The sequence below is a fragment of the Deinococcus sp. Leaf326 genome, assembly GCF_001424185.1.
Taxonomy (GTDB): Bacteria; Deinococcota; Deinococci; order Deinococcales; family Deinococcaceae; genus Deinococcus.
In genome coordinates this window covers 1-57206 of record NZ_LMOM01000013.1, presented here as the reverse complement: position 1 = coordinate 57206, position 57206 = coordinate 1, and the positions used below count along the sequence as shown (strand labels likewise).

48 protein-coding genes (1 of these 48 running past the window's edge) are annotated in these 57206 nt (G+C 70.1%); 25 read left to right on the top strand and 23 right to left on the bottom strand.

Annotation, left to right across the window (positions count from 1 at the left end):
- The 3 genes in view from ASF71_RS05065 to aroE are tightly spaced (each overlapping or abutting the next) and all read right to left on the bottom strand, a layout consistent with a single transcriptional unit that may run on beyond the window.
- Positions 1 to 697: the 5' portion of a hybrid sensor histidine kinase/response regulator gene (locus tag ASF71_RS05065; RefSeq protein ID WP_056296012.1), read on the bottom strand. 515 nt of this gene lie to the left of the window's left edge; only the first 697 of its 1212 coding nucleotides appear in the window; its start codon is at positions 695 to 697; its stop codon lies off the left edge, out of view.
- Positions 697 to 4119: a PAS domain S-box protein gene (locus ASF71_RS05060; protein ID WP_235514139.1), complete on the bottom strand. Its 3423-nt coding sequence runs from the start codon at positions 4117 to 4119 to the stop codon at positions 697 to 699. The genes ASF71_RS05065 and ASF71_RS05060 overlap by 1 nt, the downstream gene beginning before the upstream one ends.
- Complete coding sequence (aroE, locus tag ASF71_RS05055) at positions 4116 to 4958, bottom strand: shikimate dehydrogenase (protein WP_082505558.1); 843 nt, start codon at positions 4956 to 4958, stop codon at positions 4116 to 4118. Before aroE ends, ASF71_RS05060 begins: the two co-directional genes overlap by 4 nt.
- A gap of 125 nt (positions 4959 to 5083) precedes the next feature.
- On the opposite strand from aroE, the gene ASF71_RS05050 reads away from it, so the two are divergent.
- The 3 genes from ASF71_RS05050 (at position 5084) to ASF71_RS23470 (ending at position 7847) form a co-directional block, all read left to right on the top strand.
- Positions 5084 to 6592 (top strand): phospholipase D-like domain-containing protein, encoded by a 1509-nt coding sequence (locus ASF71_RS05050; RefSeq protein ID WP_056296010.1) that lies wholly within the window; start codon positions 5084 to 5086, stop codon positions 6590 to 6592.
- Between the two features lie 61 nt (positions 6593 to 6653).
- Positions 6654 to 7649: a 4-hydroxy-3-methylbut-2-enyl diphosphate reductase gene (ispH, locus tag ASF71_RS05045; protein ID WP_056296007.1), complete on the top strand. Its 996-nt coding sequence runs from the start codon at positions 6654 to 6656 to the stop codon at positions 7647 to 7649.
- Between the two features lie 3 nt (positions 7650 to 7652).
- The gene (locus ASF71_RS23470) at positions 7653 to 7847 is read left to right on the top strand and encodes a hypothetical protein (protein ID WP_156372617.1); all 195 of its coding nucleotides are present in this window, start codon (positions 7653 to 7655) and stop codon (positions 7845 to 7847) included.
- Between the two features lie 217 nt (positions 7848 to 8064).
- Here ASF71_RS23470 and ASF71_RS05040 read toward each other — a convergent pair whose 3' ends face one another.
- From ASF71_RS05040 to ASF71_RS05000, 9 genes are all read right to left on the bottom strand, one after another.
- On the bottom strand, positions 8065 to 9348 hold the full coding sequence (locus tag ASF71_RS05040; protein ID WP_056296004.1) for a glutamate-5-semialdehyde dehydrogenase: 1284 nt from the start codon (positions 9346 to 9348) through the stop codon (positions 8065 to 8067).
- 206 nt (positions 9349 to 9554) lie between these two features.
- Entirely contained in the window at positions 9555 to 10646 is a 1092-nt protein-coding gene (gene proB / locus ASF71_RS05035; RefSeq protein WP_056296000.1) for a glutamate 5-kinase, read from the bottom strand.
- 68 nt (positions 10647 to 10714) lie between these two features.
- Entirely contained in the window at positions 10715 to 11593 is an 879-nt protein-coding gene (locus ASF71_RS05030; protein WP_056295997.1) for a DMT family transporter, read from the bottom strand.
- 224 nt (positions 11594 to 11817) lie between these two features.
- Positions 11818 to 14334: an alpha-glucan family phosphorylase gene (gene glgP / locus ASF71_RS05025; RefSeq protein WP_056295992.1), complete on the bottom strand. Its 2517-nt coding sequence runs from the start codon at positions 14332 to 14334 to the stop codon at positions 11818 to 11820.
- 293 nt (positions 14335 to 14627) lie between these two features.
- Entirely contained in the window at positions 14628 to 16340 is a 1713-nt protein-coding gene (locus ASF71_RS05020) for a bifunctional UDP-sugar hydrolase/5'-nucleotidase (RefSeq protein ID WP_056295989.1), read from the bottom strand.
- Between the two features lie 96 nt (positions 16341 to 16436).
- Positions 16437 to 17645, bottom strand: a complete 1209-nt coding sequence (locus ASF71_RS05015) for an alanine--tRNA ligase-related protein (protein WP_056295986.1) — start codon at positions 17643 to 17645, stop codon at positions 16437 to 16439.
- Positions 17642 to 18040 carry a cupin domain-containing protein gene (locus tag ASF71_RS05010; protein WP_056295982.1) on the bottom strand — a complete coding sequence of 133 codons (399 nt, stop codon included), beginning with the start codon at positions 18038 to 18040 and terminating at the stop codon, positions 17642 to 17644. The genes ASF71_RS05015 and ASF71_RS05010 overlap by 4 nt, the downstream gene beginning before the upstream one ends.
- A 205-nt stretch (positions 18041 to 18245) precedes the next feature.
- Positions 18246 to 19736, bottom strand: coding sequence for a decarboxylating NADP(+)-dependent phosphogluconate dehydrogenase (gene gnd, locus ASF71_RS05005; RefSeq protein ID WP_056295979.1), 1491 nt, complete (start codon positions 19734 to 19736; stop codon positions 18246 to 18248).
- 216 nt (positions 19737 to 19952) lie between these two features.
- Positions 19953 to 20363 carry a MarR family transcriptional regulator gene (locus ASF71_RS05000; protein WP_235514138.1) on the bottom strand — a complete coding sequence of 137 codons (411 nt, stop codon included), beginning with the start codon at positions 20361 to 20363 and terminating at the stop codon, positions 19953 to 19955.
- 254 nt (positions 20364 to 20617) lie between these two features.
- On the opposite strand from ASF71_RS05000, the gene ASF71_RS04995 reads away from it, so the two are divergent.
- The 4 genes from ASF71_RS04995 to ASF71_RS04980 all read left to right on the top strand — a co-directional run bounded on the left by ASF71_RS04995 (position 20618) and on the right by ASF71_RS04980 (position 24276).
- The gene (locus ASF71_RS04995; RefSeq protein ID WP_082505556.1) at positions 20618 to 22087 is read left to right on the top strand and encodes a hypothetical protein; all 1470 of its coding nucleotides are present in this window, start codon (positions 20618 to 20620) and stop codon (positions 22085 to 22087) included.
- A 10-nt stretch (positions 22088 to 22097) separates the two neighbouring features.
- Positions 22098 to 22982 carry a PhzF family phenazine biosynthesis isomerase gene (locus ASF71_RS04990; RefSeq protein WP_056295970.1) on the top strand — a complete coding sequence of 295 codons (885 nt, stop codon included), beginning with the start codon at positions 22098 to 22100 and terminating at the stop codon, positions 22980 to 22982.
- A gap of 104 nt (positions 22983 to 23086) precedes the next feature.
- Positions 23087 to 23881 (top strand): Cof-type HAD-IIB family hydrolase, encoded by a 795-nt coding sequence (locus ASF71_RS04985; protein ID WP_056295967.1) that lies wholly within the window; start codon positions 23087 to 23089, stop codon positions 23879 to 23881.
- Positions 23882 to 23904: 23 nt separating this feature from the next.
- Positions 23905 to 24276 carry a DUF1622 domain-containing protein gene (locus ASF71_RS04980; protein ID WP_369814956.1) on the top strand — a complete coding sequence of 124 codons (372 nt, stop codon included), beginning with the start codon at positions 23905 to 23907 and terminating at the stop codon, positions 24274 to 24276.
- A 34-nt stretch (positions 24277 to 24310) separates the two neighbouring features.
- Here the strand turns inward: ASF71_RS04980 and recQ are convergent, their stop codons facing one another.
- Positions 24311 to 26518 carry a DNA helicase RecQ gene (gene recQ, locus ASF71_RS04975; RefSeq protein ID WP_056295963.1) on the bottom strand — a complete coding sequence of 736 codons (2208 nt, stop codon included), beginning with the start codon at positions 26516 to 26518 and terminating at the stop codon, positions 24311 to 24313.
- 313 nt (positions 26519 to 26831) lie between these two features.
- Here recQ and ASF71_RS04970 point away from each other — a divergent pair, with 313 nt between their 5' ends.
- From ASF71_RS04970 to ASF71_RS04960, 3 genes are all read left to right on the top strand, one after another.
- Entirely contained in the window at positions 26832 to 28412 is a 1581-nt protein-coding gene (locus ASF71_RS04970; protein WP_056295959.1) for an ABC transporter substrate-binding protein, read from the top strand.
- A 214-nt stretch (positions 28413 to 28626) separates the two neighbouring features.
- Positions 28627 to 29655, top strand: coding sequence for an ABC transporter permease (locus ASF71_RS04965; RefSeq protein ID WP_056295956.1), 1029 nt, complete (start codon positions 28627 to 28629; stop codon positions 29653 to 29655).
- A gap of 16 nt (positions 29656 to 29671) precedes the next feature.
- Positions 29672 to 30673, top strand: coding sequence for an ABC transporter permease (locus ASF71_RS04960; protein WP_056295952.1), 1002 nt, complete (start codon positions 29672 to 29674; stop codon positions 30671 to 30673).
- A 173-nt stretch (positions 30674 to 30846) separates the two neighbouring features.
- Here the strand turns inward: ASF71_RS04960 and ASF71_RS04955 are convergent, their stop codons facing one another.
- From ASF71_RS04955 to ASF71_RS04940, 4 genes are all read right to left on the bottom strand, one after another.
- A complete protein-coding gene (locus ASF71_RS04955; protein WP_056295947.1) occupies positions 30847 to 31608 on the bottom strand; it encodes a tryptophan-rich sensory protein in 762 nt (253 codons plus the stop codon).
- Between the two features lie 71 nt (positions 31609 to 31679).
- Positions 31680 to 32504 carry an amino acid ABC transporter permease gene (locus ASF71_RS04950; protein ID WP_056295944.1) on the bottom strand — a complete coding sequence of 275 codons (825 nt, stop codon included), beginning with the start codon at positions 32502 to 32504 and terminating at the stop codon, positions 31680 to 31682.
- A 194-nt stretch (positions 32505 to 32698) separates the two neighbouring features.
- Entirely contained in the window at positions 32699 to 33448 is a 750-nt protein-coding gene (locus ASF71_RS04945; protein WP_056295941.1) for an ABC transporter substrate-binding protein, read from the bottom strand.
- A gap of 146 nt (positions 33449 to 33594) precedes the next feature.
- A complete protein-coding gene (locus tag ASF71_RS04940) occupies positions 33595 to 34800 on the bottom strand; it encodes an ABC transporter ATP-binding protein (RefSeq protein WP_056295938.1) in 1206 nt (401 codons plus the stop codon).
- 255 nt (positions 34801 to 35055) lie between these two features.
- On the opposite strand from ASF71_RS04940, the gene ASF71_RS04935 reads away from it, so the two are divergent.
- The 7 genes from ASF71_RS04935 (at position 35056) to ASF71_RS04905 (ending at position 42939) form a co-directional block, all read left to right on the top strand.
- Complete coding sequence (locus ASF71_RS04935) at positions 35056 to 37107, top strand: lipase family protein (RefSeq protein ID WP_056295935.1); 2052 nt, start codon at positions 35056 to 35058, stop codon at positions 37105 to 37107.
- On the top strand, positions 37104 to 37571 hold the full coding sequence (locus ASF71_RS04930; protein ID WP_056295932.1) for a hypothetical protein: 468 nt from the start codon (positions 37104 to 37106) through the stop codon (positions 37569 to 37571). Before ASF71_RS04935 ends, ASF71_RS04930 begins: the two co-directional genes overlap by 4 nt.
- 113 nt (positions 37572 to 37684) lie before the next feature.
- The gene (locus tag ASF71_RS04925) at positions 37685 to 38005 is read left to right on the top strand and encodes a hypothetical protein (protein WP_056295929.1); all 321 of its coding nucleotides are present in this window, start codon (positions 37685 to 37687) and stop codon (positions 38003 to 38005) included.
- A gap of 128 nt (positions 38006 to 38133) precedes the next feature.
- Entirely contained in the window at positions 38134 to 38430 is a 297-nt protein-coding gene (locus ASF71_RS04920) for a hypothetical protein (protein WP_056295926.1), read from the top strand.
- 22 nt (positions 38431 to 38452) lie between these two features.
- Positions 38453 to 40624, top strand: a complete 2172-nt coding sequence (locus ASF71_RS04915) for a transglycosylase domain-containing protein (protein ID WP_056295923.1) — start codon at positions 38453 to 38455, stop codon at positions 40622 to 40624.
- 28 nt (positions 40625 to 40652) lie between these two features.
- A complete protein-coding gene (locus ASF71_RS04910) occupies positions 40653 to 41363 on the top strand; it encodes a VWA domain-containing protein (RefSeq protein ID WP_056295922.1) in 711 nt (236 codons plus the stop codon).
- A gap of 4 nt (positions 41364 to 41367) precedes the next feature.
- On the top strand, positions 41368 to 42939 hold the full coding sequence (locus ASF71_RS04905) for a hypothetical protein (protein ID WP_235514137.1): 1572 nt from the start codon (positions 41368 to 41370) through the stop codon (positions 42937 to 42939).
- 48 nt (positions 42940 to 42987) lie between these two features.
- Here the strand turns inward: ASF71_RS04905 and ASF71_RS04900 are convergent, their stop codons facing one another.
- From ASF71_RS04900 to ASF71_RS04890, 3 genes are all read right to left on the bottom strand, one after another.
- The gene (locus tag ASF71_RS04900) at positions 42988 to 43455 is read right to left on the bottom strand and encodes an NfeD family protein (RefSeq protein WP_056295918.1); all 468 of its coding nucleotides are present in this window, start codon (positions 43453 to 43455) and stop codon (positions 42988 to 42990) included.
- Between the two features lie 4 nt (positions 43456 to 43459).
- Positions 43460 to 44380, bottom strand: coding sequence for an SPFH domain-containing protein (locus ASF71_RS04895; RefSeq protein WP_056295915.1), 921 nt, complete (start codon positions 44378 to 44380; stop codon positions 43460 to 43462).
- Between the two features lie 123 nt (positions 44381 to 44503).
- Positions 44504 to 45103 (bottom strand): pyridoxamine 5'-phosphate oxidase family protein, encoded by a 600-nt coding sequence (locus tag ASF71_RS04890; RefSeq protein WP_056295912.1) that lies wholly within the window; start codon positions 45101 to 45103, stop codon positions 44504 to 44506.
- Positions 45104 to 45185: 82 nt separating this feature from the next.
- Here ASF71_RS04890 and ASF71_RS04885 point away from each other — a divergent pair, with 82 nt between their 5' ends.
- Positions 45186 to 46634, top strand: coding sequence for an ATP-binding cassette domain-containing protein (locus tag ASF71_RS04885; protein ID WP_056295910.1), 1449 nt, complete (start codon positions 45186 to 45188; stop codon positions 46632 to 46634).
- 62 nt (positions 46635 to 46696) lie between these two features.
- Positions 46697 to 47284, top strand: a complete 588-nt coding sequence (locus tag ASF71_RS04880; protein WP_056295907.1) for a hypothetical protein — start codon at positions 46697 to 46699, stop codon at positions 47282 to 47284.
- A gap of 67 nt (positions 47285 to 47351) precedes the next feature.
- Here the strand turns inward: ASF71_RS04880 and ASF71_RS04875 are convergent, their stop codons facing one another.
- On the bottom strand, positions 47352 to 48200 hold the full coding sequence (locus ASF71_RS04875) for an HAD hydrolase family protein (protein WP_056295904.1): 849 nt from the start codon (positions 48198 to 48200) through the stop codon (positions 47352 to 47354).
- A 144-nt stretch (positions 48201 to 48344) separates the two neighbouring features.
- Between ASF71_RS04875 and ASF71_RS04870 the strand changes: the two genes are divergently transcribed.
- Positions 48345 to 48959: a TetR/AcrR family transcriptional regulator gene (locus ASF71_RS04870; protein WP_056295901.1), complete on the top strand. Its 615-nt coding sequence runs from the start codon at positions 48345 to 48347 to the stop codon at positions 48957 to 48959.
- Between the two features lie 311 nt (positions 48960 to 49270).
- Positions 49271 to 50041, top strand: coding sequence for a TerC family protein (locus ASF71_RS04865; RefSeq protein WP_056295898.1), 771 nt, complete (start codon positions 49271 to 49273; stop codon positions 50039 to 50041).
- A 6-nt stretch (positions 50042 to 50047) separates the two neighbouring features.
- On the opposite strand, the gene nth is transcribed toward ASF71_RS04865, so the two are convergent.
- Positions 50048 to 50848 (bottom strand): endonuclease III, encoded by an 801-nt coding sequence (gene nth / locus ASF71_RS04860; protein ID WP_200939659.1) that lies wholly within the window; start codon positions 50846 to 50848, stop codon positions 50048 to 50050.
- A 79-nt stretch (positions 50849 to 50927) separates the two neighbouring features.
- Between nth and ASF71_RS04855 the strand changes: the two genes are divergently transcribed.
- Positions 50928 to 51671 (top strand): ATP-binding cassette domain-containing protein, encoded by a 744-nt coding sequence (locus ASF71_RS04855; RefSeq protein ID WP_056295895.1) that lies wholly within the window; start codon positions 50928 to 50930, stop codon positions 51669 to 51671.
- A 31-nt stretch (positions 51672 to 51702) separates the two neighbouring features.
- The gene (locus ASF71_RS04850; protein WP_056295891.1) at positions 51703 to 52932 is read left to right on the top strand and encodes an ABC transporter permease; all 1230 of its coding nucleotides are present in this window, start codon (positions 51703 to 51705) and stop codon (positions 52930 to 52932) included.
- 83 nt (positions 52933 to 53015) lie between these two features.
- Here ASF71_RS04850 and ASF71_RS04845 read toward each other — a convergent pair whose 3' ends face one another.
- Complete coding sequence (locus ASF71_RS04845; RefSeq protein ID WP_056295889.1) at positions 53016 to 54947, bottom strand: PRC-barrel domain-containing protein; 1932 nt, start codon at positions 54945 to 54947, stop codon at positions 53016 to 53018.
- A gap of 265 nt (positions 54948 to 55212) precedes the next feature.
- Between ASF71_RS04845 and ASF71_RS04840 the strand changes: the two genes are divergently transcribed.
- The gene (locus tag ASF71_RS04840) at positions 55213 to 56019 is read left to right on the top strand and encodes a hypothetical protein (RefSeq protein WP_056295886.1); all 807 of its coding nucleotides are present in this window, start codon (positions 55213 to 55215) and stop codon (positions 56017 to 56019) included.
- Positions 56016 to 57104 carry an enolase C-terminal domain-like protein gene (locus tag ASF71_RS04835; protein WP_056295882.1) on the top strand — a complete coding sequence of 363 codons (1089 nt, stop codon included), beginning with the start codon at positions 56016 to 56018 and terminating at the stop codon, positions 57102 to 57104. The genes ASF71_RS04840 and ASF71_RS04835 overlap by 4 nt, the downstream gene beginning before the upstream one ends.
- Positions 57105 to 57206 lie beyond the last annotated feature (102 nt).

The window sequence follows — 57206 nt, the reverse complement described above, 5'->3', positions numbered from 1 at the left end:
GCTGCGCGTCCTGGACGACCTGCGAGCCGCCCACCTCGCGGTCGGCGCGGCGCAGGTACCCCAGCAGAGCGGTCAGGGGGGTACGCAGTTCGTGGCTGGTCTCGGCCAGGAAGGTCTTCTGGAGGTTTAGGGCCTCTTCGAGCTGCCGGGCCTGCACCTCCAGGCGCTGGCTCTGGCGCTCGGCGGTGTTGCGCAGACGCTCGACCTCCAGCAGCCGGGCCTGCAGGCTCTGGTTCAGGTCGCGCACCGACTGTTCGGCCCGCTCGCGCGACGCCTGACCCTCGGCCTCGGCCAGGGCGCGGCGCACGCTGGGGGCCAGCCGCTCCAGGCGCTGCTTGAGGATGTAGTCGGTGACGCCTTGGCGCAGCGTGTCTACCGCCACCTCCTCGCCCATCGCGCCCGTCACGATGATGAACGGCATGTTGGGATACATCTCGTGGGCGCTCCTGAAGGCGCTCAGGCCGTTGTAACCCGGGAGCGCGAAATCGCTCAGGATGATGTGCGGCGGGCGCTCGCGCAAGGCTTCCAGAAAGGTGTCCTCGGCCTCGACGCGCTCGATCTGCACCGACCAGGGCAAGTCGCCGTCGAGGTGCATGGCGACGAGCTCGTGGTCGAGTTCGCTGTCTTCGAGGTGCAGGATACAGATGGTGCCCGGCGTCTCCGAGGAGGCCAGGGGAAAGGGGGCGGGGTCGGGCATCAGCGGAGCTCCTGGGGCCGGGGGGCGAGCGGCAGGGTGATCCAGAAGGCGGCGCCCTCGCCGGGCAGCGCCTCGGCTCCCACCTGGCCTCCGTGACGGGTCACGATACGGCGGACGTTCGCCAGACCGATTCCGGTCCCCTCGAATTCTTCGGGACGGTGCAGACGTTGAAACACACCGAACAGTTTATCTGCGTATTTGGGATCGAAGCCCACGCCGTTGTCCGCCACTGTCACCCGGACCCAGCCGGCCTCCTCCTGCGCGCTCAGGGTCACGCGCGCCTCCGGTCGGGTGCGGGTGTACTTGATGGCGTTGGACAGCAGGTTCTGGAACACGAGGTCGAGCAGTGCGGCGTCGCCCAGGACAGTGGGAAGCTCTCCCTGCTCCAGCGTGACCTGCCGGCTCAGGCGGTCCGGCTCGAGGTTGTGCCACGCCTGCTTCACCAGCTCACCGAGCGCCACCGGCGCCTGACGCAGCGGCGTGCGGCCCATCCGTGAAAATTCCAGCAGGCTGTCGATCAGGCCGCTCATGCGCCCGGCCGCGTCGGTGATGACCGTCAGGTAGCGCTGCCCCTTGGCGCTGAGATTCGGTCCAGCGTCCTTGCCCAGCAGGTCGCTGAATCCCACGATGTGCCGCAGAGGCGTGCGCAGATCGTGGCTCACCGAGTAGCTGAAGGCCTCAAGTTCACGGTTGGCTTCCTCCAGCTCCAGCGTGCGGCGCTGCACGCGTTCCTCCAGTGAGAGGTTCAGGGCGCGCAGTTCACGCTGGGCGGCCACCGCGCGTCCCCGCAGGGCGTCGTTGTCCAGCGCGGTCGAGAGGCGTTTGCACAGCTCCTGCACGAGTTCGTGGTCGCGGTCCCGCAGGGCGTGGCGGTGGGCGAGGCCCAGCACGCCCCGCAGCGTGCCGTCCAGCCCAGTCAGGGGGCACAGGACCATTCCGGCAGCTCCGGCGGCGGCCAGCAGTTCGTCGTCTGTCAGGTAGTCCGGGTCCTCGCGCTCGGCGGCCCGCTCGGCCACGTGCCGGACCGCCTGCACGAAGGGCGCCGCCGACCAGTCGGGGCCGCTCCGCGACTCGACCAGCAGCCGCAGGTCGGGCAGGGTCCACATGCCGGCGGCGACCATCAGGCGGTCGGTGACGAGGTTCAGGACCGTGCGGTACTTGTCGGCGCGCGTGGCGAGCGGGTCGTTGACGCGGGCGGTGAGTTCCTCGGACACGTCGGCCAGCAGCCGCGCGGCGTTCTCGGCGTACACACTGTCGTCCACGTCGGTGCTGGTTCCTACCCACTCGAGGATCTGCCCGCCCGCGTCGCGCACCGGCAGCCCACGGGTTACGAAGGTCCTGTAGCTGCCGTCCGCGCCCAGCAACCGGTGCTCGGCCTCGAAGGCCTGCCCGGCGCCGATGGCCACCGTCCAGCGGCGCTGATAGTCGCTCCGATCATCGGGGTGCAGCGTGGGCAGCAGGCCCTGGGGCGCGCGCGCCGGGCCCACGTACTCCTCCCAGCGGCGGTTGAAATAGGTCGGCACGCCCTGCGGATCGGTGAGCCACACGATCTGCGGCATTCCCTCGATCACGCCCCGGTACCGCTCCTCGTTGCGCTGCGCGAGACGCTCGGCCAGCAGGCGGTCGTGGATGTCGGTGGCGCTGGCGACCCACTCGCGCACCTCGCCCTGCTCGTTGAGCAGCGGCGCGACCCGCAGCTCGAACCAGCGGTCGCGCAGCCTGTCTGCCGCCGCGCGGCCCGGCCCCGCGACGCGCAGCCGCACCTCGCTCTCCGAGGAGGCCTGCAGGGCGTAGGCGTCGCGCCACATCTGCTCGTAGACGACGCGGTCGTGGGGATGCACCCGCGAGCGCAGCGAATCGGTCCCCAGGCGGCGGCGGTGCTGAACATTCTCGTAGGTCAGCGCCCCGCCGGGCTCACTGACCCAGACCACATGCGGAATGGCGTCCAGGACGGCACGTGACCGCTTGCCGGCCGCCTGGAGCGCCTGCTCGGCCTCGACCCGCTCGCTCACGTCACGGATCACCTCCAGCAGGCCCAGCAGTTCGCCCGCCGAACTGCGGACCTCGGTGCGCTGCGCCTCACCGTAGAAGTGGCTGCCATCACGCCGAGCGTAGGGCGTCGTGACCGACTGGAACGTGCTGCGCTTGTCCAGCCGGCGGTCGAGATGCAGCGCCGAGAGCGGCTGGCCCAGCAGCTCGGCGTCCCCGTAGCCGAACTGCCGGGCCAGCGCGCGGTTCACGGTACGCACCAGGCCCTGACCGTCAGTGAAGGCCGCCGCGTCCTGCATGGACTGGAAGATGGCCTCGAACTCGGCGGAGGCGCGCGCCTGCCGGCCCTGGGCCTCGCGCAGGTCGTGGTTGGCGGCCTCGGCCTGTTCGCGGGCCCAGACCTGCGCCTGTGTGAGCCGGAAGGACACCCCCGAGAGCAGCATCCCCATCAGGAAGATCAGGGCGGGCGAGAAGCCGAAGATGTCGCGCCCGAAACTGGCCGGCGCGGCGTAGGTCGACGTCCAGTCCAGCCCGGCGAGAGAGGCGCGCTCCTGCATCAGGAATTCGCCTGTGGGGGCCGCGCCCGGCGTCAGCGGCTCGCCCCCGATAACGAGGCGCGAGCGGATGCCCGGCTCCCGGTAGGCGCCTCCCAGCGAGGCCAGGAAGGTGTCGGCGCGCACCGCCACGTAGATGAAGCCGGTCAGGACACCGGGGGCGGCTCCTGCGGGTTCCTGTGCGGCGTTCTGCGCGGCCCCCCGGCCGTCGAGCAGACTGGGCCGCCACACCGGGAGCGCCAGCAAGAAGCCCCGGAGCGGCCGCCCGGCCGAATCGGAGGTCGCCAGCGTGACCGGCAGCGTGGTCTGGAACTCGCCCGAACGCTGAGCGCGCACCAGTGCCGAGCGGCGGTCGGCCTCCGAATACAGGTCGAAGCCCAGCACGCCCTCGTTCTGGGCGCTGTCGGGCGCGATGAGGACCACGGGTGCGCGCTGCTGCACCGGGCTGATCCTGGGCCGTACTCGGAAATCCGTCTGCCCCAGGCTGCCCAGCAGGGTTTCGAGAGGACCGGTATCACCGCTGGGCACCCAAGCGGCGTAGCCCAGGGCCTGCACGTCGGGGTAGCGCCGGCGCAGGTTGAGCTCCTCGGAGAACTGAAAGAAGGCGGCCGGAGTCACGTCGGTGGCACTCGTGAGCCAGAAGGCGCGGGTGGCCTGAAGCAGCTTGTCGAAGTCGCTGACCCGCTGACGCAGCGCCGAGGCGTGCGCGCTGACCTCGCGCTCGAAGCGCACCCGTTGCTGCTCGTGGGTAAAGCGCGACGCCACCAGCGCCAGCCCACCCGAGAGCAGCAGCATCAGGAGCATGACGGTCAGGGGCAGGGCCCGTGACCAGCGGTCGACCAGCCGTCCAGGACTTCGCCGGTCCCGCAGCGCGCTCACGGCCGGGGGGGCACCTGCACCCCGCCGGCCAGCGCCTCCAGAAAGACCGGAGCCGGTACCTCAGCCCCGGTCCAGGCGAAAAAGGCCAGCCGGGCCTGGTGCGCCAGCATCCCCAGACCGTTCTCGGCGCGTACCCCGGCGGCGCGGGCTTCCCGCATCAGCCGGGTTTCGGTGGGCTTGTAGACCATGTCGTACACGAGAGCCCCCGGCGCCAGCGCAGGCAGGGGGGTCAGGGGGCTGGCGTGGGGGTCGCCCAGGCCGGCGCTGCTGGCGTTCACCAGCAGCCCGACCTGCGCCCACGGCACCTCAGCGGCGTTCAGGGCCTGCCCGCCCAGGTCGCGGGTGAGGGCGGCGGCGCGCTCCGGCGTGCGGTTCACGACCATGGCCGCCTGTCCACGCGACCGCAGCGCGTAGACCGCCGCCCGCGCCGCGCCGCCCGCGCCCAGCACCACGCTCAGGCCTCCGGCGGACGCCCCGGCCTCGTCCAGCGCTGCCAGCAGGCCGGGGGCGTCGGTGTTTTCGCCCAGCAGCCGGCCGCTCCGGTGAATGACCGTGTTCACGGCCCCGATGGCCCGCGCCGCCGGACTCAGGTCGTCGAGCAGGAGCAGCGCGGTTTCCTTGTGCGGCAGGCTGAGGTTGGCGCCCAACACACCCGGCGCGCGCAGCTCGGCGATGGCCGCCGGCAGGTCCTGGGGCGCGACCCGGCGGGCCTCGTACTGCCCAGCAAGGCCCGCCGCCGCGAAGGCCGCCGCGTGCATCTGCGGCGAGAGGGAATGGGCGGCAGGGTCGGCGTACAGGAAGGCGCGCCAGGACCCCCCCGGAACACCAGGAGAACTCACGCCCCCAGCATAACGGCCAACCCGGCTCCGTTCCCTGCGCCGGCGCACGGTTCCCCTGTTCGGCCTGGCCGAGTGAGACTCCAGAGCACACGGTGTCCAGCCGACCCCTCTTCTATTCTGGCGACATGCGGCGTTCCGGCAGTGCGGTGCGGGGGGCGGCTCTAGCCGCGCTCCTCCTTCCGGGAGTCGCGGGGGGGGCCGCCTTTCCGGTCGGCCTGGGGCCGGTGCCGGCGGCGGCGCCCCTGCTCGCCCCGGCCTGCGCCGCGCCCATACGCCCGCTCGACTTGTCCCTGTGGCGCGTGGCGACCGCCGACGGCCGGCCGGACCTGAGCTGCTCTAACGCCTTCGTGGGCTACCTGCGGACCCCGCGCGGCCCCGGCACACCGCAGGACGCCTTCGAGGTCATCGCGGAGCAGGTGCGCGCCGCCCACAACGAGGTGCTGCTGACCAGTATGGAGTGGCAGGGAGGCCAGGGCCGGCCGGGCTACACCTTTGCCTCGGCAGTGCGGGACCTGTACGCGCGGGTCCGTGCGGGTCCGGCCGCCTACCCGCAGGGCATGCGGGTGCGGGTGGTCCTGGGGGGCTATCCCGACTTCGTGCGGCTCGACGGCGCGGCCCAGGCGCTGGCCCTCGCCCGTGATCTGCGGGTGCTGGGCGTGCCGCTGGAGGACGCAGCACTGGACTGGCACGTGTCGGTGCTCAACTACGGCTTCTTTCCGCACAGCCACGCCAAGCTGCACGTCATCGACGGACAGGACGTGACGGTCGAGGGCTACAACTTCGCCGACGGCCACCTGCCGGAGGGCGAGAACGGAGGGCGCGGCCTGCACGACCTGGGCCTGCGGATGCGCGGGCCCGCCGCCCAGGACGCCGTCGCCGCCTTCGACGACCTGTGGCGGCACTCGCGCCAGCTCCGCTGCCCGGCCGGCGTGGCCGCGGCCGAGGTCGCTGCGCGCTGCGCGCTGGGCCTCCCCGACCCGCCCTCACACCCGGCGGTGGCGCGCGCGGCGGTCCCGGCCGGCGACGCGCGCGCTTTCGTGCTGTACCGCCGCCCCGGCAGCGACGTGGCCGACCGCGCCCAGCAGGCCCTCTTTCTGGCAGCCCGCCGGAGTATCGACCTGCTGGAGGTGGATTTCAGCCCCGAACTGGCGTGCTGGTCGGCCTATCAGAACCCCGAGGGCTGTGGCCGCACGACCTTTCCGCCCTATTTCGCCGCGCTTCTCGACGCGATGGAGCGTGGGGTCAGGGTGCGCGTGCTCACGGTGAACTACAGCTACGGCGCCTACGCCAACCGCAGCGGCGTGGCCCTGCTGCGCTACGAGGCGCGGCGCCGGGGCCTCGACGCCCTGTTCGAGGCGCGCTACGTAGACTTCAAGCTGCACAGCAAGGTGGTCACGGTGGACCGGGAGATGGTCGTGGCGGGCAGCGTCAACTTTCACTTCAGCTCGTGGGGACCGCTGGGCCTGAATGAGGCGGTCCTCGCCACGAGCGACCCCGCGGCGGTGGCCGAGCAGCAGGCCAGCTTCGAGGACCTGTGGACGAAGCGCGGCTCTCCGGTCCCGGACGAATGGTGGCTGCGGTTCGTGAAGAGACAAGACGGCCTTGTCGGCCCCGGCCCCGCAGACGAGAGGTGAGGGGACCCTGTCCCCGCTTCACCTTCCACTTTCTCCGGCCCGCTCCCCCTACACTGGACCCATGATCGAGAAGGTGTACCTCGCCAAACCGCGCGGCTTCTGCGCCGGGGTGGTCATGGCGATTCAGGCGGTCGAGCGCGCCGCCGCGCAGGAGGCCCGGCCCGTGACGGTGTATCACTCCATCGTTCACAACCACACGGTCGTCGAGCGGCTCAAGGAAGGCGGCAACGTGCACTTCGTCGAAGATCTGGACACGGTGGACGCCCTGCCGGAAAACGGCGAGACGGTCATTTTCAGCGCGCACGGCATCAGCCCGGCGGTGCGCGAGCGGGCGCGGACGTTGGGGCTGGCGACCATCGACGCGACCTGTCCCCTCGTGACCAAGGTGCACACCGAGGCCAAGAAGTACGCCCGCGAGGGCTACACCATCCTCCTCATCGGGGACAGCGCGCGCCACCAGGAAGTGATCGGCACGCGCGGCGAGGCGCCCGAACACACCGTGCTGGTGGGCGTGCTCGGCAAGAGCGGCGAGGGCCTGCACGACCCCTACACCGTCGAGGTGCCCGATCCCGAGCGCCTGGTCGTCCTCACCCAGACCACCCTGAGCGTGGATGACACCCGGCGCACCGTGGACGTGCTCAAGGCCCGCTTTCCGGCGCTGCACGTGCCGCCCAGCGAGGACCTGTGCTACGCCACGAAAAACCGCCAGGACGCCGTGAAGAGCATCGCGCCGAACGTGGACGCCTTCCTGGTCCTGACGAGCACGCACAGCAGCAACGGCATGAGGCTGCTGGAACTCGCCGCCGAGACCTGCGGGCGCGCCGAGCGTCTGGAGACGGCGGCCGACCTCGCGGGCCTGGACCTCGGCGGCGTGCGGTCGGTGGGCATCACGAGCGCGGCGAGCACCCCCGACGACCTCGTGCAGGAGGTCGTGGCACATTTCCGCCGGCTCAATCCGGCACTGGAAATCGTAGAGGAGGGCGAGTGGGAGAACATCGAGTTCCGCACGCCCAAAAAGATCCTGCCCACGCAGGAGCTGCCGCGCACGATGAGGTGAGGCATGGTTGACAGGGCCGCAGCTCTTGGCAAGGTGCTCCAGAACTTTCCTGAATTTGACAACTTCAGGGACATCTACTGGGGAAATGACAATGAGGACGAGATGCCATTTTGTCTTGACATGGCACGACTTGGAGATTACGTATGGGAAGAGTCTGTCAGATCTCCAGATTTCAATACATTGAGTTTAAAAGCTTGATCGGAAATCTCATATCCGAAGGCGACGACTATGTGTGTTATTGCGTAGACGTATGCCTCATAGACAAACTAGACCAAAGGGATAACGAAACTGCCGACACCGATTTGACAAAGAGGTGACTAATGGAAATGAGTCCGCTTCTCGAAGAAAGAAGTGTCTACTGGCGAACCAAGCGCAAAAAAATGTTCGGCCTCGAATAGACGGCCTTCCCTGCTGCCTATCCCCTGACCTGACCCTCGCCGCGTACTACCCATTTGGTCGTCGTGAGTTCGCGCAGGCCCATCGGTCCCCGGGCGTGCAATTTCTGGGTGCTGATGGCAACCTCGGCCCCCAGGCCCAGCTGCCCGCCGTCGTTGAAGCGGGGGCTGGCGTTGACCATCACGGCGGCGCTGTCCACGTCCTGCACAAAGCGCTCGGCCTGCGCCGCGTCGCGGGTGAGGATCACGTCGGTGTGCCCGCCGCGCTCGGCGATGAAGTCGAGCGCCTCGTCCAGTCCAGCCACGACCTTCACGCTGGCGACCAGGGCCAGGAACTCGGTGCCGTAGTCGGTGTTGGCGGCGGGCACGGCGGTGAGGCCAGCAGCCCGGAGCACACCGAGGCTCTCGGCGTCGGCGCGCACTTCCGCGCCGTCCCCGAGCAGGGGCCGCAGCACGCCGGGCAGCGAATGGAGCGCCGCGCGGTCGATGAGCAGCGTGTCCAGGGCATTGCACGCACTGGGCTTCTGCACCTTGGCATTGCGGACGATGGCGGCGGCGCGCTCCACGTCGGCGGGGTCGTGGGTAAAGGACGCGTCGAGGTAGATGTGCACCACGCCGATGCCCCCCACGATGACCGGCACGGTCGCGTTCTCGACGCAGAAGCGGTGCAGCCCCGCTCCGCCACGCGGAATGATCGCGTCCACGTACTCGTCGAGGCGCAGCAGGTCGAGCATCCGCTCGCGCGCCGGGTCGCGGATGACCTGCACGGCGGCCGCCGGGAGGTCCTGGGCCTCCAGCGCCGCGCGGATGGCGTCCTCCAGCGCCGCATTGCTGTGCACCGTCTCCTTGCCGCCGCGCAGGATGGCCGCGTTGCCGCTCATGAGGGCCAGGGCGGCCACGTCCACCGTCACATTCGGGCGACTCTCGTAGATGACGCCCAGCACACCCAGCGGCACGCGCCGCCGCGACACCTCGATGCCGCTGGACTGGCGCTGCGTTTCGGTCTGTTCGCCCACCGGGTCGGGCAGCGCGGCGACGGCCTCCACATCGGCGGCGATGGCGACCAGCGACGCGGCGTTCAGGCGCAGACGGTCCACCATATGGGCGGGCAGGCCTGAGGCCTCGGCGGCCGCTACGTCACGGGCGTTCGCGGCCAGGATCTCGGCCTCGCGGGCGCGCAACTCGCGGGCGATGGCGAGCAGGGCCTCCGCCTTGCGCGCGGTGGGCAGCGAGCGTAGGGTGCGTCCCGCCTGTCTGGCCCGCCGGCCCATCTCCCGGATGCTGATCTGTTCGGCCACGGTCATGCCCCCAGTCTAGAGCGCGTCCCTTCCCCAATTTCGGCGCTGTCCACACCTGCCGTCTCCCGGATCGATGCCGGGCCCTGAGCGCGTCCCCAGCAGAACGGACGCCCTTGACTGGTCCAGCTGCGCAGGAGAGGACGCCTGCCCGCGTCTTGGGCAGAACGGACTCGCCTGGGCAAGCCTGCCCGCCTCCCCCGTCCGGCCTCACCTCAGAGCCGCACCAGGTCGTCGCGGTGGACCGCCTCGGGGCCGTAGGTGAAGCCCAGCACCCCCTCGATCTCACGCGAGTGGCGCCCCGCGATGCGCGCGAGGTCGCCCGAGCGGTAGCGTGTCAGGCCGCGGCCGATCTCGTGGCCGTCGGGAGCGACGAGGCGCACGGTCTGGCCGCGCTCGAACTCGCCCTCGACCGCGCGGATGCCTGCCGGAAGCAGGCTGCCGCCACGCCCCGCGACCGCCTGCGCCGCGCCCTCATCGAGCAGCACGCGCCCAGCAGCGATCTCGGCCAGAATCCAGCGCTTGCGGGCCTCCAGGCGGGTGCCGTGCGCCAGGAACCGGGTACCCAGGGCCTCGCCCGCCATGATGCGCTCCAACGCGCCCTCCAGGTCGCCGGGCGCCAGCACTAGGGGCGTGCCCGCGCGGGTGGCGATCTCGGCGGCCTGAATCTTGGTGCGCATCCCACCCGTGCCCCGGTGACTGCCCGCGCCGCCCGCCAGCGCCCAGATCTCGGGGGTCACGCGCTCGACGACCGGAATCAGGGTGGCGTGGGGGTCTTGCCGGGGGTCGGCAGTGTACAGGCCCGGCGCGTCGGTCAGGATGACCAGCAGGTCGGCCTCGACCAGGTTCGCCACGAAGGCCGAGAGAGTGTCGTTATCGCCGAGCTTGAGCTGCCCGGTCGCCACGGCGTCGTTCTCGTTGATGATCGGCAGGACGCCGCGCGTGAGGCAGCCCTCCAGCGTGGTGCGCGCGTTGAGATACCGGGTGCGGTCACGGAAGTCGTCGGCGGTGAGCAGCACCTGCGCTACGTTGACACCGTACAGCTCGGCCATCAGGGCGTACAGGTGCATCAGGCGGCCCTGGCCCACCGCCGCCAGGAGCTGTTTTTCGGCGAGGGTGCGGTCGCGCGGCGGAAAGCCCAGCGTCTCCCAGCCGGCGAGCACGGCGCCGCTGGTGACGAGCACGACCTCGTGCCCCCCGGCGCGCACCGCCGCCATGCCCCGCATGAGTTCGACGAGGCGGGGCCGGTGCAGCCGGTCGGTGCCCCCCGTGAGGACGCTGGTGCCGAGTTTCAGGACGACGCGCATATGGCGCCCATGCTAGGGCCAGGGCGGGCCGGGGCGCACCGGTGGCGCAGACAGGCGCCCCGCCGCACTCAGCCCACCGGCCCCGGCTCCGCGTGGGCTGACCTGCCCGTCAGGCTGATGCCCGCGCTCGCCACCACCACGCACAGCAGCGCGGCAACCTGCAGGGAGGTCAGGCGCTCGCCCAGGAACAGCAGGCCGCTCAGAGCGGCGAGGGCCGGTTCCAGACTCATCAGGACGCCGAAGACCCGGGTCGGAATGGTCCGCAGCGCCCGCATCTCCAGCGTGTAGGGCAGGGCGCTGGAGAGCACCGCGACCGCCAGCCCCGCCAGCAGGAGTTGCGGGTGCGCCAGCAGCCCCTGTCCCCCCTGCACCGCGCCGAAGGGCAGGGCGACGGCGGCGGCCACGATCATGCCCGCGACCACGCCGGTCGTGCCGGGCACGCGCCGCGCGACCGCGCCCCCCACCACGATGTACCCGGCCCACAGCGCCCCGGCACCCAGCGCCAGGGCGACGCCCGGCAGGCTGAGACTGCCCTCGCCCCCGTGAGGCGCGATGAGGACGATACCCAGGGCCGCGAGCGCCACCCACACGAAATCCAGGGCCCGCCGCGAGAGGACCAGCGACAGCACCAGCGGTCCCACGAACTCGAAGGTGACGGCCAGGCCCAGCGGCAGGTACTTCAGCGAGGCGTAAAAGGTCAGGTTCATCAGGCCCAGGGCCGCGCCGTAGGGCACGATGGCCGCCCAGTCGGCGCGAGTCAGGCTGCGCAGGGAGGGCCGGAACACGGCGAACAGCAGCGCCGCCGCCAGCCCCACCCGCAGCGCCGTGGTGCCGGCGGGTCCGAGGGCCGGAAACAGCGATTTGGCGAAGGCCGCGCCCCCCTGAATGCTGAGCATCGCGAGGACGAGCGACGGCAGGGGCGGTAGGGATAGGCGTGGCGAAGGCATCGGGGAGCCATTATGCGCGGCGCGTCCGGCGGCCGGGCGGCGGGCAACGGGGCGACCCCGCTCCCAGCCACCTCTACCCCTCCTCCGAGCTACACCTTTTGCACCGAATGGATGAGGCCCCAAGCCCGTGAAAGGTTAGCCTGAACAGGAGAGCACCGAAATAAGCGGAGGAGGCCGCTGACGCAACGGTCAGCGGTCCCCCCATCAACGTTCTTTCTGGCGGCTCAGGCCCACTTGATCAGGCCGGTTTCCAGCTCGTTGCTCAGTCCGCTGATTTCGGGAATCATCCGCACGCCCAGCGAGTACAGACCGCTGTCGGGCAGGGGCACCTCGGCACTGTAGACGTTGCCCTCGCCGTGCGCCAGCGCCACGCGGTGCTGAACGTCGCCGCGCATCAGCACGGCCTCGACCTTCAATTCGTCGGGACGGATGCCGGCCGGGTTCACGGTGGCGCTGACCTTCACCGTCTCGCCGGGTCGGGCGGTCGGGGGCAGGTCGGCGTGGGCACTGATCTGGGTGTGGGGCCACTGCTGGCGCACCCAGGTCTTCCAGGAGGCGATGTGGCGGGCGCGGGCGCTGTCGTCGGCCGCAATCTCGGCGCCGCGCTTCGAGAGCGGCACGTAGTACTGGCGCACGTAGTCGATGACCTGACGCTGCATCGAGAACCGGGGGCTGACCGTCTCGATGGACCGGCGGACCGTATGCGCCCAGCTCGCGTCGCCCTCACCCTCGCCGTAGTAGCGCGGCACGATCTCGTCTTCGAGGGCCGAGTACAGGCTGAAGGCGTCGGCGTCGTCCTGCACGTTCAGGTCGGCGTACTCGCGCTCCTCGCCGATGGGCCAGCCGTTGGTGCTGTCGTAGCCCTCACGCCACCAGCCGTCGAGCACGCTGAGATTGGGCGAGCCGTTGAAGCTGGCCTTCATGCCGCTCGTGCCCGAGGCCTCCAGCGGGCGCCGGGGGTTGTTCAGCCAGATGTCCACGCCCTGCACGAGGTGGCGTGCCACGTTCATGTCGTAGTTTTCCAGGATGACGATCTTGCCTCGGAACTCGGGCTCCTGCGAGACGCGGTAGATCTCCTGGATGAAGGCCTTGCCGGGGTTGTCGGCCGGGTGCGCCTTGCCCGCGAACACGAACTGCACCGGATGCTCGGGGTGGTTCACGATGCGCGCCAGACGTTCCTTGTCCCGGAACAGCAGCGTGGCGCGCTTGTAGGTGGCGAATCGGCGGGCAAAGCCGATGGTCAGCGCGTCTTCCCGCAGCAGGGTGTCGGTGGCGGCCACGTCGGCGGCCGAGGCCCCGTTGCGCAGCATCTGCTCACGCTGCCGGGCACGCACGAAGGCGACCATCTCGCGCTTCATCTCGCGCTGCACGCCTGCGAGCTGCGTGTCGCTCAGGTTCTCGACCGCCTGCCACATGTCCTCGTCTTCCAGCCGCTCGGTCCAGTCGCCGGGCAGCACCGTCGAGAGCAGGTCGCGCATGGGCTGACTCGTGAAAGTCAGGTTGTGCGCCCCGTTGGTGACGTGGCCGATGGGCACCTCCTGCGGCGCGGCGCCGGGGTACAGGAAGTTCCACATGTCGCGGCTGACCTCGCCGTGCAGCTCCGAGACGCCGTTGGCCGCGCGGCTCAGGCGCAGCGCGAAGACGGTCATCGAGAAGCTGGGCACGAGGTGGCCGTCCCACATCTGGTCGTGGCGGGCCAGGCCGTACAGGTCGTCGCGGCCCGTGCGCAGCAGGCCCGGCCACTCGCCGATGTAGCGGTCCATCAGGTCGTAGGTAAAGGCGTCGTTGCCCGCCGCCACCGGGGTGTGGGTGGTGAACAGGGTGCTGCTGGCGGTCGTCTCCATGGCCGTGGCGAAATCCAGGCCGGACTCCACGTACTCGCGCATCCGCTCCAGGCCCATCAAGGCCGCGTGGCCCTCGTTCATGTGGTACACGCTGGCCGGCACGTCCAGGGCACGCAGGGCGCGCACGCCGGCCACGCCCAGCAGCACGTACTGCTGCACGCGCAGTTCCTGGTTGCCGCCGTACAGGCGGGCGGTCAGCTTGCGGTCCTCCTCGCTGTTCTCGGGCACGTTGGCGTCGAGCAGCAGCACGCGGATGCGGCCCACCTGGAGGGTCCAGACCCGCACTGCGACCTCACGCCCGCCGATGCGCACGCGCACCCGCACGTCCTCGCCCGAGGCCGACCGGGCCGGCTGGATGGGCAGGGTGGTCAGGTCGAGCTCGTCGTAGGCCTCGTTCTGCCAGCCCTCCTTGTCGAACAGCTGGCGGAAGTAGCCCTGATGAAACAGCATTCCGACGGCCGTGAAGGGCAGCCCCAGGTCCGAAGCACTCTTGCAGTGGTCGCCCGCCAGCACACCCAGACCGCCCGAGTAGATGGGCAGCGACTCGTGAAAGGCGTACTCCATGCTGAAATAGGCGACCGGCTTGAGGTCGGTCGCGTTCTTCGTCACCCAGGTGTCCTTCTTGCCCATGTAGGCGTCGAAGTCGGCCATGACCGCCTCGTAGCGCGCCAGGTACGCCGGGTCGGCGGCGGCCGCGGTCAGGCGGGCCTGCGGCACTTCGAGTAGCAGGCGCACCGGGTTGCGTTGGAAGCGCTCCCAAGTGTCGTGGTCGAGGTCGGCGTAGAGGCTCTGGGCGTGGGGGGTCCACGACCAGTAGAGGTTATAGGCCAACTCCGAGAGCCGCGCGATTGCGGGCGGCAACTGCGGCAGCACCGTGACTTTTCCGATGACGTTCATACCCGCTGAGCTTACACCACGTCACCTGGGGTCGCGGGCGGGCAGTAAAGACGTGTAGAACGCGAAATCCGGGAACCTGCGCGGGGGGCTGGTGCCCGCACTGCCACGGGTGAGATACTCGCCTGTAACCGGCCCCCCGCCGCGCTGTTCCGGCGAGGGGAGGTTCGGGCCGCCACGAGTCCCACCGCAGCCCCGACCCAGCCTGCCGCGTCACACCGGAGCCGTTGCCGCCGCATCAGGACGACCGGACCCCTCGCAGGATCCGGTCGCCACGTCAGCCGCTCAGGTCAGAATCAGTTCAGGCGGGTGATGCGGTTGGCCGGGCCAGGGGTGACGGTGTTGGCCTTGAGGTAGTTCTGGAAGGCGTCGAGGTCCACGTCGCCGCCGGTGCGGTTCGTACCCTGGGCGAAGGCCGTGAAGCCGTCGCCGCCGTCGGCGAGGAAGTTGTTCAGGGTGACGCGGTAGCTGGCGGCCGGGTCGAGGGCCACGCCGTTCAGGCGGACGTTGCTGACCTTGCTGCCCTTGGCGGCAGCGTTGTCCCAGGTGTAGGTGAAGCCCTGGCTGACCTGGAGAATGCGGTTCTGGCCAGTGGCAGGGTTGTCGAACTGCTGCTCCAGGGCGGCCTTGATCTGCGCGCCGGTCAGGGTGATGACCTGCATGATGTTGCCGAAGGGCTGCACCGTGAACACGTCGCCGTAGGTCACGGTCTTGCCCGGGTTGGGCACGCTGACCGGCAGGTCGGCGCGGATGCCGCCGGGATTCATGAACGCGATGACGGCGCTGCCCTTGGCGGCCGAGGACGCGGCGGCGAGCTGGGAATCGGCGATCACGTCGCCCAGCACGCTCTCGCCGGCCGAGTTGGCCGTGCGGGTGATCTGCTCGACGCCCAGCGTGGCCACGACCTGCTTGCCGAGCGGATCGGTGATGGTTTTGGCCTTGTTCACCAGGGTGGTCATCGCGGCGTTCTTGGGCAGGGTCGCGGCGTCCACGACCACGTTGCTGGCCTTCAGGCTCTCCAGGCGGTGGTTGGCGATGTCCACGCGCAGGTCGAGGCGCTGGAGCAGGTGGCCGTAGGAGTCGCCCTGGATCACGGTGCGGTCCTTGCCGTCGGGGCCGGGAATCTGGCAGTTGTAGCCCCGGTGGGTATGACCGGTCATGACCGCGCCGATGGAGGCGTCGAGGCCCTGGGCGATCTTGACGATGTCGCCGCTCAGGGTCTTGCAGTTCACCACGTCGAAGGCGTCGGTGCTGGACCCGCCCTGATGCACGAGCGCGATAATGGCGTCGGGACTCTGCGCCTTGATCTCAGGCATGACCTTGTTGATGCTGGCGACCTCGTCCTCGAAGCTCAGGCCCGCCACGCCGGTCGGGGTCACGACGGTCGGGGTGTCCTTGAGGACCGCGCCCACGAAAGCGATCTTGGCCGTGCCCACCGTGACCATCTTGTAGGCGGGGAACACCGGCTTGCCCGTCGCCGTGTCGATGACGTTCGCGGCGATGTAGGAGTAGCCCGCGCCGGGGAAGGTGTTCTCGAACTTGCAGGCCCGCTCGGGCGCGTTGCTGTCGCAGCCGCCCTTCTGGAAGCGCTGGAGTTCCTTGAGACCGTTGTCGAACTCGTGGTTGCCCACCACGTTCACGGCCATGCCAAGCTGGCTCAGGGCGTCCACGGTCGGCTCGTCGCGCAGCAGGGCGCTGATCAGGGGACTGGCACCGGTCATGTCGCCCACGCCCACGAACACAGTGTTGGGGTTTTCCTTGCGCGCCGTGTCCAGGATGCCGCCGATGGTCTCGATGCCGCCGGCCTGCACCGTCAGGGTCTTGGTGCGGTCGGCGGGGTCGGGCACCCGGAAGCTCGTCGGCAGCAGGTTGCCGTGGAAGTCATTGACGCCGATCACGGTGACGTTCTGGTAGACAGGGGTCGGGGGAACGAGGGTCAGGTCTCCGATGTTCGCCGAGCAGCCACCGAGAACCAGCGCAAGCCCCACATATGCAACGTTGTTCTTCATGTGCGTCTCAGTGTAGACAGATTTGTCAGGCGACGGTGAAGACGCCTTCACCTGGGCGGCCTGCTTTCCCGGACAGCCGCGAGCAGCTCGCACCCTTCAGGCCAGGGCGTCCCGCACCGCGCCAAAAAACGCCTCGGGCGCCTCAGTGCTCCCCTGGGCCAGTTCGGCGCGGCCGCCGCCCCGGCCGCCTGTCACGGCCAGGGCCGCGCGCAGCACCTCACCCGCCCGCACCGCCGGAGTGGCCGAGGCGACGCCGCAGCGCCCGCCCGGCGCCAGGACCAGCAGCACCTCGCCGGCCGGAACCGCCGCGAGCGCGGGAGCGAGCAGCGCGGCGTCGGGGAGCGTCAGGGCGCGCACACTCAGTGTGCCCAGCGTCTCGGCGGGCTGGGCCGCCACCAGCGCCCCGGCGAGCGCGGCCCGCAGGCTCTCGGCCTCGGCGCGCAGGGTGAGCAGCTCGGCTCCCAGGGCGCCGACCCGCTCACCCACCCGGTCGACCGGCACACTGAGGCTCTGGGCCAGCGCGCGCGTCCCCCGGTACACGCCGCTCAGGTACTCGGCCGCCTCCTCGCCCGCCATGAAGGTCACGCGGGTCAGGCCACTCTTGATGCGTTCGGTGCGCAGCACGGCGACCGGGGCGACCTGCGCCGCGCGCGGCACATGGGTTCCCCCGCAGGCGCTCACGTCGAAGAAGTCGCCCGCCGCGTCCCGGAAGATCACCAGCCGCACCTGCCCGCGCACCTTGGTCTCGCGGCGCAGCGGGTAGCGGTCCAAGTCGGCCTCGTCCACGACAGGCGTCTCCAGCGTCAGGTCGTCCCGGCCCAGGGTCACGCGCAGCAGAGCCTCGGCGGCGCGCACGTCAGCCTCGGTTGGGTCGCCGCGCAGGTCGAGGTGACACTCGGGGCCGGTCATGCTCACAGCTGCCACCTCGAAGGCGGGGTTCACCCGCGCGAAGGCCTGGGCCAGCAGGTGCTCGCCGCTGTGGCGCTGCATGTGGCGGGCACGCCGCGCGGCGTCCACCTCACCGCCCACGGTCGTGCCGGGCAGGGGCAGGGCCGCGCCGGGCGCGAGGCGGTGCCACACCTCGCTGCTGGCCTTGTCCTTACGGGTGTCCTCGACGGCCGCCTCGCCGCCCGCCCACACCAGCCGCCCCGCGTCGCCGCTCTGGCCGCCGCCCTCGGGGTAGAAGGCCGTACGGTCGAGCATGACCTCGGGCGTGCCCCCACTCTCCCCCACTGCCCGCACCTCGGCGGTGAAGGTCAGGGCCTGCCCGTCCTGGCCCGGCCGGTGGTACAGGGCCACGGTCATGCGCGCTCGTCCAGAGGTGCGGTGTCTGTCAGAGGGACAGCATCGCGGGTCCGCTCGCCGCCCACGTCGCCGGTGTTCACGGTCGTTGCCGGCTCGAACAGCAGCACCCAGCACTCCTCGGCGGCGTCGGGGCAGTGGCGCACGCCGCGCGGCACCACCAGCAGCTCGCCCTCGCGCACGGTGCGGGTCGGGCCGTCCTCGAAGTGCATCAGGAGTTCGCCGCGCTGCACGAGAAACAGTTCGTCTTCGCCCTCGTGCGCGTGCATCACGAAACGGCCCTGAATTCGGGCGAGCTTGACCATCTGCCCATTGAGTTCGGCCGCGACGCGCGGCGCGTAGGTTTCGGTGAAGCCGGCAAAGGCGGCGGCGAGATTGAGCGGCTCCGGCACGGTCATGGCGCCAGTCTAGGGAAGTCGCAGCGGGAATGACGAGTTCCTGGGAAGGCGCCGGAATCTCTGCACTTTTGCGGCGACATTCTCTACCCGGCCGGCGCTTCTTGGGCAGAAGGGACGCCCTTGAGAAAGATCGGCGGCGGCCCATTGAGCGGAAGGGCCAGGCAGGGCAGCGGACCGCGTCACCGCCGCCCCAGCACGCAGCTGCTCAGGCGTTGTAGGTCGTGCTGGCCGTATCGCCGCCGCGCCCGGTCCAGTTGGTGTGGTGGAACTCGCCGCGCGGGCCGTCCACCCGCTCATAGGTATGCGCGCCGAAGTAGTCGCGCTGCGCCTGGATGAGGTTGGCGGGGAGGCGGGCCGTGCGGTAGCCGTCATAGTAGGCCAGGGCGCTGGCGAAGGCCGGCACCGGCACGCCGCCCAGGGCCGCCGACGCGACAACCCGGCGCCACGCCTCCTGGTGCTCGCCCACCGCCTCGCGGAAGTAGGGCGCGAGCAGCAGGTTGGGCAACGCGGGGTCGGCGGCATAGGCCTCCTTGATGCGGTCGAGGAACTGTGCCCGGATGATGCACCCGCCGCGCCACATCATGGCGATGGCCCCGAAGTCCAGCGTCCAGCCGGCGTCGGCCGCCGCGAGCCGCAGAAGCTGGAAGCCCTGGGCATACGCCGCGATCTTGGAGGCGTACAGCGCCCGGCGCACCTCCTCCACGAAGGCCACGCGGTCAGGGACGGGCACGGCGGCCGGACCGCGCAGCTCGGCGCTCGCGGCCACCCGTTCTTCCTTCAGGGCGCTCATGGCGCGGGCGTACACCGCCTCGGTGATCGTCGCGGCGGGACTGCCGGCGTCCAGGGCGGCCACGCTGGTCCACTTGCCGGTGCCCTTCTGGCCCGCGGCGTCCAGAATCTGGTCCACCAACGGCTCGCCGGTCCGGTCGTCGGTCTTGGTCAGGATGTCGGCCGTGATCTCGATGAGGTACGAGTTCAGCTCGCCCCGGTTCCACTCGGCGAAGACCTGCGCCGTCTCCTGCGCGCTCAGGCCACCCTGAGCGCGCAGGAGGTGGTAGCTCTCGGCGATCATCTGCATGTCGGCGTACTCGATGCCGTTGTGCACCATCTTCACGAAATGCCCGGCGCCCTCCGGCCCCACCCAGTCGCAGCAGGGCGTGCCGTCTGCGACGCGCGCCGCGATGCCCTGAAAGATGGGGCGCACCGCCTCCCACGCCGCCGGGTTGCCGCCGGGCATGATACTGGGACCGGTCAGGGCGCCTTCCTCGCCGCCACTGACTCCGGTACCGACGAACAGCAGCCCGTCCTTGTCCAGCTCACGCGTGCGGCGCGTCGAGTCGGCCGGGTGGCTGTTGCCCCCGTCGATGATGATGTCGCCCGGCTCCAGCAGGGGCCGCAGGTGCGCGATGAATTCGTCGACCGGCGCGCCCGCCTTGACCATCAGCATGACCTTGCGCGGCCGCTTGAGGAGCCCCACGAAACCCTCCAGCGACTCGGCCCCCACGACGGTCTTGCCGCTGGCCCGGCCTGCCGTGAAGCCAGTCACGCGGCTCACCGTGCGGTTGAAGGCCGCGACCGTAAAGCCCCGGCTCGCCATGTTCAGGATCAAGTTCTCGCCCATGACCGCCAGCCCGATCACGCCGATATCGGCTACAGGAGTGAGGGTCGGGACAGGGTCGGCCACGGTCTGCGTCATGGCGGTCAGCGTAAGGCACTACTCATGAGGAGCCGGGCGGGCTGTCGAGAGGACAGCAAAGAAAAATGACTCTCGTCTCGCCGGCCGGGACTCTGGAGTGGGCGGCCACATTGCTCCTCAAGGTGGACCAGAACCAGCTCCGCGTCCTTCTGGCGGGGCGGCCCCGTGGGGCTCGGCATCCTGCGTGTGGTGGACATTGCCCTTTCCCGAGGACGGTCAGGGCGTCTCTGGAGAAGGGCCCGGAGCCGCGTCAGCGGGCGGCCCGGACGTGAGCTCACGGACCAGGGCGCGCAGGTTGGCCTCGGTGGCCGCCAGCAGTTCGGGGCTGACGCGGGCGAACAGGGCGACATAGGTATCGCTGAAGGCGGTGTCCATCCGCGCGAGGTGATCGCGGCCCAGGTCGGTCAGGGTCAGGAGCTTCTCGCGGCGGTTGTCCGGGTTCTCGGCCCGCCCGATCAGTTCCCGGCGCACGAGGCGCTCAGCCAGGTGGCTCGCGGCCGGCAGGCTCAGGCTGGTGCACTGGGCCAGGGCGGTCACGGTCATCTCGCCGTCGCGCAGCTGGTGCAGCGCCGCCACCTGCGAGAACGACAGTTCCTGCTCCTGTTTCTCGTCCTGCATGTTGCGCATGACGCCTCCGCTCACCAAGCGGTGCATCGCCCGGACCGCTTGCCCCAGGCGCCGAGCGAGCTCTTCGGGGTCGGGTGGGGGGCCAGGGGCTGGGTGGTCTCGGACGCTCATCCTTCCAACCCTGCAACCCTCCTGGGAAGAGAACTCCGGACCAGCTCACACTTGCACCCGGAGCAGGCTGCAACGGCCGCGCAACGGGCGAGTACCTAGCGTGGGGCGCGCCGGCTTCACACTGCGCCACAAGGGAGACCGTCATGCAGAACAGGGTGGACTATTCGGTCGAGATGCGGTTCACGCCGTCCTGTCCGCGGGACGCCGCAGGCCCCCCTCCCCTCCTGCATGCGGGCACGTTGCTGCTAGGGGTTTCAGTGGTCGGGGAGGCCACGGCCTGCCTGTGCGGCGACGGGGTCCAGGCCGAGCTGAGGCTTGTATGCCGCCGCGCTCCCCACGGTCACGTGCAGCTCAGCGGGCAGGCGTGGCTGTCGGAGGGCACAGCACCGGCGCCGGCGGGTTCCGGCGCGGCCGGGGCTCAGGCCGCGCCCGGAGGCCGGACCTTCCGATTCAAACTGGCCCCTGGCGAGACGCGGCCCTGCGTCCTGCGGCTCGGGCCGCCTCCCGCCGGGGGACCTGGTGCCGAGATCCGGCTGTGGGCGAGCAACGTGACGCTGGACACCGATCCCAGCGGCAGCATCGCCGCCCGCGCCGCGATGCTGGGGGTAGGGCTGACCGGCGCGGCCATCTCGGGCTGCGAGGCGGTGCCGGGCGGCCACCGTGTGCGCTACGAACACGCCGACATGTATTTCTCGCCCTCAGGCGGGGCACACGAGCTGTACGGAGCCGTGCGCGACAAGTACGGGGCGCTGGGTGGCCCTGACGGCGACCTCGGCCTGCCCCTTACCGGTATTCAGCACACCCCGGACGGCCAGGGCCGCTGCGCCCACTTCACGGGCGGGTCGGTGTACTGGCATCCGGACACCGGACCCATGGCGCTGCGCGGCACCCTGCGGGAGGCCTGGGGGGCGGCCGGCTGGGAACGCGGCCCCCTGGGCTATCCCACGAGCGACGATCTGACCACCGGCCACCAACCCCGGCGACGTTACGCCACCTTCCAAAACGGGGTCCTGCTCGCCCCGGACACCGGCGCACCGGCGCCCGCCCTCGCCGGTCTGAGCGCCGAGCAGGTGCGCGCCGCCCTCGACCGGGCCCTGCGCCGGGAGGCCGGCGACCTCCAGCCCGGCCCCCTGGCCCTGGTCGGGGTGTCGCTCACCGGCGCCGATTTCCAGCGCAGCCGGGGCCGGGTCCTCACCTTCCGTCTGACCGGTGGGGCAGAAGCGGGAAGCCCGAGCGGTTCCGGGTTTGCCGCCGACCTCCCACTTCTGTTCGAGGCAGTGCCGTCGCCCGACACCTCCGGCTGGACGCGGGTGCAGGCGCGGTTGTGCGGTCCGGCGCTGTTCCAGGCCGACGGCCCCGACCCGCACGGCACGGTCTGGCAGCTGCGCGAGGGGGTCGGCGCCGTGTTCGGTCGTCCTGCGGCGCTGTTCGAGGTGCCCGAGGCGGCCGGCTTCCTGGCCCTGACCGTCCTGCCCGGCGGCGCCCTCTCGCTGGCCTTCCGGCCGGACGTGCTCGGGCGCCTCGCCGCGCAGGCCGCGCAGGGGCAGCTCGACGACCTCCAGTTCTGGAACGGTGGACCGCGCCGGAGCGGGAGCGGCGACCCGATGCGCTAGATTCGGCCGCATGACCCTATACAGCGAGGTCAGCGCCTTCACCCGCACGCCGGGCCACGGCAACCGGGCGGGCGTGGTTCTGGACGCCGCAGGGCTCTCCGAAGGCGAGATGCAGCGTCTCGCCGCCTTCGTCGGCGCTCCCGAAACGGTCTTCGTGACCCGTATGGATGGAGAACTGGTGCGGGTGCGGTACTTCACGCCCACGCAGGAGGTGGCGTTCTGCGGCCACGCGACCGTGGCGCTGGGGCTGCTGCTGGCGCAGGAAGGCCACTGGGCCGGCGAGGCGCTGGCGCTGGACACCCTGATGGGCCGGGTGCCGCTGCGACTGCTGTGCGAGGCGGGCGTGCCCTGGCAGGTCTGGATGGAGCAGCCGCGCCACGAGTCCCGCCCGGTAGAACGCGAACGGCGCGCCGAGCTGGCCGCCGCCCTGGGCCTCGACTCGCGCATGATTCACCGGGGCCTGCCGCTGGCCGCCGCGAGCACGGGGCTGTGGAGCGTGTTCGTCCCGCTGCTCGACAGCGCCCTGCTCGACGCCCTGGAGCCGGACCTGGAAGCCATTGCGCAGCTCAGCCGCCACCTGGGCGTGGACAGCGTGTACGCCTACGCACCGCTCGGGGTCTCCCGGTTCGCCGCGCGCGACTTCGCCCCGGTGCTGGGCATTCCCGAAGACCCCGTGACCGGCAGTGCGGGCGGCGCCCTGCTGGGCCTGTTGGCCGCGCAGGGCCGCCTGCCGCTGCGCTCGGGCCGGGCCTGCGGCGTCATCTACCAGGGGCACGCGCTGGGCACCCCCGGCGAGGTTGAGGTGGAGGTCGAGGTACGCGGCGATCAAGTCGTGGCCGTCCATGTCGGCGGCTGCGCCACGGTGGAGCGCCAGGGCGTTTGGCCGCGCCGCTGACCGCCGGCCGACCCCGACATCCCCTGGACGTGAAGAAGCCGTGAGGAGAAGCTGTCCACCCCGCCCGGCCAGTCGCCCGACCACGGCCCCCTAGACTGGCGCCCATGTTGGGACTCATTTGTGTAGATGTAGACGGAACGCTGGTCGGCACCGGCAACGTGGTGCGGGACGACGTGTGGGCGGCGCTGGCGGACGCGCGCGCCCAGGGGGTACGCGTCGCGCTGTGCAGCGGCCGCCCGGCCATCGGCAACGCCCTGGACTACGCCCGGCGCCTGGACCCCGATGGCTGGCACGTCTTCCAGAACGGGGCGAGCGTGGTCAACGCCGAGACGGGCAAGAGCCTCTCGGAAGCGTTCCCGGAGGACGCCCTACCCCGCCTGATCGCCCACGCCCACGCCATGGACCGCCTGCTGGAGATCTATACCGATACCGAATTCGCCGTCACCAAGCCCGGCGACTACGCTCGGCGTCACGCCACGCTGCTGGGCGTGCCCTACACGCCGCGCGCGCCCGAGTCGCTGCAGGGCACGCGGGTCCGGGTGCAGTGGGTCGTGCCGCGCGCACAGGAGGCCGAGGTGGTGGGCGAGCCGCACGAAGGCCTGGACCTGCACCCGTCGGGCAGCCCGGTCATGCAGGACGTGATGTTCATCAGCGCGACCCGCGCCGGGGTCAGCAAGGGCAGCGCCGTGACCCGCATCGCCGGGCAGTACGGCATTCCACTGGAGCGCGTGATGATGGTGGGCGACGGCGAGAACGACGTGTCGGCCATGCGCGTGGTCGGGCACCCGGTGGCGATGGGCAACGGCGAACCCCCCGCCCTGGCCGCCGCCCGCTACACGGTTGCCCACGTGGACGACGGCGGCCTGCGCGAAGCCGTCGAACTGGCGATGCGCCTCTGATCCCGGCGAGACCCTGAATTCCAGTGAACTTCATAGATCAGCTCGAAACCTACGTGCAGCTCGGCGCGCGCTTCGTCTCGCACGCGGCCGAACTGGCGGCGGCCATCATCATTGCGGTGGCCGTCGCCGAGGCGCTGTGGCGCTCGCTGCTGGTCTTCGCCCGTCGTGACCGCGACGACGACGAGCGCAAAGAAAGCCTGCGCCTGGGCCTGGGCCGCTGGCTGGCGGTGTCGCTGGAATTCCTGCTCGCCGCCGATATCCTGCTCACGGCCATCGCGCCGTCGTGGGAGGACATCGGCAAGCTGGGAGCCATCGCCCTGATCCGCACTGCCCTGAACTATTTCCTACAGAAGGAGACCGAGGCGCAGGCGGGGCGACTCGACCGGCAGAAATAAGCGGTCCAGTCACGGGCAGAACCGCGCGTTCCCCTCAGTCGCCCAGGGCCGTGTTCACCGCGTCCACGATGCGCTCGCCATAGGCCGCGATGCGCTTTTCGCCTAGGCCCGGTACGCCCCGCAGCGCCCCCAGTGTGCGCGGCTGCGCCTGGGCCAGGGCCTCCAGCGCCGCGTTCGGGTACACCACGAAGGCGCTGTGCCCGCTCTCGCGCGACAGCTCGCGCCGCAGCTCGCGCAGGGCCTCGGCCACCTGCGGCGCGGCGCCGGGGTTGGGGGGCAGACCGGCCTCCGCCGCCAGCAGTGGCGAGGCGGCGACCGGACGTCCACGCAACCGGTCCAGAATCGCCGTGTTGTCCCGCGCGCCCTGCTCGGCGGGGGTGGCACTGGCAGGGATGCGGGTTGCCGCACCGTCCGCCGGATGGTCGCGCACGACCTGCAGCACCTCGTCGCCGTAGTCGGCCAGCTTGCGCGTGCCTACGCCGCTCACGGTGCCCAACGCGGCGTGGCTGCCGGGCCGCAGCTCGGCGATGCCCTTGAGGGTCGCGTCACTGAAGATCACGTAGGGGGGCACCGCCAGCGCGCGCGCCCGCTCTAGCCGCCACGCGCGCAGCGCCGCGAACAGCGGAGCGTCGGCCGGGGCCACCGGGGCCGCCCCGGCGCCGGCGCGGGCGCCGCGTTCACGCACGCGGGTCGCCGGTTGCAGGGCGTCCTCGCGCAGCAGCAGCGACTCCTCGCCGCGCAACAGGGCGCGCGCCTTGCCGGTCGCCGAGAGGCCGTGGTGTTCGCCCGCCGTCAGGTAGCCCAGGCTGACGAGCTGGCGCAGCACCCCGCGCCAGACCTTCTCGCCGTGCACTTTGCCCACCCCGAAGGTCGGCAGACTCTGGTGGCCCTGGCCCAGCACCTTCTCGGTGGCGTTGCCCAGCAGCACGTCGGTCAGGTAGGCGGCGCCGTAGCGGTTGCCGGTGCGGATGGCAGCCGACAGCGCCATCTGCGCCTCGCGGGTCATGTCGCGCACCTGCGGAGGATTCAGGCACACGTCGCAGTTGCCGCAGGGCCGCGGCAGTTCCTCGCCGAAATAGGCCAGCAGCACCTGGCGGCGGCAGGTCGCGGCCTCGCAGTAGGTCAGCAGGGCGTCGAGCTTGCCCGCCTCAACCCGCTTGACCTCCTCGGGCGCGTCGCTCTGCGAGAGCATCCGGCGCACGTTCACCACGTCGGCCAGGCCGTAGACCATCCAGGCCGTGCTGGGCAGGCCGTCGCGCCCGGCGCGGCCCGTCTCCTGGTAGTAGCCCTCCATGCTCTTGGGCAGGTCGAGGTGCGCGACGAAGCGCACGTTGGGCTTGTCGATGCCCATGCCGAAGGCGACTGTGGCGACCACGATGACGCCTTCTTCGTTCAGGAAGCGCTCCTGCGCCGAGTTACGCTCGCGCGGCGAGAGCCCCGCGTGGTAGGCCACCGCGTCCACGCCCTGGGTCTGGAGCCACTTCGCCGTCTCCTCGACCGACTTGCGCGACAGGCAGTAGATGATGCCCGCATCACCCATATGCTCAGCGCGGATGAAATCCAGAAGCTGCGTCTTGGGCCCCTCCTTGTTCGCCACCCGGTACTGAATGTTGGGGCGGTCGAACGAAGAGACGAACTGCGGCGCGTCCTCCAGCCCCAGCACCCGCAGGATGTCGGCGCGCGTGCGGTCGTCGGCGGTGGCGGTCAGGGCCAAGCGCGGGATATGGGGATACCGCGCGGGCAGCACGCCCAGGCCCTGGTACTCGGGCCGGAAGTCGTGGCCCCACTGCGACACGCAGTGCGCCTCGTCCACGGCGAACAGCGCCACCGGAGCGCGCTCCAGCAGGTCCAGCGTGCGCGGCAGCAGCAGGCGCTCGGGGGCGACGTACAGCAGGTCGAGTTCACCAGCCAGCAGCGCCGACTCGACCTCGCGCGCGCCCTCGGGGCTCAGCGTCGAGTTCAGGAAGGCGGCCCGCACGCCGAGCTGTCGCAGGGTATCCACCTGGTCCTTCATCAGGGCGATGAGGGGCGAGACGACCACCCCCACGCCGTCGCGCAGCAGGCTGGGCAACTGGTAGCACAAGCTCTTGCCGCCGCCGGTCGGCATCAGGACCAGGGCGTCGCCGCCGCCGGCCACCTGCTCGACGATCTCGCCCTGCACGCCCCGGAACTCGCCGTAGCCCCACACCGACTGGAGAACGTCGAGGGCGCGGCGGGTCAGGGAGGGGGGCGCGGCAGTCATCGCTCCAGCATAGCGCCTTTCTGCCCTGAACGTAATGCGGGCGTGCTCGTCTCTCCTGCCCCCAACCGTCGGCTCTGTGGAGGGGTAGACCGCCACAGGTCCCGCGTTCCGTCCTCAGGCCTTCCGACCGGTCTCTCCAGACACATATAGGGGCTTGGTCACCATCCTGCGTAACTATGAGCGTTGTCTTGACAGTGGTTAAGCCGCCGCATAGGCTGAGCGCATCGCCTACTTTTTCGCTGCTGCCACGCCCAAGCTCCGCGCCATTCGGCTGCGGGGAGGCCTTGGCGCGTGTCAGATCCCCGGAGGACCCATGAAGAAACTGCTGCTGACGACCGCCCTGCTCGCCGCGCTGCCCAGCGCCTCTGCCGCCGGAACCCTGGTGTTCGGGGGCAACGGCGAACCCGTGAGCCTGGAATCGGGCAACATCACCGACGGCATCTCGATTCTGGTCCAGCGCCAGATCTACGACACCCTGGTGGACTTCAAGGACGGCACCACCGACCTCGTGCCCGGTCTGGCGACCTCGTGGAGCTCGAACGCGGCCGCCACGAGCTGGACCTTCAAGCTGCGCCCCGGCGTCAAGTTCCACGACGGCACCCCCCTGAACGCCGACGCCGTGGTGTTCAACCTCTCGCGCTGGTGGGACAAGGCGCACCCCTACGGCTTCCGCAACCAGGGCCGCACCTACGAGATCGTGGGCGACCTGCTGGGCGGCTTCAAGGGTGACTCGACGGCCGTCATCAAGAACATCGTCAAGGTGAACGACACCACCGTGCGCGTGGACCTGAACAAGGCCAGCAGCGTGTTCCCCAACGTGATCGCCGCCGGCTACTTCGGCATCGCCTCGCCCACGGCCATCAAGAAGGACGGAGCCAAGTACGGCACGCCCGCCAGCACCCCGGTCGGCACCGGCCCCTTCATCTTCCAGAGCTGGCGCACCGGCGACCGCGTGACCCTCAAGGCGAACACGGCGTACTGGGGCACCAAGGCCAAGGTGGACACGGTCGTCATCCGTTCGATCAAGGACGCCTCGCAGCGCCTGAACGAACTGAAGGCCGGCACCATCGACTTCGCCAACGACCTGACCCCGGACAGCCTGAAGTCGGTGCAGGGTGACAAGAACCTCGTGGCCGTCAAGCGCCCGAGCTTCAACGTGGGCTTCCTGAGCCTCAACAACCGCAACCAGTACCTGAAGAACAGCCAGGTCCGGCAGGCCATCAGCATGGCCATCAACAAGAAGGCCATCGTGAACGCCTTCTGGAACGGCCTGGGCACCAGCAACGCCAGCTTCCTGCCGCCCGTGCTGGCCTGGGCCAACAGCGGCAAGGTGCCGGCCGACTACAAGTACGACCCCGCCGCCGCCAAGAAGATGCTGGCCGCCGCCGGCTATCCCAACGGCTTTTCGGTGGACCTGTGGTACATGCCGGTCAGCCGCCCGTACTTCCCCAACCCCAAGCCCATCGCCGAGGCCATCGCGGCCGACCTCTCGGCCATCGGCGTGAAGGTCAACCTCAAGACCGAGGACTGGGCCAAGTACCTCGAAGACCGCAACAAGGCCCCCGGCTTCGACATGTACATGATCGGCTGGACGGGCGACTACGGCGACCCGGACAACTTCTACGGCGCCTACTACGGCCCCAACGGGTCGAGCGACATCGGCTGGAACTCGATCACGGTGCAGAATCTCCTCGAGCAGGGCCGCGCCGCGACCACCCAGGCCGCCAAGGCCAAGGCCTACTCGCAGCTGCACGAGTTCACCTACAACGCGGCCTACCGCCTGCCGATGGTGCACAGCCAGCCGCTGGCCGCCGCGCGTACCTACGTCAAGGGCTGGGTGCCCAGCCCCCTGGGCAGCGAAGCCTTCAACTCCATCAGCGTCGTCGGCAAGTAAGGCGGCGCGGGGCCGGTCCCTCCGATCCAGGTGGGGGGCCGGCCCCTCTGTGCGTGAGCGTCCTGGGGTAGGCCCCTGCGGTGGCCTGCCCCGTTTTCTTTGGCCTGTTTTTTGACCCGGTACAATCCGGGGCTGCTTTCCCATCCGGTGGCCGGGACCGTTTTGTACCCTGAGTCACGATGACTTGTCTTTTCCCGTTTCAAGGAGGCCCCCGTTGGGCAGTTACCTGATCCGCCGCATTCTGCGGACCGTGCTGGTCATGCTGGGCATCAGCCTGGTCGTGTTCGTGTTCGTGCGCTCGATTCCCGGCGACCCGGCCGTCGCGCTGCTAGGAGAGCGCGCCACCGCCGAATCGGCCGCCGCCCTGCGTGAGCAGCTGGGGCTCAACAAGCCCTGGTTCTTCAACCTGCAGAATCCGCTCGACGCCCAGTATCCCAAGTACATCGTCGCGCTTCTTCAGGGCGACCTGGGCCAAGGCATCCAGAGCAACATCCCGGTGAGCAGCGAACTGAAGGTGCGCTTTCCGGCCACGGCCGAGCTGAGCCTGTGGGCGATGCTGTTCGCGCTCATTGTGGGGATGCCCGCCGGAATTCTGGCGGCGCTACGCCGCAACAGCATCTGGGACAACCTCGCCACCACCATCAGCCTGGTGGGCGTGAGTATGCCGGTGTTCTGGCTCGGCCTCCTGCTCTCCTACTTCTTCGCCGTCAAACTCGGCTGGCTGCCGCCCTCGGCGCGGCTGGGCAACGAGACCGACCTGCAACCGGTGACAGGCCTGTACGTCCTCGACGGCTTTTTGCGCGGGCAGCCCGCCGCTTCGTGGGACGCCGTGCGTCACCTGATCCTGCCGGCCATCGCGCTGGGCAGCATTCCACTGGCCATCGTCGCCCGCATCACGCGCAGCAGCCTGCTCGACGTGCTGGGGCAGGACTACGTGCGTACCGCCCGCGCCAAGGGGCTGGCCGGCAGCCGCGTGGTCATCAAGCACGCGCTGCGCAACGCCCTGCTGCCGGTCGTGACCGTCATTGGGCTTCAGGCCGGCGCGCTGCTCGGCGGGGCCGTCCTCACCGAGACGATCTTTTCGTGGCCGGGGCTGGGCTCGTGGATCTACGACGCCATCAGCCTGCGCGACTACCCGATCATCCAGGGGGGCGTGATCTTCGCGGCGCTCATCGTCAGCGTGACCAACCTGCTCGTGGACCTGAGCTACGCCACCCTCGACCCCCGGATCCAGTACCGATGAGCGCCCAGGTGAAGCCATGACCACGACCTCCGTACCCGCTAAACCCGCCAAGAAGGGCCAGAGCCTGTTCTGGCGACGCTTCCGGCGCAGCACGCCCGGCAAGATCGGGGCCGTGATCGTGGCCCTGTTCGTGCTGCTGGCGATCCTGGCGCCGGTCCTGCGGCCCTACGACCCCACCACCGACCGCAACTACGCCCTGAACCTCAAGCCGCCCAGCCTCACGGCGCTGTGGGACAGTGCGGCGGCCGAGACCTACACCGACCCCGCGACCGGGCGGCGCAACCTGCTGGCCGCGCCCTTCGGCACCGACAACCTGGGGCGCGACATCTACACCCGCGTGCTGCACGGCACCCGCATCAGCCTCAAGGTCGGCGTGGTCAGTACGCTGCTCGCGCTCGTCATCGGGACGCTGCTGGGCGTGCTGGCCGGGTACTTCGGCGGCTGGCTGGACTCGATTCTCGGTTACTTCAGCGACGTGATGCTCGCCTTCCCCAGCATCCTGCTTGCCATCGGGTTCGCCAGCATCTTTTCGAGCGACAATCCACCCTTCCTCATCCGGGGGCTCAACGACCTCTTCGCGCTGGGCAGTCCACAACTGGTCACGGCCATGATCGCAGTGTCGCTGGTCCAGGTGCCGGTGTATATCCGCCTGGCACGCAGCGTCGTGCTGAGTACCCGCGAGCGCGAATACGTGCAGGCGGCGGGCGCGCTGGGGGCCTCGCAGGGCCGCATGATCTTCCGGCACGTGCTCCCCAACAGCCTCTCACCGCTGATCGTGCAGGGTGCCCTGAGTATCGCCACCGCCACCATTGAGGTCGCGGCGCTGGGCTTCCTGGGGATCGGCGCGCAGCCTCCGCTGCCCGAGTGGGGCACCATGATCTCGGATTCGCGCCAGTACTACATCGACGCGCCCTGGACGATGATCTTCCCCGGTCTCGCCATCTTCCTGACCGTACTGGGCTTCAACCTGCTGGGCGACGGCCTGCGGGATGTGCTCGACCCGCGCAGCGCCCAGTAATCCCATTCATTTTCAAAAACGCCGCCCGGAATCCTGGGCGGCGTTTTCGTCATGTGGCCTCTGGAGGCGGCGGCACAGCCGGAGTGCGGTCTTCTCCAGAGTCAGAAAAAGCCCCCCACAGATCGGGAGGGCGCGGCCGTTTCGGTTGTCGTAGCTCACAGGCTAGGCGGCCACTACACCGGGCTTCCGGCCAGCCGACGGCGGCGCAGTGTCCCAACGACCCCCAGCACGAGCAGGGCGGCGGCCAGGGCCGTCCCCACGCCGACCGCCCACACGTCGGGCCGGGCGGCGTAGACCCCGTACAGGGCCCAGAGCAGCACGAGCGCAAAGGCCACATCCCGGAAACGGGCGAGGAACACCGTGCCCAGTAGCCCGGCGATCACGGCCAGCAGCGCGCTCCACAGCGGGCCGTTCAGGCCCAGCACCCCCGTGCCGAGGCCCTGCAACACCAGAAAGGCGGTCACGTTCGCCATGGTCGCCACGCAGATCCAGGCGAGATACAGACTCACCGGCACCTGAAGCGCGGCGTACTCGGCCCCCAGGGGCTTCAGGCTGCGTACACGCAGGTACAACGTGATCAGAGTGACGAGCAGCCCCAGCATCACCAGCACGCTCAGGCCCAGGTTGAGACTCTGGAAGGCGAACAACCAGGACACGTTCAGTAGGCTGGACACCAAATAGGGCCAGAACAGCCGGTCGAAGCGGGGGCTGCGCTGGGCGGGCAGGGCCTGGTACACCGCAAACACTGTCAGACCCAAGTAGATCACGCCCCACACGGCGAACGTCAGACCTGCTGGGGTGAAGGCGTTCGGCAGATTGTCGCTCACCTGAGCGTTTGTGCGCCCGAACAGGGGCAGGGCGTTACTGAGATAATTCATCACTATCGTCAATACCGTCACGAGGACGATCGTCACCTGCCGCGCGGTTCCAGTCATACGGTCAGCTTAGGAACTGACGCCACAGTCATTCTCTCGACTCAAGAAAGACCCAAGCTGGACTGCGGGGTTCAGCGGCTGGCGATCCGCACCCGTTTTTCGAGCTGATCGGTGAACAGGGTCAGGACGGTGGTGAGGGCGAGGTACACGCAGGCCGCAACCGCCAACGCCGGAATGGGCTGGAAGGTGCTGGAGCGCACCTGATCGGCGATGCGGGTCAGCTCGGTCACGGCGATGGTGGCCGCCAGCGACGAGTCCTTGAGCAGGGCCACGATGTTGTTGACCAGTGCGGGCAGGCTCAGGCGCAGGGCCTGGGGCAGAACCACGGTCAGCATGGTCTGCGCGCCGCTCAGGCCCAGCGAGCGCGCCGCCTCGGTCTGGCCGCGCGGCACGCCGAGAACGCCGCCGCGCACGACCTCGGCGTTGTAGGCCGCCACGTTGAGCGACAGCGCGAACACCGCCGCCACGAATACCGAGCCCACCTCCAGAAAAGGCCAGGAGTCGGCCCAGGTCAGCAGGCTGCCGAAGGGCGGGAACAGCACGGGCAGGGCGTAGTTGGCAAAGAGCAGCTGCACGTACAGCGGAGTGCCGCGCACCACCCACACGATGAAACTGGCGGGAGCCGCCAGAATGCGGTTGCTGCTCATCTTCCACAGCCCCAGCAGGATTCCCAGCACCAAGCCAATCACCCCGCTGACGAGCGTGAGGTACAACGTGGTGCGCGCGCCCGACACGAACAGGGCCGCGTTCTGACTGATGGCTTCGGGCCAAAGAGGCAGCTGCAGCGCCAGCGTGATGATCCAGAACAGGACGAGAAAGGCGACGACCGACCCCACCACCCACAGCAGCAGGTGGCCACCCTGTGGCCGGGCGCGGCCGGGAGGAGACGCCGTCACCGGCCACCCTGAACAGCGAACTGCATGACATTGTTCGGGAACATTGGGTGAATCATGCCACATTCACGGCGCGGCGGGCGGGGGCTGCTCCAAGCAGCAAGAAGGAGGACGCTCCCGTCCGGAAGCGTCCCACCCGTGGGGAAGGTCTGGGCCCTCCGCCTTTCCATTCACCCGGAGGCTGCCCGGGCCCGGACTTACTTACAGCGGATGTCCTGCCCGAAGTATTTGCCGCTGATCTTGGCGTAGGTGCCGTTGTTCTCGGCCTTTGCCAGCGCGGCGTTGAGTTCCTTGGTCAGGCTGGTGTTGCCCTTCTTGACCGCCATAGCGATCTGTTCCTTGAACAGCAGGTCACCCTGCTGCAGGCCCTTCTGCGCCTTGACGAGGTCCAGACCCGTGAACTTGTCGCCTACCCAGGCAGCGGCGCGGCCGGTCATCAGGGCGGTCTGGGCGTCGGTGTCCTTGGGGTACACGAGCGTCTTGACGCCCGAGAGCTTCTGCACGTTGGTCAGGTAGGTCGTGCCCACCTGTACGGCCACGATCTTGCCGCTCAGGCTCGCCGCGGTCTTGGGGCCGCCCACCTTGGTCACGATGGCCCCACCGGTGCAGTAGTGCGGGTCGGTGAAGTCCACGGCCTTCTGGCGCTCGGGCGTGATGCCGTGCGAGGCGATCACGAAGTCGTAGCGGTTCTGCTGCAGGCCGATGAGCAGGCCGTCGAAGGGCGCCGTGACCCACTCGACCTTCAGGCCGAGCTGCGCGGCGAGCGCGTTGGCAAGGTCCACCTCGAAGCCCGAAAGCACCTTGCCGGTCAGCACGTTGAAGGGCGGGAAGGCGCCCTCCGTGGCGATCTTGATGGTGCCGGCCTTCTTGATCTCGTCCCAGGTGCGGGCCTGGGCAGTGCTGGCGAGCAGGGCCAGGGCGGTCAGCGCGAACAGTGCTTTTTTCATGGGTCTCCTTGAGCGTGGGTCCGGCCCCCGAACCCGGCGGGCCGTGAAGATGAAGCTGCGCCCAAGTCTAGCGGCTCGCGGGTGTGAATAAAAATAAAGGAAGGCGGCCCCCGAGAAGGGGGCCGCCTCCATCTGCCGGGTGAGCCTCAGCTCTTGGCCATCACGACGCGCTCGGGCGTGATATTGCTGGCCGCCATGCCGGGGTATTCGTAACCCAGGCCCAGCGTGTCGGCCTGGCCGCGCGTGCCGGTAGGCGTGCCGCGGTCGATCGCCATCTCGGTGGTGGTGTCGTAGGCGTGCAGGCGGGTCTGGTCGACAACCAGCTGGATGTCGTCGCCGGGCTGCACGAGGGCCTGGCCCTCGACCTTGACGGTCATGTTCTGGCCCGCCACCTCAATGATGAGGTCGGTCTGCGCGCCCAGCGGCTCGACGACCACGACCTTCCCGTGCAGCACGTTGGTGCCCTGCGGCAGGTCGGTCATGCCCATCACGCCGACGTGCTCGGGGCGAATACCCATCTGCACTTCCTTGCCCTCGTAGGCCTTGAGGCTCTGGGCGAGGCGACCCATCGGGGCCACGCGGCTCTGGCCGATCAGGAATTCGCCGTTCTGCACCTTGCCCGACAGAAAGTTCATTGAGGGGCTGCCGATGAAGCCGGCCACGAACTTGTTCTGCGGGAAATCGTAAAGGTTCATGGGTGTGTCGACCTGCATGATGATGCCGTCGCGCATGACCACGATGCGGTTGCCCAGCGTCATCGCTTCGACCTGGTCGTGGGTCACGTACACAATGGTGGCGCCCAGGCGGCGGTGCAGCTGGCTGATCTGCGAGCGCATCTCGACGCGCAGCTTGGCGTCGAGGTTCGAGAGCGGCTCGTCCATAAGGAAGACCTTGGGCTCACGCACGATGGCGCGTCCCATCGCCACGCGCTGACGCTGACCGCCCGAGAGCTCCTTGGGCTTGCGGCCCAGCAGGTGCTCGATCTGGAGGATCTTGGCGGCGTCGCGCACGCGCTTGTCGATCTCTTCCTTGGGCGTCTTGCGCAGCTTCAGGCCGAAGGCCATGTTCTCGTAGACGTTCATGTGCGGGTACAGCGCGTAGTTCTGGAACACCATCGCGATGTCGCGGTCCTTGGGCGGCACGTCATTCACGACGCGGTCACCGATCTTCAGGATGCCGTCGCTGATGTCTTCCAAGCCCGCGATCATGCGCAGGGTGGTGGACTTGCCGCAGCCCGACGGCCCGACGAACACCATGAACTCGCGGTCTCCGATGTGGAGGTTGAAGTCCTTTACCGCGTGGTGCTTCGTGCCGTAACGCTTGTTGATGTGCTCCAGGATCACTTCTGCCATGAGAGATACGCCTACCTTTCGCCCCTGCTCTTGTCCGTGAAAGGGCTTCCGACAGTTCGGGAGCGGCTCGGACAACCGGGGTTCGAGAACGAGAAACCGGTGATTTACGCTGACGCCATGCTGACAGTGCGGAGTTTACCACGCGCGCCCCAGGGGCCGGAAGTCGGGCAGCATAGACCGCCGGGCCGTGTTAGCCTCGGCTCACCGGTTTCCCCGTCCCTTCCAGTGGCGTGCGCGCCCCTTTCGTGAGGTGGTATGACCCGACCCGCCCAGCAGGCTACGCCGGCCCCGGCTTCCCGGACCGCCGCTCCCCAGACGACCACGGCCGCGCCGCGCCAGCCCGCTGGTCCGGTGGCGGCCGAGGTGACCCGCAACGCGGCCTTCATCGGGTCGCACCTCGCCGAGCCGGGGATCATCGCTGCCAAACTCGCCGAACTGTTGCGCGCGCACCAGACCTTCCGGCCGACCGGGCGCCTGACCGACGAACTCGCGCGCCAGGGCCTGCTCATGAACCTGGGCACCGGCAGCCGCACCGCCGCTAACCTGGGGTCTTCGCTACTGCTGGGCGACGAGGCGGTGTCCGATCTCACGCAGGGCACGTCGCGCAAACTCTCGACCACGCACACCACCGTCACGCCCACCTTCGACGGCGCGCAGGTTACGTCCACCACCGGCTTGGAGCAGTACGAGATGGGCGGCGGCGGCTTCGAGCTGTTGCTCGGGTTTCTCAAGGCCATTCCGGCGGGCACGCGACCGGCGGTCGCGGCGGCCTATGAGGCCGCGCAGCACAAGAGCCTGTCTGCGGCGCTGGGCGAGTCGGTACGCGACGCGGGCACCCGCGAGACCCTGCTGCGGCTGCTGCCCCCGCCCCTGAGCGACGCGCAACTCACCCTCGACGGCTTTCTGGAACAGCTCGCCGTGGGCATGAGCTACAGCGACCAGACCGCCGAGGAGTTGAACGGCGCGGCGACCGAGGAGCGCCGGGGCAGCCACCCGGGAGCGCTGCTCTCGCACTTCGGGTACGGCGCCGGCGAACTCGTCCTGGGGCGCTGGGGCTTCCAGATGCGGGTCTTCCATCCGCTGCCCGGCCGGGCGAAGTGGCCGCACCCGGTCGCCGCCTTCCGGGGCACTGAGGGCGTGAAGTACGATCCCTCCGGCGAGCAGTCGGCCGGCGAGGCGCGGGCGAAAGGCAAGAACGTGGGCCAGGCGCGCCACGAGGGTATGGAGGGCACGCAGGACACCCTCATCGGTGACTTCGCCCCGGCCGAGGTCGGCTGGCTGCAGTACCGGCCCAACGCCGACCTCATCCGCACCAACCTTGCGGCGGCCCTGAAGGGAGGGCGGGTCTACGCCACCGGCCACAGCTTGGGCGGGGCAATCGCGCAGATCGTGACGGCCCTGCAACCGCAGTACGTCGCGCAGGTCGTGACCTTCCAGGCCGCCAACATCGACCGCGCGACCGTGCAGAAACTCGCGGCCTACAACGCCGGTCCCGGGAAGGCCGCGCCCATCTCGGCGCGGCACTACCGCGTGGACGGCGACGTGGTACCCACCGCCGGCGAGGCCGCGCTGCCCGGCCAGATCGCCTACTTCGACCGCGTGAGTCGCCCGAAGGGCACCCAGACCCGCTTCGGCAACACGACCGCCGAGAATGCCAGTTCCGGCCACGTAACCCCTGCCTTGACGACCTATCTACGCGGCGGGGCGGCGGGCCAGAACCCTGACCTGAAATTTCTGGCCGAAAACGGCCTGCGCGACGAGGCGACCCTGGCCCCCAAGGGCGCGCGCGAGGTGCGCAGCGTGTTCGGGGGCAGCTACCCGGTAGCGCGCGACCCCCGGCATGTCCTGGAAGGTCAGCGCGACCTCGCTGCGCGGGCGATCCGGACGCTGCCCGCCGGGCTGTTCGACAAGTCGGCCAAGAGCAGCGACAACGCCTACGCCGAGGTGTTCTACCAGAACATCGTCCTGAACACCCTGATGTCCAGGGTCGAGGCCCTGGCCCGCGACCAGGGGCGCTTCCGGGACTTCCGGAGCTTTCAGGTCGCGGCCACAGCCGTCATCGAGCAGAGCACTCGCCTGAGCCTTCAGCCCTCGGACCTGGAGATGGCCAAGACCCTGGGGCTGGACACCTTCGAGAACGACTACTCGGCCCCCGTATTCGGCGGCACGATGGGCGTGCCGGTCGTCTCCAAGAAGTACACCCCGTTCGGCGAGTACAAGGCCAGCGGCGTGCCGATCTCGCAGGGGGTCCGCGACACGATGCGCGCGCGGCTGCCCGTCGTCTGGAAGTCCTGGCGGCCCGAATGAACCTTTCCTACCGCGCCCTGCTGCTGCTCGCCGCCCTGGGATCGTGCGCAGGCACGCCGAGGTCGGCCTCCATGAAAGATCCCACGAAGACCGTCGCGGCCTACGACCGCCAGATTCTCGACCTGTTCACCGGCCCGGCCTTCCGCGAACTCGACTGCGACACCCTGTACGGTCCTGGCATGGCCCGGCGCGGCGTCCACTGCTTCGTCTCGACCCTGAAGCGCGAGGAACTGACCGCCCGGATTTCCAGGGGCGTGGCCTCCTTCGCCGAGGGGGCGGAATGGGCCGAGAACTACGGCCAGTTCGACCGTTTCTACCGCCTGAGCCATGACCCTGCCTATACCTTCAGCTTCGGCGTGTCGCGGGTCGCCTACAAGGACCTGATCTACCGCGACCAGCCGGGCGTGTGGGGCCACTTCGAGTCGGACGTGCTTTACAGCCCCATCGTCCGGGAGACGAAATAACCCGGGGCGTCCCTATCTGCCCTCTGGTCTGGCTTCTGTGCGGAGCCGCTGCCTGTGCCGCACGGCCGGCGACTCCCAACCCTGCAACTCTTCGCAACCACGACAAGACCCTCATGCAGACGCTTGGTGCAAAAGAGTTCAAGGAGATTGACTGCGACACCTTCTGCGGCGAGGGTATAAGCAAAACGGGAGCGCGCTGTTTCGTCTCGGTCCTCAAGCGCGAGGAGGTCGTGGCCCGGCTCGCGGCGACCGTCAAACCCTTCGCAGGAAGTGGACCCTGGGCTGAGGACTATGGGCAGTACCACCGCAGTTTCCGCCTGAGCGCGGCCGCGGAGTACACCTTCGGCTTCGGGGTCTCGCGGGTGGCCTACAACGGGGAAAGCTTCGGGGGGTATCCCGGGATCTGGGGGCGCTACGAGTCGAACATAGTTTAAAGCCCCATCGTCCGCGAGGAACGCTGAATCCGCAGCAAAGGTGCCCACACCGCTTTTCGGTGCGCCAGGACGAAGTTCTCATCCGAAAGTCGGGTGTGCATCTCATGGAGACTTCCTAAAATCCGGCCATGAGTTTTGTCCGCAAGCCCCGGCCCTACTCGTCGGGACTGCCCACCCTGCCGAACCTGCCTGTCAGTGCCCCGAAGCCCGAACGCGAGAGACGGCCCGCGCGGCCCCGTACCGTTCCCCGGCCCGACCCGCGTGCCCGCGCGCCGCGTTCGGCCTGGGCGACGGCCGTGACGGCCCTGGCCGTACTCGGCACAGTGACGATCCTGCTCGTGGGCGTCTCGGGGCTGGCGACGCAGCTGTGGCAGGCCGCGCAGTTCCGCTCGGCGGCGGTGGGCGTGGCGGACGTGGTGCGTTGAGCCGCGCCGTCCTGGAGGAAACGTGAAACTCTGGCGGCCCCAGCTCTGGAAGTCCCTGAGCCCCTGGCCGCGCACCCCCTTCGTCCGGCGGCCCGCGCCCTGGACGTGGCGGCGCCTGCTGCGCGCCGGGCTGGCGACGGTCGGCGTGCTGACCCTGGGCACGATGGCGCTGGGTCTGGGCGGCGCGGCCTACAGCGGCGCGTGGGCGCGGGCCTGGAACCTGCGCGCCGAGCTGCAGCCCATCGAGGTGCAGGACCGCCGGGGCGCGCCGCTGGGCGTCATTGACCACTGCCGCGAGGGCGGAGCCACCAACGCCGTGCCCTGCCGCGAGTCGCTGAGCGTGCCGCTGACCGGCGTGTCGCGCAGCTTTCTGCTGGCCTACGTGAGCAAGGAGGACGTGCGCTTCTTCTCGCACGTCGGGGTGGACCTGGGCCGGCTGCCCCGCGCCCTGCTGAGCGGCGCGGGCGGCAGCACCATCACCATGCAGCTCCTGAAAAACAGTGTGCTGGCCGGCCACTTCGACTACGACACTGGGCGCCGGGGCCTGGGCCTGGTCATGACCCGCAAGGCGACCGAGTTCGTGCTGGCCCCGGTGGTGACGGCGAAATACGGCCGGCGCGAGATCCTGTCCATGAGCGTGAACAGTCTGCCGTGGCTGGGCATCGGGCAGCGCAAGGGCATCTACGACGCGGCCCGCACGGTGTTCGGGGTGGACCCGGCCGACCTGACCCTGGCTCAGAGTGCCTTCCTGGTGGGGCTGCTGCCCGCGCCGGGACGCTACCTGGTAGACGACCAGACCGCGCCCGAGACCGCCACGTCGCGCTTCCGCTGGATGCGCACCCAGCAGCTGCTGACCCTGCGGATCCTGCGCAGCCGCGAGCTCATCACGGCGGCGCAGTACGCCGAGGCCGCCCAGACGCCGCTGCAACCCCGGCTGTGGCGGGTGGAATACGCCGGCGGCGGCAGCGACCTGCGGGTGGTGTCGGCCACGCGCAACCCCGACTACCGCAACGACCCCGAACCCGTGTGGGCCATGCAGGAGCTCGTGCGGCGCGAGCTGCGCGCGGACGGCATAGACCCCCGGCGGGTGGGGCGCGTGGTCCTGACCATCGACGCGGCGGCGCAGGCGGCCCTGACGCGGCGCGTGACCGGCGAGGGCGCGACCGGCGGGCGGCCCGTGGGCGTGGCCGAGGGCGCGGCGATCGTGGACGTGCGTGGGGGGGGCGTCATCGCGCTGTCGAGCAGCACGGGCGGCAACGAGAGCAGCCAGCCGGGACGGCAGTGGGCGGTCAGCGCGCTGCGCCCGGTGGCGAGCACCGTCAAGCCTCTGCTGTACTCGGTGGCCTTCGGGCAGGGGCTGACGCAACAGAGCACGCTGACCGACGGCCCCACCCGCTACGGCGCGCAGAATATTCGCAACAATTCAGGCACCTTTCTGGGACGCCCGGTGACGGTGCGCGAGGCCAATGCCCGCAGCCTGAACACGGTCGCCGTACAGGTGGGCCTAGGCCGCGAGACCGCTCTGCGGGCCGTGCTGGGGAGCGTGGGCTACCGCGAGGACACGGCCAACCGTTCCAGCCCCGCGCTGGGCACCTACCGCGCCACGCCGCTGACGGTTGCCGCCGCCTACGCCAGCTTCGCCAACGGCGGTGAGCTGTGCCGGCCGCACCTGCTGGCCGAGGTGTACGACCGCGCCGGGCGGCCGCTGGCCCTGCCCAGGGGCGGCTGCGAGGCACTGTGGAGCGGCGCGGTCGCCTACGAGACCTTCGACATGCTGACCGGAGCGGTGAACGACCCGGCCAGCCACGTCCAGTTCCTGCGGCCCACGCTGTGGCAGCGGCTCGCGGGGCACGGCGTGCCGCTGGGGGCCAAGTCGGGCACCACCGACGACGTGCGCGACACCTGGTGCGCCGCCGTGACGCCGCAGTACGCGATGGCGGTCTGGATCGGCGACCCGAGCGGCGTGTCCAGCGTCCCCACCGACCTCTACCGCGACCAGACCGCCTGCCGCGAGGTGGGGCTGCTGCGCGACCTGCCCCACGAGGTCCGCGAGGTGACGCCGCCCGCCGGAATGACCCGCCGGGACGGCGCAGCGGTGCCCGCCCCCGGCGTGACGCCCAAAAACCCTGCGCCGCCCGCGCGCACGGCGGCCCCAGGTTCCGGAGCCCCAGCTAGAGGCGCGGGCACGCCATGACCCTTCCTTTTCTCTGCGGAGCTGACCTATGACCCTGCCCCCCCTGCTCGCGGCCCTGTGGCCCCTGCTGCTGCCCAGCCTCTCTCCCACGCCCGCGAGCGCCTCGGCGCTGCTGGGCCTTTCGACCCCGCCGCTGCATTTCGTCCTGGCCGCCGACATGACCGGCAGCAGCAAGAACCCCGCCTACGGCTACGCCAAACAGGCGGCGCTGCTCACCCAGAGCCTGCTGCTCAACCAGGTGCGCTCGGGCGACACCGTCACCCTGCTGCGGGTGTGCAGCGGCGTGCAGACGGTCGCGGACTTCCGGTTCGAGTCCAAGAACGGCGCGCGGCTGAGCAAGGCCGACATCCTGCGCTACACCTCGGCACTAACACAGCCCTGCACGACGCGCGGCAGCGCGATCACGGCCGCGCTGACCCAGGCGCGCACCATGATCGCGCGGACCAAGGCCGGCGCCGACGTGGTCGTGCTGTTCACCGACGGCGCGGTCCTCGACGATCCGGGGCGCGCCGGACTGAGCCAGACCTTCACGGGTCTGCTGAAGGCGAGCAGCACGCGCGCGGTCTTTCTCGCGGGCCTCTCGCCCGAGAAGAGCGCAAACGGCGACTCGGTCCGTGACGGCTTCGTCAAGGCGCTCGGGGGCGGGGCGGACGACCGCCGCGTGCTCATGGCCGGGGCCTACGACCTGAACAACGTCTACCCCACCTTCGCCGCCGCCGTGAACAAGGCGAGGAAGTGAGCGCGTGACGCGGAGTCCAAGTGAGCCGGCCGGGGACGCCGCGTTCGGGAAGGAGCCGGCGGCCCCGGACCCCTCCAGCCGGGGGGGCGGCGACATCTTTCCCCCGGCCTTCGGACAGGTGGGCCCGACGACACACGGACCGGCGCCGGCCGGAGTCCCGCGCACCGGAACCGGCGAACCTCCCCTGATCGATACCGCTTTCGTGCCGGTGCGGGTATCCGGGCAGGAGCCCGCCTCTTCCCCGGTTCCCGAGTTCGACCCGCGCGACTACGAGGCGGCGCTGCCCCGCCCGGCCCCGCTGGAGGCCGAGCAGTTCATGCCGGTGCTGCGTCCGCCGCAGTTCGCCGAACTGCTCGGCGACCTGACCGGGCAGCTGCAACTCGTCGAGGACGACGCCACGCGCGCCGCCCTGACCACGCGCGGGCGGCTCCTGCGCCTGAATCTGGAGCAGTACACAGTGAACTTCGAGGTGACGCGCCAGACCCTGACCCGCGTGCTCGCCGAGACCGGTGTGGGCGTGCGCGACGCCTGGACTCGCCAGCAGGAGCACCTGCGGTTCATGAACGCGGCGAGTGGTGGTGTAGAGCGCGACTACGTGAGCGCTGGGCGCGAGATCGAGCAGGCGCGGGAGGAACGCTTCGACACCCTGAGTCTCTACGGCGCGCGGCCTGACACCCCCAGTGCCGAGGCGCTGTACCAGCAGCTCGCCCTGGCTCAACTTGCTCAGGAGGGCCAGCCTATCCGCCCACCCGAGGAAAAGAGCGGCAGCAAGCGGGTGTTCAACGGTTTTGCGGTGTTCAGCAAGTTCTTCGTGGGCGTGATCTCGGGCGTATCCATCAACCTGCTGTTCAACCCCGAGTCGCGGCTGTACCTGACCCTCATCGCCCTGACGGCCGGCGTGATGTTCAGCGTGCTGCTGCTGTGGCTGGTCGACGAACTCTCGTACCGCGCCAAGGCCGCGCAGTTCACGGCGCGCATGGGGCGGCCCTGGCAGTACATCACCGGCATCGCGCTTGTCAGCGCCGTCTACCTGGGCGTCGAGGGCTTCCTGAACTGGGACGGCATCCTGCGCGTGACCCAGGAGATCGCCGCCAACGCCGCGCAGCAGGGCCAGCTGACCGACCTGAGCGACGCCGGCGACGCGCCGAGCGCGCCGGCCCACTGGTCGCTGCTGGCCTTCACGCTGGGGCTGGTGGCGATGGCCGTCGGTGCGGCCGTCATCCAGGGCCGTGAGCGCGCCCGCACGGTCCTCGAGCGCGAACGCCTCGCCGCGCGGGTAGCGGTCCTCAAGGCCGGGCAGGAGCACGCGCCCGCCGCCCGGGCCGCCGACCACGTCGCCTACCTGGAAGATGCCCGCGACCGCCTCGCCCCGCCGCGCGACGTGACCAGCCCCGACCACGCCCGCCTGAACGAGCGCGTGCTGGGCCACTGGGAGCAGGAGCGCGACGCCCAGGTGCAGAACCTCAGCGCCGCCATCGTGCGCGACGCCCGGCAGCTTCAGGACGCCCTGGAGGAGTTCGCCGCCCAGGTGCTCGAGGCGCGGTTCCCCAAGCCCAGGCGGGGGCTGTTCCGGTGAGCACAGGGAGGCAGTGGGAAGAACACGGCCGGCTTCCCGCCCCCTCCCTCACACCCAGCTGCCGCTGACCTCCCGCACGATCAGGGTGGTGCCCTCGGCAGCCACGATAAGCACGCTCGTGCCCGCCGGGGTGTCGGGGCCGCGCGCCCGCCAGTCGCTGTCGCCCACGCGGACGCGCCCCACACCGTTCACGATGGGCGCGGTGACGGTCACGGTGCGCCCGACCAGACGGCTGGCCCCAGTGTTCAGGGTGTCGCCGCCCTCGCCGCCCAGCCCCAGGCGGCCCACATAGCGCCGGCCCAGCACCACCGAGACCACGCAGAAGACCGCGAACAGCAGCAGTTGCACGGCCACAGGCAGTGGTAGCACGAACACCACCAGCCCCAGCCCGAAGGCCGCGAGGGCCAGCCACACGAAAAACACGCCCGGCGCGGCCACTTCCAGGATCAGCAGGAGGGCGCCCAGCACCCACCAGTGCCAGGGGGCCACGCGCTCCAGGGTCGGCAGCCAGTCCACGGCCCTACCCCTTCTTGCCGCCGAAGGCCTCGCGCGCGACCTCCGCGATGCCCTGGAGGCTGCCCAGGATGCTGGTGGCCTCGACCGGCAGGATCAGGGTCTTCTGATTGGGGGCGCTGGCGATGTCCTTCAGGGCGTCCACGTACTTCTGGGCGATGAAGTAGTTGATGGCCTGCACGTTGCCGCCCGCGATCGCCTCGCTGACCACGCGGGTTGCGGTCGCCTCGGCCTCGGCGGCGCGCTCGCGGGCCTCAGCCTCCAGGAAGGCGGCCTGACGGCGGCCCTCGGCGTTCAGGATCTTGGCCTGCTTCTCACCCTCGGCCTTGAGAATCGCGGCCTGCCGGAAGCCCTCGGCGTCGAGGATGTTGGCGCGCTTCTCACGCTCGGCCTTCATCTGGCGGGCCATGCTGGCGACGAGATCGGCAGGCGGCCGGATGTCCTTGACCTCAATGCGCGTGACCTTGACCCCCCACGGCTCGGTCGCCTCGTCGACCACCGAGAGCAGCCGGGCGTTGATCTGGTCGCGGTTGGAGAGCAGTTCGTCGAGGTCCATGCTGCCCATCACGGTGCGGATGTTCGTCATCGTGAGGTTCAGGGTGGCGATTTCGAGGTTGCGGACCTCGTAGCTCGCGCGGGCGGCGTCGAGCACCTGATAGAACACCACGCCGTCCACCGTGACGAGCGCGTTGTCCCGGGTGATGATCTCCTGCGAGGGCACGTCGAGCACCTGCTCCATCATGTTGACCCGGCGCCCGATGCGGTCGATGTACGGCACGATGATGTTCAGGCCCGGCTTGAGGGTGCGCTGGAACTTGCCGAAGCGCTCCTGGGTCCACTGGTAGCCCTGCGGCACGCTCTTGACTCCGGCGAATAACGTGACAAACACGAGCGCGAGCAGCACAACGACGAAAATGACGAATCCCATAGGCGGTGGCCTCCTGTGTGCCTGTGCATACGCGCCCCACCGCACCGGAGTTCCCAGAGGTCCAAGTCCGGACGCGCCCGGGCCGTCCTTGCCGGGGAGGCGGGCCTAATGCCTGCTCCGGCTCTAGATAGGCCGCTCCAACCATTCCGGCGATAGGGCGGGCCAGCCGTCTTCCTGGGTGGCCTGCTCGGCCCAGTTCTCCTTGCCGCTCCAGTGCGTGATCTGAAGGCGGTAGACCCGCGTGCGCGCGAGGTCGGCGTCGCTGATGGGCCGGGTCGTTTCGCCCACGGTCAGGCCCGGAAAGACCCGCTCTGAGAGGGTGGTCAGGGCGCGGCGCTGCTCCTCCGGGTCCGTGATGACGTACGCCGTGCCGAACACCACGGCGCTGCGGTACTGCACCGACAGTTCCAGCGGCGAGTTGCTGGGCAGGAACCGCCCGATCTCGGAGACCTCGGCAGTCGCCGGGTGGCCCTGTTCGGTGTTGGCCTGCAACCGCCCCACGACGTTGGTGTGGTACACGAGGTCGTGTTCCTCGGGGCGGTAGGCGTAGGCCAGCGGCGTAATAAACGGAAAGGCCGCGCCGTCCTCGCCCTGCCACAGGGTCGCTACGCGCGCGATCCGTTCCCGCAGCAGCAGCGCGGCGATCCAGTCCTCTTCGCGGCGATTCTGCGGCCGGCGGGACAGCGACGGGTCGCGGTGACGGGGGTCGTAGAAACTGCTCACGACGGTCTGGGCCTGGAAGTCGGGACCTGAACAGGGGGCATGACCCGATGCTAGAGCAGCGGCCACACTACACTCGCGGGCGATGCCTGCGCTGCTCGACCTGCAAGACGTGACCGTGATCGCCGGGGGCCGTGAACTGCTCTCGGGCGTGACCCTGACCCTGAACGGCGGCGAGGCCCTGCGGCTGTCCGGTCCCAACGGCGGCGGCAAGACCACGCTGCTGCGGCTGCTCGCGGGCGAGGTGGCCCCGGTGTCGGGCACGCGCACCTATGGCCTGGGCGGCGCGGTGACCCGTTCGGCGGTGCGGGCGCGGCGGCAGCTGCATCTGGTGGGCCCCGATGCCGAGGCCTTCTACCTCACGCGCGACTGGGCACAGACGGTCTCGGACGTGCTGCTCGCCGGATACGAGGGCGACCTGCTGCGCCACTGGGACCCCGACGAGGCCGCCCAGGCCCGGCTGACCGAGGTAGCGGCCCTATGCGGCCTGGAAGAGCTGCTGGAGCGCGACGTGCGGACCCTCTCGCACGGGCAGCGGCGGCGCACCATGCTAGGCCGCGCCCTCATGCCCCGGCCCGAACTGCTGCTCCTCGACGAGTTCACCGACGGCCTGAGCGGCGCGGCGCGTGAGGAACTGGGCGCGGCGCTGCGGGCAGCCCACGCCGCCGGTACGGCCATCGTTCTGGCGACCCACCGCCCCGAGGAAGCCCCTGGCCTGCCCTGGCGCACGGTGGAGGTGCGCGGCGGGCGCGTCTCGGCCGAGACGGCTGGGGGCCTGCCTCTGACCCCGGCGCCGTCCCCCCTGCCCCGCCCACCGGGCACGGGCACGCTGGTCGCGCTGGAACGCGCCGAGGTCTGGCGCAATGGCCACCTCGCCCTGGGGCCGCTGAGCTGGCGCTGGGAAGCCGGGCAACACTGGCTGGTGACCGGCGAGAACGGCAGCGGCAAGAGCACCCTCGCCCGCCTCATCGCCGGAGAGCTGCATCCGGCCCTGGGCGGCCACGTCACGCGCCCGTATCTCGCGCGCGACCTGCTGAGCGAGCGGCGGCGCACCGTGGGGCTGGTCGGCGCCGAGGTCGGCATCCGGCAGCGCGCGGGTGGGTCGGGCCGCACCTGGACAGGGCGCGACGTGATCGGCAGCGCGCTGGGGGGCACCGAAGGATTCGTTCCTGAACTGAGCGCCGCACAGTGGGCTGAGGTGGATACGCTCGCCGTGCGCCTGGACCTGCGGGACCTGCTGGACCAGAACGCCGAGACGCTCTCGCAGGGGCAGCTGCGCCGACTGCTGCTGGCCCGCGCGGTGGTCCACCGCCCCAAGCTGTTGTTGCTCGACGAGGGCCTGGACTTCGTGGACGCCGCGAGCCGTTCGCGGTTCCTGGAGCTGCTGCCGGAGCTCGTGCGCGGCGGCACGCACCTGCTCGTCGTGGCTCACCGGGAGACCGACGCGCTGCCCGGCCTGACCCACCACCTGCACCTGGAAGGCGGCCGGGCCGTGCGCGACGCGCCCCTGTCGCCGGGGCCGGCCCCCCGCTAGGGCGCGTGCCGGTCCTGGCCCTCGTCAGACTCGCCTCACCCTTCGGCCCTACCCTGGGGCCGATGAAGCGCCCCGCCTTGTTTGCCCTGCTCACCCTCAGCGCGCTGGCTGCCGCGACCGCAGGCGCCCAGACCTCCGCCCCCCGGCCCTCGGTGCCGGGTATGGCCTCGCCGGCCCCGGCCGCGGCCCCCACGGTGGCCACCTCGAACACCTACACGGCCGCCGGATACACCTTCGTGGTGGCGGGCGGCTGGATCTCGCTGAAGAACTCGCAGGGCAACGCCGCCCTGGCCGGGCCCGCCACGGCAGGCAAGCTCAACCCCAGCTTCACGGTGATCGTCACCGACATTCCCAAGGACGTGCGCGCCTCGCTGGGCGTGGCCCGCGACGTGCGCGCCGAGGAACTGCCTACTCTCGTCAAGAATTTCAAGATGCTGGGCGAGAAGAGCGTCAAGGTCGGGCCCAAGAACACGCAGGGCGTCCTGTGGACCTACACCGGCACCGAACAGGGCGCCCCTTTTCGCTGGACGCAGCTCCTGAGCATCAGCGGCGGCAAGCTCTACACCGTGACGCTGGCCGTCCCTGACGGCACGCTGCCGCAGGTGGCGACCGCCGGGCGCGCGATGTTCGACTCGTTCAACTTCCGCTGAGTCCCGGAAGACAAAGCGCCCAGGCCACCGTGTGGATAGCCTGGGCGCTTTGCCGTGTCTCTCGGGGTCAGAGGAAACTGACGGCGGCCGCACCCGTGGCCTGCACCTCCAGCCGCGCGGCGAGGGCGCCCAGATACGCGCCCAGCGCCTCGTGGCCGGCCAGCTGCGTATCGGCGTGCCGGGCCAGCAGGGGCAGCGTGCCCACCTGTACCGCGTATCCGGCGAGTTCCAACATGACCTCGTCGTTGTCGCTGTCCCCGAAGGCCACCGTGCGCTCCAGCGGGATATTCAGGGCCTCGGCGATCAGGGCCAGTGCGCCGGCCTTGTGCGCGCCTGTGGGCGTGACGGTCAGGAATTCGGGGTAGGGCGGCTGTCCGCCCGTCATGACGAGGTGCGGGTGGCTGGCCCGCAGCCGGGCGGCCAGGCCCGCCACGTCCGGGTGCCAGAAGCCCACCTTGGTCACGTCGGCGTGCGGGGCCTCGGCCAGGGGGCGGGCCTGCCGGGCGATCATCCACGGCTCGGGGTCGCGGCCCGGGGGCAACTGCACGTACAGGTCGTCCTCGGTGAACAGGACCACCCGCGCGCCGTCGAGTTCGTGGGCCAGCACCGCCTCCAGGTCGCCGGGGCCGAAGCGGGCCGACGACCGCAGTTCCTGGCCGAAATGCACCCGGCCGCCGTTGTTGGTGGCGACCGCGTCGAACTCGGCGCGTGAGCTGACCCCACGCGGCGGCAGGTCGCGCCCCGTCACGATGGCGGTCCTCACCCCCAGGGCGCGCAGGCGGCCGAGGGCCAGCGCCGTCTCCTCGGGCAGGTCCTGGCCGCCGTCCCGGATCAGGGTGCCGTCGAGGTCGAAGGCCAGCAGCAGCGGCAGGCCCTCCGGAAAGGCGGCCGGTTGGGGGTTGGCAGACAGGCTCATGGGGCCAGCCTAGAGCATCCGGCCGCCGTGGCAGCGGGCTGGGCCGGACACGCAGAAGCCAGTCCGGACACCTCCGCTCCGGCGCCTTTCTCTGACCGCCAGGACCACCGGAGGACGCCGGCCCGGCCCCTCTTTCCGGCTATCATGCGCGGCGTGACCGTCCCCCCGCCCCACCCCGCCTCCTCGCCCGGCTCCGCCACCGAATCCACCCGCGCCCGCATCCAGACGGAGGCCGCGCGGCTGTTCGTGGCGAGCGGCTACCACGGCGTGAGTATGCGCGAGGTCGCCGAGGCGGTCGGCGTGACCAAACCGGCCCTGTACCACCACTACGCCGACAAGGAAGCGCTGTTCCTGGCGATGCTCGACGGCGCGCTCGCCACGCTGGCGCGGCTCGTGGCCCACGCCCGCGCGCAGCAGGGCATCCGTGCCCAGCTCGAGACCCTGGTGCGCGACCTGCTGGACACCGCACCCGAGCAGCGCGTGGGCCTGCAACTCGCCTCGGAACTGCGCCACATCTCGCCCGAGCGCCGCGCCGCCTTCGAGGGCGAGTACCGCCGGGTGTGGATGGGCGGCCTGACCCGGCTGCTCGAAGAGGCGGCCGAACGCGGGGAACTGCGCACCGACCTGCCCCCCAGCGCCCTGAACCGCGCCCTGCTGGGCCTGACCTACCCGCTCGTGAGCGGCCCGCCCGGCCCGGACCCCCACGGCACGGCCCGCGCCCTTCTGAGCGTGTTCTTCGACGGCGTTACGCCGCGCTGAAGGAGCCCTTCCGGCCCGCCCCCTTCTGGCAGAGGTGGGGCGGGTTTCGTCTTTCGCCTGCTGCGGCAGAGCGGCGGATCTCCGGGCGAAACGGGGCCACCCTCCCCCCATCTGGCACATCAATCTGTCTGCCAGATGAAGGGCCTTTATCTAACCGACATAATCGGTGCACAACTTCTCCCGGAGGATAAGTGCAACACGCCCCGGCGTGGACGAGTTCGCCCCAGCTGTTTCCCATCGTTCAGAACGCGGTGTTGGCCCGGAACCTCCGGTTTCGCGCCCCACGTTCGCCCCTTTCCTATGGAGTCAAAGTGTTTGAAACCCTGTTCGGCTGGGTCACCCAGCCCGATGCGTGGCTCGCGTTCGGTACGCTGCTGCTCCTCGAAGTCGTCCTCGGCATCGACAACGTCATCTTCATCAGCATTCTGGCGGGCAAACTGCCGGCCGCGCAGCGCGCCCGCGCCCGCACCATCGGCCTGCTGGCTGCCATGCTCATGCGCCTGGGCCTGTTGGCGAGCATCGCCTGGATCGTGTCGCTGCAAAACGACCTCTTCGAGGCTTTCGGGCGGGGGTTCTCGGGGCGAGACCTCATCTTGCTGGGCGGCGGTCTGTTCCTGATCTACAAGGCCGTCAAGGAAATGCACGAACAGCTTGAAGGGCCGCACGAGACGGCCACGGGCACAGGCAAGATCGTACAGCACAACTTCGCGGCGATCATCGCGCAGATCATGGTCTTGGACATCGTCTTCAGCCTCGACAGCGTCATCACGGCCGTGGGCATGGCCGACGACATCGGCGTGATGGTGAGCGCCGTGGTCCTGACCGTTGCCATCATGCTCTTCGCTGCCGGTCCCATCGGGGAGTTCGTGCAGAAGCACCCCACCGTCAAGATGCTGGCCCTCTCGTTCCTGCTGCTCATCGGCGTGAACCTGATCGCCGACGGCCTGGGCTTCAAGATTCCCAAGGGCTACACCTACTTCGCGATGGGCTTCGCCGTCCTGGTCGAGCTGCTCAACATCCGTGTACGCGGCCACAAGCCGGTCGAACTGCATGATACGGGCCGCAATCCCGACGCCAGATAATCCCGCCTACCTGCCAGCCCGCCGAATTCCGGCGGGTTTTTTGCTGTCCGGGTTCCGCGTGCCCGGATCAGCAGACACTCCTTCCACGAACAGCGCCGCCGAGGGGCACAGGTCTCGCAGCACGCACTGGCCGCACAGGGGCCGCTTCGGCGTGCAGGTCTCGTGGCCGTGGCGCACCCCCGAGAGGTGCAGGGCGTACCGGGTCTCCCAGTCGCGCGGGATCACCTCACCGAACCACACCTCGGTGCGGTTGGTGCTCCACGCTTCCGGCACGAGGTCGAGACGGGCGGCCACCCGGGCGATGTTGGTATCCACCGGCATGGCGGGCCGCACGAGGTCGAACAGGAGGACGAGTGAGGCCGTCCGCTGCCCGACCCCTGGCAGTCCCTCCAGCACCGCGCGGGCTTCTTCTTCGCCCAGGTCGTGCAGGAAGCGCAGGCTCAGCTCGCCGCGCGACGCCTCCAGCGCCGCGAGGACACCGTACAGGTAGTCGGCCTTGATCCGGGTCAGGCCGCCGCCCGCCCGGCGCAGCGTCGCCTCTATACCGTCGGGGCCGTCGAGCAGCGCCGCCTCCCAGACCGGATAGGTCAGGGTCAGGGCCTCCCACTGCCGCGTGGCGACCGCCCGCGTGTTCTGTTGCGCCAGGATGGTCCGCAGCACGCCCGCCAGCGGGTCGGGCCAGCGGCGGGGCGCAGGCAGGGTGGGCAGGTAGCGCGCGCGCAGCCGCGAGACGATCTCGCCCAGATGGGCCGGGGGCGGGCGCTGCTGCGCCGGGGTCGGGCGGGTGCGGGAGGCGGAAGTGGGCACGCGGCAGGCTAGCGGGACGCGGCGGCGCCGACCGTGCGCCCCGGAACGGTCGGCGGCCTGCCGGCGTATGAGGAAGGAGATGCTCGATATCCAGAACGTGACCAAGACCTACGGCAGCTTCACGGCGCTGCGCGGCCTGAGCCTGAGCGCGCGGGAGGGCGAGGTCTTCGGGCTGCTCGGCCCCAACGGCGCGGGCAAGACCACCCTGCTGCGTGTCCTGGCAACCCTGCTCTCGCCCACCTCCGGCACTGTACGTGTGGCCGGACACGACGTGGCCCTCGACCCCGAGGCGGTGCGCCGCGCCGTCGGCGTGGTCAACGGCGGCATGGGCCTGCCCGCCCGCCTGACCGGCCGCGAGGTGCTGCGGTCCTTCGCCGGGCTGTACGGCATGGGCCGCCGCGACACCGAGGCCCGCATCGCCCAGCTCGACGAGACCCTGGAGCTGGGCCGCACCCTGGACACCCGTGCCGGCGAATACTCGACCGGCATGAAACAGAAGGTGGTCATCGCCCGCGCCGTCATCCACGACCCGGCCGTCCTGATTCTGGACGAGGCGGCCAGCGGCCTGGACATCTTCGCGCGGCGCAGCCTGCTGGACTTCGTGGCGGCCAGCCGCGCGCCAGGGCGGCTCACGCTGTACTCCACGCACGTCATGAGCGAGGCCGAGGAGGTCTGCGACCGTGTGGCGGTCCTGCACCGGGGTGAACTCGTCGCCCTGGACAGCGTTCCGGCAATTCTGGCGCAGACCGGCGAGCGCAACCTCGAACGGGCCTTCTTCGCGCTCGTGCGCGCCCGCGAGGAAGGGGTGGGCCATGCCGTCTGAAATCCGCCGCAGGGGAGGCCTGCGCCCCGGCATGGTGTGGCGGGTGGCCGCGCGCGACCTGCTCACGACGCTGCGCGACCGCCGCGCCCTGGTCAGCACCATCCTCATCCCGCTGCTCATCATTCCGCTGTTCACGCTTGGGCTGCCCCTCTTGCTGGGCACCCTGGTCGGCAACCAGGCGCAGGCCCGGCAGAAGGTCGGGGTGGTGGGCACCCTGCCGCCCGAGCTGCGGCAGGCCCTGACCAGCGACGAACAGGGCGCGGGCGGCGCCGTGACCCGTGCCGGGGTGACGCTCGTGCCGGTCCAGGACCCGCGTGCCGCCGTGGCCTCGGGCGAGGTCGACGCCGCGCTGCGGGTGCTCTCTCCTCTGCCCCGGCAGGCCGGAGGCGCGAGCGTGCCGCTGGAACTGTACGCCAAACTGGGCAACCTGCGCGCCCAGACCGGAGCGACAAGCAAGGTCGAGACCGTGGTGGAGGCCTACAACCGCCGGCTCACGCTGGAACGCCTGAGCGCCTCGGGGCTGGACCCAGCGGTGCTGACCCCGGTGGCGCTGGGCCAAGTGGACGCCAGCCCGGCGCAGGAGAGGAGTAGCGGTCAGCTCGCCTTCCTGATCCCGATGCTCATGCTGAACTTCATCCTGAGCGGCGCGATGGCGACTGCCCTGGACGCCACCGCCGGAGAAAAGGAGCGCGGGACCCTCGAAAGTCTGCTGGTGACGCCCGTGCGCCGGGGCGAGGTCGTGGCCGGCAAGCTGCTGGCGACCACCCTTACGGCGCTGATCACCGCCGCCTTCAGCCTGCTGGGCTTTCTGCTCGCGGGGGTCGCCTCGGCCACACTGCTCGGCGGCAGCCGGCGCGAGCTGACCCAGGCCCTTGGCGGGCAGCTGACCCTGACGCCCGGCGGAGCACTGGCCCTGGTCGCCGTGGTCCTGAGTGCCGCGCTGCTCATCAGCGCGGTCCTCATCGCCCTGAGCATCTATGCCCGCAGCTACAAGGAAGCCCAGACCTACGCCACGCCGCTGACCCTGCTCATCGTGCTGCCGGCGGTGCTTCTCCAGTTCAGCGACTTCCTGAATCTCGGGGGAGCCGTCTATGCCGTGCCGCTGTTCGGCAGCATGGTCAGCATTCTGGACACGGTGCGCGGCAGCGTCACAGCGGGCCACACCCTGGTCGCCACCCTCGCCAACCTCGTCGGGGCGGGGCTGCTGGGGCTGCTCGCGCGGCGTTCCTTCGGCCGGGAGGAAGTGATCTTCCGGAACTGAGCAGGACGGAACATAGAGAAGGCCGCCCTCACCAGCAGGGCGGCCTTCTTTATGTTCACGACTTTCGCAGGCGCGTCAGCCGCTCAGAGCCGGCGCTCGGCGTCAATTACCGGATCACCCTGGCTGTCCAGGGCCGCCGTACCGCTCTCGTGGGGACGGCTAGCCAGGGGATCGATGCTGACACTCTCCTTGCTCACGCTGTCGAGCAGGATGTCGAGAACGTCGCCGTCCCGGGCCGCCTGCACGGCCTTGTTCGTCACGATCTCGCCGACGTTCAGGATGATGCTGTCGTCGGGCGCCAGGATCACGCGGTTGACCGGACGGCCCAGCGCGTCACGGACGCGGTTCTCCTGGGCTTCCTGATCACGTTTCTGGAGGGCTTCTTCGGTGTTGTCGCGCTGTTCGCTGAGCCAGTTGCGGGCCCGGCCCAGCAGATTGGTCGCGCCCTCGGACACGCTCGCCACACCACTGGACAATGCCGCGCGGGTGTCGGCGCTTCCCGCAGCCGGGGCCGGAGTCCCCAGGGTCGCGGCGATCAGCGCCGGCTCGACATTGAGCTGCCGGGCACGCTCGGCCACCGCTGGAGTGACTATCTGACCCTGCACCGCCACGATGCTGCCACCAGTCGCGCGCACGTCGCTGCGGACCCGGCGGCCGACCGTGTCGGCGACGGTGGGCGCTTCGGTATGGGCCGGCCCCTGGGCCGAGAGGACGCTGGCCGGCTCACCCATCACGCTCACTCCCGGGGCGGCCAGGGTATGCACGGCCGCGCTCGGGCTGATCTGGGCCGCTGCTTCCAGGGCCGGCACGCTGCCGGTCGCCTCGGCGCGTTCCAGGTGGTACGCAGTAATGGTCACGCCGGCCGCGACGATCAGCTCACCGCTGTCCGCCATGACATTGTGCGCAGCTACGCGACCGACCACGCCCTCCGGCTGGCCCCCCAGGCTACCCTGCACGCGGTCGCGGGCCTGTCCGTAGGCCTCCGAGATCGCGCCGCCCGTCGCGGCAGTCGCCAGGGACGCCAGTTTGCCTTCCGCCTCGGCCTGATCGGCGTGGGCGGCGGTGATCGTCTCGCCCTTGGTCACGAGGAGAGTACCGTCATCGAGCAGCAGGTCGGCCCCGGCCGTCTTGCCCACCGCGTATTCCTTCTGGCGCTCCTTGGTGGCGGTGGCGAGGTCTTCGTACCCGGCCTGCGCGCGGTCACGGGCCTGTCCGTAGGCCTCCGAGATCACGCCGCCCGTCGCACTGGTGGTCAGCGCCGTCAGCTTGCCGGCTCCCTCAGCCAGTTCGGCCTGCTCGGCGGTGATGGTCTCGCCCTTCTGGATGAGCACCACGCCGTCGTCGAGCAGCAGGTCGGCTCCGGCGGTCTTGCCCACCACGTATTCCTTCTGGCGCTCCTTGGTGGCAGTGGCCAGGTCCTCGTAGCTGCTGCGGACTCCCTCGGCAGCTCCCTGGTACGCCCCCGAGATGCTGGCGCCTGCCGAGCTCAGCACGCCGCGAATCCCGCCGGGTTCGCTCTCCTCCATCGCGGCGGCGACACTGTCGGGCACGATGGCCGCGTCGTGCCCGATCTGCACCTGTTCGGGCGCCGGCACGAAGGTCCGGCCGCTGCTCAGGTCGGAGAACAGCCCGCCCGTCACCTCGTAGCCCTCGACCCGGCCGCTGTGCTCGTCGAAGAACACATCGGCGATGCGGCCCAGATTCCGGCCGTCGGTGGTGAGCAGCGTCATGCCGATGAGGCTGACCTTGCTGTTCAGCGCGTCCTTGAGGCGGCCGTCCTCACGGGTGGTGGTCACGTCGTCGGGGCCGCCGATCATGATGGCGTCTTCCCCGATGCTGCGCACCCGCTCGAAGGGCACCGCCTTGGCCGCACTGAACCAGCCGCCCTCGTCCACCAGCAGCGCCAGAACCTGATTGCCCTGCGGGTCGAAGACCACGTCGTGAACCTTTTCGATGCGCTCGCCAGTGGTCAGGGCGATGATGTTCCGTCCGAGAATGTCCTTGCCTTTGATCATGGGATGCCTCCGGAGAGTGGGCCGCAGCGGCCAGAAAAGTGGTAATGGGCGAATTTGGAAGAACAGAAGGGAAGCAGATTCAGAACAACAGGTGCCACAGACGCCCAGATGAAAGGAGCAAGCAGGTTCGGGCTAATGCCAACGGCAGGCGAGTCTTCAGACTGCGCCTCTCATCTTATGAAGGCAGCTCCAGCCGGGGTTTTGCCGCCTCTTGACTGAACCTTGGCCCAACCTTGAGTCGCGCCGGGCGCTAGCCTGGGGGGTGATGACTGCCCTCCTGCTGCCCGGCCTGCGCGCCGCCGGTTCCCTCCCCGCGCCCACCGAACAGCGGCTGGCTGACCTTTCCGTGACGGTGCTCGTCGGCGTGACCGGCGTGGGCAAGAGCACCGCGCTGGGCGCCCTGCACGCCGCGCTCCCCGGCCTAAAGGTGCTGCCCGACCGCCGCGAGGTCACCGACGCCGTGATGATCCTGCCCCTGGCGGGCGGCCCCGTCACCGACCGCGAGAAGCGCTTTGCCCTGACCGCCCGGTACCGTGACCGGCATCCCGGCGGGATGGCCCAAGCCCTCGGATCGCTGCTGGCCGACACCGGCGTCTGGGGACAGTCGCCCGTGTTCGACGGCCTGCGCGGCCTGGATGAGGTGTGCTACGCCGCCCTGACCTTTCCCGCGTGGCGGTTCGTGGCGCTGGGGGCGCCCGACACGGTACGGGTGCGCCGGCTTCTGGGCCGCGCCGACCATTTCGACCAGGTGAAGGCCACCAGACGCGGGACCGACCTGCGCGCCGCCCTGACCGACCTGCCGGGCGTGGAGGCCGTGTTCGGGGAGGCCGAGCTGGACGCCCTGGCCGCTCTGGAGCAGGAGGGACACGCGGCGCCCGACATCCTCGCCAAGACGAAGATCGTGGTGAGCGAGCGGCGCAACTACGACCCCGCCGCCGCCGAAGCCTTCCTGCGGACTCTGCCCCCAACGCGGGCCCTGGTGCTCGACACGGTGGCCCTGAATCCGGAGGCGGTCGCGCGGGCGGTGCAGGCCTGGGCCACACAGGAACAGGCCGGGGAGGCTGGGGCGTGAGCGCCGTCACGGTCCAGAAGATCGAGGCGATTCCCTACCGCCTGCCCCTTACCTCGGCGCTCGCCTGGGGCGCCCACTCGGCCTTGAGCGCCGCCGAACACGTCGTGGTACGCGTGACCCTCTCGGACGGCAGCGTGGGCGTGGCCGAGGCGCCCCCGCGCCCGACCATCTACGGCGAGACGCCCGCGAGCGTCGTGGCGATTCTGGCCCACCTCGCCCCCGGCCTGACGGGCCTGGACATCACCGACGAGGCCGGTCTGAACCGCGTGCGCAACAGCGTGGCAAATAACCATACGGCTCGCGGCGCGCTGGACATGGCCCTCTGGGACGCCCGCGCCCGCAGCCGGGGACAGAGCCTGTTCGGCACGCTGCTGGGGCCGAACACGCGGGTCCGCGTGAGCTTCATTCTGGGCATCGACACGCCGGCCGGGATGCTCGCCGAGGCCGCGCGGGTGGTGGGGGCAGGCGTGCGCTGCCTGAAGGTCAAGGTGGGCCGCGACCACGCCCGCGACCTGGAGGTGATCCGCGAGCTGCGGCGCACCTACGGCGGCGACGTGCTGCTTTATGCCGACAGCAACGAGACACTGAGCGCCGAGACGGCCCCCGCCGCCCTGGACGCCATGCGGGAAGCGGGGTTGATGTACGTCGAGGAACCGCTGCCCGCCCGGCAACTGCGCGGGCGCGCGGCCCTGCACGCGGCCGGCCACCTCCCCATCGTGGCCGACGACTCGTGCTTCACACCCGCCGACCTGACCCGCGAGCTGGACTTCGGGACCTTCGACGTCCTGAATGTCAAGACGGCCCGCAACGGTTTCACCGACGGCCTCGACATGCTGCGCACCGCCGCCGCGCGGGGCAAGCGCGGGATGGTGGGTTCGCAGGCGAGCACCGGCCTGGGGACCCTGCACGCCGCGCTGCTGAGCACCCAGGCCGAGGTGACCGAGCCGTGTGAACTGAGCTTTGTCCTCAAGCTCAAAGACGACCTCCTGGGACAGCCCATCACCTTCATTGACGGCTGGCTGGACGTGGCGGCGCTACGTGACCATACGCTCGACGAAGCCCAGCTCCGGCGCTACGCCCTCTAGCTGTACTTCGGGGAATATTCAGGGACCGCTGAACAACGCTGCACGGCACGCATAAAGGCGGCACCGTTCTCCTGATCGCCGGGGAAGTTCCCCGGCGATCTC

Bases quoted from the DNA above. Each gene is read 5' to 3' on its own strand.
- ASF71_RS05050 (WP_056296010.1), top strand. From the start codon at position 5,084: ATGCGGCGTTCCGGCAGTGCGGTGCGGGGGGCGGCTCTAGCCGCGCTC.
- ispH (WP_056296007.1), top strand. From the start codon at position 6,654: ATGATCGAGAAGGTGTACCTCGCCAAACCGCGCGGCTTCTGCGCCGGG.
- ASF71_RS23470 (WP_156372617.1), top strand. From the start codon at position 7,653: ATGGTTGACAGGGCCGCAGCTCTTGGCAAGGTGCTCCAGAACTTTCCT.
- ASF71_RS05040 (WP_056296004.1), bottom strand. From the start codon at position 9,348: ATGACCGTGGCCGAACAGATCAGCATCCGGGAGATGGGCCGGCGGGCC.
- proB (WP_056296000.1), bottom strand. From the start codon at position 10,646: ATGCGCGTCGTCCTGAAACTCGGCACCAGCGTCCTCACGGGGGGCACC.
- ASF71_RS05030 (WP_056295997.1), bottom strand. From the start codon at position 11,593: ATGCCTTCGCCACGCCTATCCCTACCGCCCCTGCCGTCGCTCGTCCTC.
- glgP (WP_056295992.1), bottom strand. From the start codon at position 14,334: ATGAACGTCATCGGAAAAGTCACGGTGCTGCCGCAGTTGCCGCCCGCA.
- ASF71_RS05020 (WP_056295989.1), bottom strand. From the start codon at position 16,340: ATGAAGAACAACGTTGCATATGTGGGGCTTGCGCTGGTTCTCGGTGGC.
- ASF71_RS05015 (WP_056295986.1), bottom strand. From the start codon at position 17,645: ATGACCGTGGCCCTGTACCACCGGCCGGGCCAGGACGGGCAGGCCCTG.
- ASF71_RS05010 (WP_056295982.1), bottom strand. From the start codon at position 18,040: ATGACCGTGCCGGAGCCGCTCAATCTCGCCGCCGCCTTTGCCGGCTTC.
- gnd (WP_056295979.1), bottom strand. From the start codon at position 19,736: ATGACGCAGACCGTGGCCGACCCTGTCCCGACCCTCACTCCTGTAGCC.
- ASF71_RS05000 (WP_235514138.1), bottom strand. From the start codon at position 20,363: ATGCGCAACATGCAGGACGAGAAACAGGAGCAGGAACTGTCGTTCTCG.
- ASF71_RS04995 (WP_082505556.1), top strand. From the start codon at position 20,618: ATGCAGAACAGGGTGGACTATTCGGTCGAGATGCGGTTCACGCCGTCC.
- ASF71_RS04990 (WP_056295970.1), top strand. From the start codon at position 22,098: ATGACCCTATACAGCGAGGTCAGCGCCTTCACCCGCACGCCGGGCCAC.
- ASF71_RS04985 (WP_056295967.1), top strand. From the start codon at position 23,087: ATGTTGGGACTCATTTGTGTAGATGTAGACGGAACGCTGGTCGGCACC.
- recQ (WP_056295963.1), bottom strand. From the start codon at position 26,518: ATGACTGCCGCGCCCCCCTCCCTGACCCGCCGCGCCCTCGACGTTCTC.
- ASF71_RS04970 (WP_056295959.1), top strand. From the start codon at position 26,832: ATGAAGAAACTGCTGCTGACGACCGCCCTGCTCGCCGCGCTGCCCAGC.
- ASF71_RS04960 (WP_056295952.1), top strand. From the start codon at position 29,672: ATGACCACGACCTCCGTACCCGCTAAACCCGCCAAGAAGGGCCAGAGC.
- ASF71_RS04955 (WP_056295947.1), bottom strand. From the start codon at position 31,608: ATGACTGGAACCGCGCGGCAGGTGACGATCGTCCTCGTGACGGTATTG.
- ASF71_RS04945 (WP_056295941.1), bottom strand. From the start codon at position 33,448: ATGAAAAAAGCACTGTTCGCGCTGACCGCCCTGGCCCTGCTCGCCAGC.
- ASF71_RS04940 (WP_056295938.1), bottom strand. From the start codon at position 34,800: ATGGCAGAAGTGATCCTGGAGCACATCAACAAGCGTTACGGCACGAAG.
- ASF71_RS04935 (WP_056295935.1), top strand. From the start codon at position 35,056: ATGACCCGACCCGCCCAGCAGGCTACGCCGGCCCCGGCTTCCCGGACC.
- ASF71_RS04930 (WP_056295932.1), top strand. From the start codon at position 37,104: ATGAACCTTTCCTACCGCGCCCTGCTGCTGCTCGCCGCCCTGGGATCG.
- ASF71_RS04925 (WP_056295929.1), top strand. From the start codon at position 37,685: ATGCAGACGCTTGGTGCAAAAGAGTTCAAGGAGATTGACTGCGACACC.
- ASF71_RS04920 (WP_056295926.1), top strand. From the start codon at position 38,134: ATGAGTTTTGTCCGCAAGCCCCGGCCCTACTCGTCGGGACTGCCCACC.
- ASF71_RS04910 (WP_056295922.1), top strand. From the start codon at position 40,653: ATGACCCTGCCCCCCCTGCTCGCGGCCCTGTGGCCCCTGCTGCTGCCC.
- ASF71_RS04895 (WP_056295915.1), bottom strand. From the start codon at position 44,380: ATGGGATTCGTCATTTTCGTCGTTGTGCTGCTCGCGCTCGTGTTTGTC.
- ASF71_RS04885 (WP_056295910.1), top strand. From the start codon at position 45,186: ATGCCTGCGCTGCTCGACCTGCAAGACGTGACCGTGATCGCCGGGGGC.
- ASF71_RS04880 (WP_056295907.1), top strand. From the start codon at position 46,697: ATGAAGCGCCCCGCCTTGTTTGCCCTGCTCACCCTCAGCGCGCTGGCT.
- ASF71_RS04875 (WP_056295904.1), bottom strand. From the start codon at position 48,200: ATGAGCCTGTCTGCCAACCCCCAACCGGCCGCCTTTCCGGAGGGCCTG.
- ASF71_RS04870 (WP_056295901.1), top strand. From the start codon at position 48,345: ATGCGCGGCGTGACCGTCCCCCCGCCCCACCCCGCCTCCTCGCCCGGC.
- ASF71_RS04855 (WP_056295895.1), top strand. From the start codon at position 50,928: ATGCTCGATATCCAGAACGTGACCAAGACCTACGGCAGCTTCACGGCG.
- ASF71_RS04850 (WP_056295891.1), top strand. From the start codon at position 51,703: ATGGTGTGGCGGGTGGCCGCGCGCGACCTGCTCACGACGCTGCGCGAC.
- ASF71_RS04845 (WP_056295889.1), bottom strand. From the start codon at position 54,947: ATGATCAAAGGCAAGGACATTCTCGGACGGAACATCATCGCCCTGACC.
- ASF71_RS04840 (WP_056295886.1), top strand. From the start codon at position 55,213: ATGACTGCCCTCCTGCTGCCCGGCCTGCGCGCCGCCGGTTCCCTCCCC.